Below are 56462 nucleotides of genomic sequence, written 5' to 3' on the forward strand. Positions count from 1 at the left end.
AATTGCTCGACCCGGGTGGAGTTCGACAACTACAAAGCGTCATACTTGCGGATGTGACGAGCGCTGTAGGTACCTCGGGAACGGCAATAACGTCGCGCGTTCATTCGCTGAACAGACCGAATATGGTCAGTGTCGGCACCATCGTGTGGCTTTCCAGTGAACTCATGTTCTTTGCTGGACTCTTCGCGATGTACTTCACGGCGCGCGCTCAAGCCGGTGGCAACTGGCCGCCCGAGCCGACCGAACTCAATTTGGCCCTTGCCGTTCCGGTGACGCTGGTTCTGATCGCGTCATCCTTCACCTGCCAGATGGGCGTGTTCGCCGCCGAGCGCGGCGACGTGTTCGGGCTGCGCCGGTGGTATGTGATCACGTTCCTGATGGGCCTGTTCTTCGTACTGGGCCAGGGATACGAGTACATCCACCTGGTCGAGCACGGCACCACCATCCCGGGCAGTGCCTACGGATCGGTCTTCTATCTCGCGACCGGTTTCCACGGCCTCCACGTCATCGGCGGACTGGTTGCGTTCATCTTGCTGCTGGCCCGCACGAAGATGAGTAAATTCACGCCCGCACAGGCCACCGCGGCGATCGTCGTCTCGTACTACTGGCACTTCGTCGACATCGTCTGGATTGCGCTGTTCGCCACCATCTACTTCGTCCGCTGATCGGCCGGCCGATGTTCGATTCGATGAGAAGGGGTTCGATGACCAGCAAGTCGCGCCGACGACTGCGCCGACGACTGTCAGCAGGTCTCCTGCTGTTGGTCGGCCTGTCAGTCGCAGGTGGTGTTGCGGCCACGTTGACACCCACACCGCAGGTCGCAGTCGCCGACGAATCTCAGTCGGCGCTGCTGCGTACGGGTAAGCAGCTGTTCGACACGTCGTGCGTTTCCTGCCACGGCGCCAACCTGCAGGGTGTGCCCGATCGCGGGCCCAGCCTGATCGGCACCGGCGAGGCTGCCGTGTACTTTCAGGTGTCGACCGGTCGCATGCCCGCGATGCGCGGTGAGGCCCAGGCACCGTCCAAGCCCGAGCACTTCGACGAGAACCAGATCGACGCTCTCGGTGCCTTCGTTCAGGCCAACGGTGGCGGCCCCACCGTGATCCGCGACGAGCACGGCGGCGTGGCCCAGGAATCGCTGATCGGGTCCGACGTGGCCCGTGGCGGCGACCTGTTCCGGTTGAACTGCGCGTCCTGCCACAACTTCACCGGAAAGGGCGGCGCGCTGTCCTCCGGCAAGTACGCGCCCGACCTCGGTGACACCGAGCCGGCGGCGATCTACACCGCGATGCTGACCGGGCCGCAGAACATGCCCAAGTTCTCCGACCGGCAGCTGTCGCCGGAGGAGAAGCGCGACATCGTCGCCTACGTCCGCGAATCGGCTCAGACGCCCAGCTACGGCGGCTACGGGCTCGGCGGCTTCGGCCCCGCGCCCGAAGGCATGGCGATGTGGATTATCGGAATGGTCGCCGCTATCGGCGTGGCAATGTGGATCGGGGCACGAGCATGACCGATAACACCCCGAAGCTTCCGAACGACGACGAGCTCGCCTCGATGTCGCGTGAGGAGTTGGTCGAGCTCGGCGGCAAGATCGACGGCGTCGAGACCATCTTCAAGGAGCCGCGCTGGCCGGTCCCCGGCACCAAGGCGGAGAAGCGCACCGAGCGGCTGGTCGCGTACTGGCTTCTGCTGGGCGGGCTTTCGGGCCTCGCGCTTCTGGTGATCTTCCTGTTCTGGCCCTGGGAGTACCAGCCTTTCGGCTCGAAGGGTGAGTTCCTCTACTCGCTGGCCACCCCGCTGTACGGCCTCACGTTCGGCCTGTCGATCCTGGCGATCGGTATCGGCGCGGTGCTGTTCCAGAAGAAGTTCATCCCCGAGGAGATCTCGGTCCAGGACCGCCACGACGGGCGCTCCCCCGAGCTGCATCGCAAGACCGTCGCGGCCAACCTGACCGATGCCCTGGAGGGCTCGACGGTCAAGCGCCGCAAGCTGATCGGTTTGTCGCTGGGCATCGGCCTCGGCGCATTCGGTGCCGGCACCCTGGTGGCCTTCATCGGCGGGTTGATCAAGAACCCGTGGAAGCCCGTGGTGCCCACCGCAGATGGTAAGAAGGCCGTGTTGTGGACCTCGGGGTGGACGCCCCGTTTCCACGGCGAGACCATCTACCTGGCTCGCGCGACCGGGCGTCCCGGTTCGTCTCCGTTCGTCAAGATGCGGCCCGAGGATCTCGACGCCGGCGGCATGGAGACGGTCTTCCCCTGGCGCGAGTCGGACGGCGACGGCACCACCGTCGAGTCCGAACACCACCTCACCGAGATCTCGATGGGTGTGCGTAACCCGGTCATGTTGATCCGCATCAAGCCGGCCGACATGCCCCGCGTGGTCAAGCGAAAGGGCCAGGAGAGCTTCAACTTTGGTGAGCTGTTCGCTTACACCAAGGTCTGCTCGCACCTGGGCTGCCCCTCGTCGCTGTACGAGCAGCAGACCTACCGCATCCTGTGCCCGTGCCACCAGTCGCAGTTCGACGCGTTGCACTTCGCCAAGCCCATATTCGGTCCGGCTGCGCGCGCGTTGGCGCAGCTGCCCATCACCATCGACAAAGACGGCTACCTGGTCGCCAACGGCGACTTCGTCGAACCCGTCGGACCGGCATTCTGGGAGCGCAAATCATGAGCCCTGACCTTGCCAAGATCGCTGGCGCACAAGGCGATGCGATCGATTCCCGTTATCACCCGTCGGCAGCGGTGCGCCGGCAGCTGAACAAGGTGTTCCCCACCCACTGGTCCTTCCTGCTGGGTGAGATCGCGCTGTACAGCTTCATCGTGCTGCTGATCACCGGTGTCTGGTTGACGCTGTTCTTCGATCCGTCGATGGCGCACGTCACCTACGACGGTGTGTATCAACCACTTCGCGGTGTGCAGATGTCGCGGGCCTACGAGTCCGCACTCGAGATCAGCTTCGAGGTGCGCGGCGGGTTGTTCGTCCGCCAGATCCACCACTGGGCCGCGCTGATGTTCGCCGCATCGATCATGGTGCACATGGCGCGCATCTTCTTCACCGGCGCGTTCCGCCGCCCGCGTGAGGCCAACTGGGTGATCGGCTCACTGCTGCTCATCCTGGCGATGTTCGAGGGTTACTTCGGTTACTCGCTGCCCGACGACCTGCTGTCCGGCATCGGCCTGCGCGCCGCGCTGTCCTCGATCACTCTGGGCATGCCGATCATCGGAACGTGGCTGCACTGGGCGCTGTTCGGCGGGGACTTCCCCGGCGAGATCCTGATCCCGCGCCTGTACGCGCTGCACATCCTCCTGATCCCGGGCATCATCCTGGCCCTCATCGGTGCGCACATGGCGCTGGTGTGGTTCCAGAAGCACACCCAGTTCCCCGGCCCCGGCCGGACCGAGCACAACGTGGTCGGCGTGCGCGTCATGCCGGTGTTCGCGGTGAAGTCCGGTGCGTTCTTCGCGATGATCACCGGTGTGCTCGGCCTGATGGGCGGCCTGCTGACGATCAACCCGATCTGGCAACTGGGTCCCTACAAGCCCTCGCAGATCTCGGCGGGTAGCCAGCCCGACTTCTACATGATGTGGACCGAAGGCCTGGCGCGTATCTGGCCGGCCTGGGAGTTCTACCCGTTCGGCCACACCATCCCCGCGGTGGTCTGGGTCGCGTTGATCATGGGCGGTGTCTTCGGCCTGCTGATCGCCTACCCCTTCATCGAGCGGAAGGTCACCGGCGACGACGCGCACCACAACCTGCTGCAGCGTCCGCGCGACGTACCGGTGCGAACTGCGATCGGCGCCATGGCGATTGCGTTCTACATGGTGCTGACCCTGGCCGCGATGAACGACATCATCGCGCTCAAGTTCCACATCTCGCTGAACGCGACCACGTGGATCGGCCGTATCGGCATGGTGGTGCTTCCGGCCATCGTGTATTTCATCGCCTACCGGTGGGCCATCTCGTTGCAGCGCAGCGACCGCGCGGTGCTGGAGCACGGCATCGAGACCGGCATCATCAAGCGTCTGCCGCACGGTGCCTACGTGGAGCTGCACCAGCCGCTGGGACCGGTCGACGATCATGGTCACCCGATCCCGCTGGAGTACCAGGGTGCTGCCCTGCCGAAACGGATGAACAAGCTCGGTTCGGCCGGCTCACCCGGCACCGGCAGCTTCTTGTTCGCCGATCCGGCGGTCGAGCACGACGCGCTCACCGAGGCTGCGCACGCCTCCGAGCACAAGGCCCTGACCGCTCTGCGCGAGCAGCAGGACCGAAACGGCAACGGGGAGACCAACGGTCACCACTGACCACTCCCCTACCCCGAACAATCGCCGCAACTCTCTCCGGAGGGTTGCGGCGATTGTCGTAAGTGGCGGTGGTGTTGGGCTGACGGTCATCGAGATTGCAGGCAGGGACCAATCCGACGCCGATGTTGTCCCTGCCCGCAACCTCGGTGCGGCGGTGCGGCTCGTCGAGGTGACTCGGGGGGGGCGATTTGGGTGGCCGGCAGCTCTCCATGCTGCTACTCAGGAGGACACCCGCCGCCTGTACAACCCCGGGAAGCCCGGAAGCCGCGTGCCGAGGATCAGATCAGCTGAAGACTCAGCGCGAGGAGGTATCCAGCTGCCGCATCGCGACGATCGGCAGCGCGATGATGCCCGCGGTGACCACACCGGCCAGGCCGTAGAGGCACCAGGCCGCCACGTCACTGCCCGTCGCCATCAGATAGGTGGCCAGCCCGACGGCCGCCGCCCCCAGTCCGATGGCGCATGCGGTGGCCAAAATGAACCGGCGCCACACCGCCTCGGCCGCGCCGGCGGCGCCGTTGCCGGCGCTGTAGCGGCTCATCGCGACCGGTGCCGCCCGGTAGCTGCCCCCGATCGGGCGTGGTGAGCGGGCCGGAGGCTGGGGCCGCCGTCCGGGCTGGCGATTGTCGGCCTGGGCTCGGGCGCGCAGCAACAGCGGCACCGCCCCGGCGATCACCAACACGGACAGGCCGATCACGGTGTACAGCACCCAGGGAATGTCAGCGCTCTCGGAGCCTTGCGGATGACTGCGGCCGAGGTCCACCAGGGCCACGACGGCCGCCACCCCGGCACCCAGCGCGGCGAGCCACACCGCGGCGCACGCGCCCAGCAAAACCCGGTCGGTGTTGTCGAGTTCGCTGAGGGGCCCGGACATCAGCAGGCAGTCTGCGCGGAGTTGTTGGCGTTGGACGAGAGCACCGTGCCGTCGCTGGCCGTGATCGAGCAGTTCAGTCGGCTGACGAGGAACAGGCTGGACGCCTCGACCGATCCCACATCAGAGTTGGAGATCGGCGTCATGGTGAAGGTCCACGGGATGTAGACGTTGCGCAGGGTGCGCCGGTTTCCGTTCCCGTCGACATAGGTGATCGTGATGATGTCGCCCGGCGCCTTGGTACCCGTGACCGAATAGGTGACCTGACGCGGTCCGGCATGCGTCGTGGTGGTGGTCGGCGGCGCCGATGTGCCCGGGGCCGGCGGGGGCGCCTCATTGGTCGGCGCGGGCGCGGGCGGTGGCGGCTCGGTAACCGTCACGGTCTCCGGCGGCGGCGGAGGCGGTAGCTCCTCCGAGGTCGGAGGGGGCGGTGGCGGCGGAGGTGGAGTCGTCGTCGTGATCTCGTCCTGCACCGGCGGCGCCGACGTGGTGGTACTCGGCTTCGGGGTCGCCAGGTTGGCGGTGTCGTCGTCGCGTGTCACCAGGACGGCCACCGAAGCCACCAGGGCGACCGCGGCGATGATGGCGGTGACGCCGACCACCCACGGCCAGCGCGGCGGCGGGGCGGTGTCGACGAGTTCGGTCGCCGGGTCGTAGTCGTCGTAGTCGTAGAGCGCCACCTCGGCGGGCACGTAGGGCCCGCTGGTGAACTGCTCCGACTCCGGCGCGGAGTACGCCTGCGAGTAGAACTCCGTCTCGCCGCCGTCCGCGTCTGCGTCCGCCCCCTGAGTCAGATCCTCGGGTGCGGAATGTTTTCCGGGTTGATCCGGCAAATCAGAACCGGAGGCACCGGGTTCCGGGGGATTCGGCCCGCTCATCTACGCCTATCCTTCTCGACAACTTCACTGCCACGCGGAGCGAAACGGTTCGCTGGTGACAGTGCCCCGGCAACATTACCGAACGAGGTGAAGCCGGCGACTCCGGCGCTGCCGGTGGCGGATGAAGTGACGGCCCGATTGTGACCTTGATCAGGCCACAATCGGCACGTCCGGATGGGTCAGTGCTTCTCAGGACCCCAGTAGTACTCGAAGACCAGGCCGCTGACGGCCGTCAGCACGAAGCAGATGCCTGCCACGATCAGCCAGGGAAGCCACAGGGCTGCGCCCACCGCGGCGACCGAGAAGGACAGCGCGATCAGGATCGGCCACCAGCTGTGGGGCGAGTAAAAGCCCAGTTCTCCGGCGCCGTCACTGATCTCGGCATCTTCGTAGTCTTCGGGGCGGGTGTCGAGACGCCGCGCCACGAAGCGGAAGAACGTGCCGGTGATCAGCGTCAGTCCGGTGGTGAGTACGAGCGCGGTCGTACCGGCCCACTCCACGCCACCGGTGGCGAACATCGCCGTCAAGACGCCGTACACCACCGCCGACAAGGCGAAGAACGCCGTGAGGATCTCGAACAGTCGAGCTTCAATATGCATAGCGTGTAGCCCCTACTTGCTCGCCTGCGGTGCCTGCTCACCGCGTCGGGTATCGAACGGGTGAGTGGTGGTGGCCAGCGGCGGCTGATTGATCGCCGCCAACGCCTCGGCATTGGTCTTACCTGCATTGCGCTGATCGATGTAGGCCTTGAAGTCGTTGGGCTCTACGACCCGGACCTCGAAGTTCATCATCGAGTGGTAGGTACCGCACATCTCTGTGCAGCGCCCGACGAACGCGCCGGTCTGCTCGATCTTGCTGACCTGGAAGATGTGGTCCGAGTGGTTGGCCACCGGCTCGGGCATCACGTCACGCTTGAAGAGGAACTCCGGCACCCAGAAACCGTGGATCACGTCCGCGGAGTTGAGCTGGAACTCGACGCGCTTGCCCACCGGGAGCACCAGCACCGGGATCTCGTCGGAGGTACCCAGAGTCTCGATCTTGTCGAAGTTCAGGTAGGTGCGGTCCTCAGGGTTGAGACCGTGCACCGCGCCGACGCGCTCCTCGCCGTGCGCATCCTTGCCCTCCGGCTTGGACGTCATCGCGGCCTTGCGCGCTGCGTCGACACCGTCATAGTCGAACGTGCCGTCGGCGTAGTCGATCTTCTGGTAGCCGAACTTCCAGTTCCACTGGAAGGCGGTCACGTCGATGACGACCTCAGGGTTCGGGTCCTTGTGCAGCATGCGCTCCTGGACCACCACGGTGAAGTAGAACAGCACCGAGATGATGAGGAACGGGACGACCGTCAGCACCAGCTCCAGCGGCATGTTGTAGCCGAACTGGCGCGGCAGCTCGGTGTCGCCCTTCTTCTTCCGGTGGAATGCACTCGACCAGAAGATCAGAGCCCACACGATGGCGCCCACGACGAACGACGCAATCACGGAGCCGATCCACAGCTCTCGGTTGAGTTTGCCCTCCGGGGTGATTCCGGTCGGCCAACCGAGCGCGAGTGCGTCCTGCCAGCTGCAGCCGCTCAGCAAGAGCGCCGAGCCACCCAGGACAATTGTCAACAACGCCGCTCGGGCCACCTTCTTAAGCCCGCGAGGTGTCACGTTGGCGCCTCCTAGATCGGTATTTCGCGACCGCGACCGGTCGTTGTTTTGCGAATACTACGCAGCGTAGACCACGCCAGTCCACGGGAGCGAAGCGACTCGGGAATGGGATCGCGACGGCGGCGGAGCATCCCGCACCACGGCCCGGGTGGTGGTCTCGGCGAGCCGCCGGATCAGACATACTGGCGCGGTGTGCGGACTGCTCGCGTTGGTAACTGACCCATCGGAATCCTCCCGGGGCGACGTCTCCCCCGACGCCGGATCGCGGCTGGTCGACGCGGTGGCGGGCGCCTCCCACCTGATGCGTCACCGGGGTCCCGACGAGCCCGGCACCTGGGCGGATACGAGCGGCGACGCCACCGTGGTGCTCGGTTTCAACCGGCTGTCGATCATCGACATCGCGCACAGTCACCAGCCGTTGCGCTGGGGGCCCGCCGACGCGCCGGACCGGTACGCGCTCGTCTTCAACGGTGAGATCTACAACTACGTCGAGTTACGCGAAGTGTTGCGTTCCGAACACGGTGCGGTATTTCACACCGACGGCGACGGCGAGGCCATCGTAGCGGCGTATCACTACTGGGGCGTCGACGCGCTGAAGCGGCTGCGCGGCATGTTCGCGTTCGCGATATGGGACACCGTCGAGCGTGAATTGTTCTGCGCCAGGGACCCGTTCGGCATCAAGCCGCTGTTCATGGCCACCGGGCCGGGAGGCACCGCGGTGGGCAGCGAGAAGAAGTGCCTGCTGGACCTGGCCGACCTGCTGGGGCTCGACCTGGGCATCGATGATCGGGCCGTTCAGCACTACACGGTGCTGCAGTACGTGCCCGAACCCGAGACGCTGCACCGCGGTATCCGCCGGCTGGAATCGGGCAGCTACGCGCGGTTGAAGCCTGGTGGCCGCTCCGAGGTGACCCGCTATTTCGTCCCGAAATTCAATGCGGTCCCGTTCGTCAAGGGTGCCGAGCAGTCGCGCTACGACGAGATCACCGCCGCCCTGGAAGATTCCGTCGCCAAGCACATGCGCGCCGATGTGACGGTCGGCGCCTTCCTGTCCGGCGGCATCGACTCGACGGCTACCGCCGCGCTGGCGATGCGCCACAATCCCCGGCTGATCACGTTCACCACAGGCTTCGAGCGGGAGGGATTCTCCGAGGTGGACGTGGCCGTCGCGTCCGCGGAAGCCATCGGCGCCCGGCATGTCACCAAGGTGGTAACCCAGGCGGAGTTCGTCGAGGCGCTGCCCGAGATCGTCTGGTATCTGGACGAACCGGTGGCCGACCCGGCCCTGGTGCCGCTGTTCTTCATCGCCCGCGAGGCCCGCAAGCACGTCAAGGTGGTGCTGTCCGGCGAGGGTGCCGATGAGTTGTTCGGCGGATACACGATCTACCGGGAACCGTTGTCGCTGCGGCCTTTCGACTATCTGCCGCGGCCGGTGCGCAAGTCGCTGGGCAAGGCGTCCAAGCCGCTGCCCGAGGGCATGCGCGGCAAGAGCCTGCTGCACCGCGGTTCGCTGACCTTGGAGGAGCGCTACTACGGCAATGCCCGCAGCTTCTCCGATGAGCAGCTGCGGGCAGTGTTGCCGGGCTTCCGGCCGGAATGGACGCACACCGACGTCACCGCTCCGGTGTACGCCGAATCGCGCGGCGCCGATCCGGTGGCCCGGATGCAGCACATCGACCTGTTCACCTGGCTGCGGGGCGACATCCTGGTCAAGGCCGACAAGATCACCATGGCCAACTCGCTGGAACTGCGGGTGCCGTTCCTGGACCCCGAGGTGTTCGCGGTGGCCTCCCGGCTGCCGGTCGATCAGAAGATCACGCGCTCGACGACCAAGTACGCGCTGCGCCGCGCGCTGGAACCGATCGTGCCGGCCCACGTGCTGAACCGCCCCAAGCTGGGTTTCCCGGTGCCGATCCGGCACTGGCTGCGCGCCGGTGAGCTGATGGACTGGGCGTACGCCATGACGGCGTCATCACAGGCCGGGGCTCATGTCGATCTCGGTGCGGTCCGCACCATGCTCGACGAGCACCGCGGCGGCGTCAGCGATCACAGCCGCCGGCTGTGGACGGTGCTGACCTTCATGCTGTGGCATGCCATCTTCGTCGAGCACAGCGTGACCCCGCAGATCAAGGAACCGCACTACCCGGTGCAGCTCTAGGCGGACGCAGAGCTGCACCGGTGAGCCGGAACTGTCAGGCCAGCGCCTTACCGATCTCGGTACCCGCCTCGGCGCCGTAGGCGTCGGTGAGCCGCTGTACTGCCTCGGCCGCGTCCCAGGTCCATTCCTGCGGCCCGGTCGCCTCCAGCACCAGGACCGCGACCAGGGATGCCAGTTGAGCCGAGCGCTCCAGGCTCAATCCGGCGCTGCGGCCCGTCAGGAAGCCCGCCCGGAACGCGTCGCCGATACCGGTGGGGTCGGCCTGATGCTTCTCGGGCACGACGCCTACGTGCACGAACGTGCCGTCCGAGCTGACCAGGTCGACGCCCTTGGCGCCGAGCGTGGTGACGCGCATGCCGATCTGGCTCATCACCTGGGCCTCGCTCCAGCCCGACTTCTGCAGCAGCAGGTCCCACTCGTAGTCGTTGGTGAACAGGTAGGTGGCGCCGTTGATGAGCTTGCGGATCTCCTCGCCGGAGAGCCGGGCCAGCTGCTGGGAGGGGTCGGCCGCGAAGGCCAGGCCGAGCGTGCGGCATTCCTCGGTGTGCAGGAACATCGCCTCGGGGTCGTTGGCGCCGACGATCACCAACTCCGGTTTCCCGGAGCGGGCCACCAGATCGGCCAGCGAGATGTTGCGGGCCTCCGACATGGCTCCGGGGTAGAACGAGGCGATCTGGGCCATGTCCTCATCGGTGGTGCAGACGAAGCGGGCGGTGTAGGCGCTCTCGGAGATCAGCACGCTGCCGCAGTCGACGTTGGCGCCCTCCAGCCAGGCCCGGTATTCACCGAAATCCTGGCCTGCGGCGCCCACCAGGGCGACGTCACCGCCGAGGGTGCCGATCGCGAAGGCCATGTTGCCCGCGACTCCCCCGCGGTGGATCACCAGATCGTCCACCAGGAAGCTCAGCGACACCTTCTGCAGGTGGTCGGCCAGCAGTTGCTCGGAGAATTTGCCCGGGAACCGCATCAGGTGGTCGGTCGCGATGGATCCGGTAACTGCGATGGTCACGTAGTGTTACCCCTCATTTCGTTAAGTCGGCTACATAACAGTACCCGCGCGGGCCTTGTGGCGATCTGCGCGCACGGTCGCACTTCGCGGGTTGCGCTAACCTGCGTGTAACCGTATTCCCGGTCACCGTAGACGGCTGACCCACCTCCAGATCACGCGGGGAGCGTCATTTGATGACTGGTTCCTACCAGTACCCCGAGCACATTCCGCCGCAGTCGTATCCCGAGGCGGTGCCGACCGCACCGTCGGCGTATCCCGGGACACTTCCGCCGCCGGTGCCCTACCCGACGCGGCGGCGCTGGCCGAAGATTCTGGCGGCTCTGCTGGTGGTGGGGGCGCTGGGAGGCGTGCTCACCGCGGTATTGGTCACCGGCCGCCGCGGGGCCGCGGCACCGGTCGTGGTCTCCGACGCGCGGGCTCAGGCTGCAATCCAGGAGTATCTAGACGCGCTGACCGACGGGGACGACGAAACGATCGCGCGGCACACCCTGTGCGGGTTGTACGACGGGGTCAAGGACCGCAAGGCCGATCTCGCGGTGGCCGGTCTGGCCAGCGACGCGTTCCGTAAGCAATTCAGCCAGGTCGAGGTCACTCACATCGACGCGAACGTGCCGTGGTCCACCACGCAGGCACAGGTGCTGTTCACCATGCGGGTCGCGCCGGCTGCCGGCTCGGCACGCGGACAACGCCCCACCGGTGACGAACAGCAGGGCGTGGCACAGCTACTGGTGCAGAAGGACGGGAAGAACGAGCAGGTTCTGGTGTGCTCGTATGTGCTGCGCACCGGCGGCCAGTACTGACCGCCGGGCCGTCAGCTCATGTCAGTTGAAGGAGTCGCCGCAGGCGCAGGAGCCGGTGGCGTTCGGGTTGTCGATCGTGAAGCCCTGCTTCTCGATGGAGTCGACGAAGTCGATGGTGGCTCCCTGGATATACGGCGCGCTCATCCGGTCCACGACCAGCTTCACGCCGCCGAATTCTGCGGTGAGGTCGCCGTCGAGGGTGCGGTCATCGAAGAACAGGTTGTAGCGCAGGCCGGCGCAGCCGCCCGGCTGCACCGCGATACGCAGCGCGAGGTCGTCGCGGCCTTCCTGGTCCAGCAGCGCCTTCGCCTTCGTCGCCGCAGCGTCGGACAGGGTCGCACCGTGGGTTTCGGTGGTGGTCGCGTCCTGAACAGTCATAGCTCTCCCTAAAGATCCCGGGGCATCAAGGAAACGCGTGGGTGTACCGCGCGTCTACTACCTCAACGGTACCTTGTTCCGACGCTATTCCCGACTTATCCACAGGCCGGGGCATGTGGCCGGGCCACCTGCGGCGGGCAGTAACCTGGCAGTCGTGAAGCTGCTGGGCCGCAAGAAGGACAACGAAGGCGAACCCGCCGGGACCGACCAGGTCACGAGCGTCGACGGGTCGGCCGGATCAACCGCCGCAGAATCGGCGGCGGGCACCGCCCCCAAGGGCAGGCCGACGCCCAAACGCAACGAAGCCGCCAAGCGCCGCGGGCCGGTCGCGCCCGCCCCGCTGACCTCGGCGGAGGCGCGGCAGCGTCGCAAGGAGCTGCGCGGGCCCAAGCTGTCCAAGGAAGAGCGCAAGATCGAGCGGCTCACCCGCCGCGCGGACATGTCCGACCGCCGCGAGAAGATGATGGCGGGCGATGAGTCCTACCTGCTTCCCCGCGACAAGGGCCCGGTTCGCCGCTACGTCCGCGACGTCGTCGACTCCCGGCGCAATGTGCTGGGCCTCTTCATGCCGGCCGCCCTGGCGATGATCTTCTTCATGCTCGCCCTGCCGTCGCTGAAATTCCAGCAGATCCTGTCGTACGCGATGCTGATCCTGGTGGTCATCATGCTGATCGACGGGTTGCTCGTCGGCCGCAAGGTGAATCAGATGGTGGACGAGAAGTTCCCCGACAACACCGAAAGCGGTTGGAAGCTAGGGCTTTACGCGGCCAGCCGGGCCTCGCAGCTGCGCCGTATGCGGGCGCCGCGCCCTGCGGTCAACCGCGGCGACAAGATCTCTTGATGCCATTCCAGGCGGTCTGAGGAGTGCGCACGCTGGTGCTCGGCGGTATCCGCTCGGGTAAATCGCACTGGGCCGAAACGGCCATCGCCCGCACCGCCGGGGATTCTGCGCCCGTGCGGTACCTGGCCACCGGCCCCGCCGCCGACACCGATCCGTCCTGGGCTGACCGCGTGGGCGCACACCAGGCGCGTCGGCCCGCGCACTGGCAGACCGTGGAAACCGCCGACCTTGCCGCCGACCTGGGCGCCGCCCGGCTCGGGACACCGGGCACCGCCACGCTTGTCGACGACATCGGTGGCTGGCTGACCTCGACCATGGACCGTATCGGCGCCTGGACCGGAGCACCCGTTGCCCCCGAGGTCGACGTACTGGTGCGGGCGGTGGGCGCGTTCACCGCTCCCCTGGTCCTGGTCAGTCCCGAGGTCGGACTGACCGTCGTCCCCGCCACCGAGGCGGGGCGCCGGTTCGCCGACGAACTGGGCACGGTGAACCAGCGCCTGGCCGCGGTGTGCGACCGCGTGGTGCTGGTGGTGGCCGGCCAACCGCTCACGGTGAAGGAGCCGTCATGACGGAATCGGATGCGGCCTTCGCCCCGGTCAGCGCACCGGACGCCGAGGCGGCCGCAGCGGCGCGGGCCCGTCAGAATCGGCTCACCAAACCGCCCGGCTCCCTCGGCCGGCTGGAAGACCTCGCGGTCTGGGCGGCCTCGTGCCAGGGCGTGTGCCCGCCGCGAGCGCTCACCCGGGCCCGCGTGGTGGTCTTTGCGGCCGACCACGGGGTTACAGCCGCGGGGGTTTCGGCGTTCCCGCCCGCGGTGACCGGCCAGATGGTGGCCAACTTCGATGCGGGCGGGGCCGCCATCAACGTGCTCGCCGAGTTGGCCGGAGCCACCGTGCGCGTCGCCGACATCGCCGTCGACTGCGACGAGCCGCTGTCTCCCGCGATCGGTGGCCACAAGATCCGCCGCGGCTCGGGCAACATCGCGGTCGAGGACGCACTGAGCGAAGAGGAAGCGGTCGCGGCAATCTCGGCAGGGCGCCAGATCGCCGACGACGAGATCGACGCCGGGGCAGACCTGCTCATCGCCGGCGATATGGGAATCGGAAATACCACGGCGGCAACAACTTTGGTGGCGGCACTGACCGGCACCGAACCTGTCGTCGTGGTGGGCCGCGGCACCGGCATCGACGACCTGGGCTGGATGCGCAAGGCCGGCGCGGTACGCGACGCGCTGTACCGGGCGCGCACCGTGACCGGCGATCCACTGGGCCTCTTGCGGGTGTGCGGCGGCGCCGACCTGGCCGCGATGGCCGGGTTCCTGGCCCAGGCCGCGGTGCGGCGCACCCCGGTTCTGCTGGACGGCATGGTGGTGACGGCTGCGGCCTTGGTGGCCGAGAACCTGGCGCCGGGTGCGCGGGCGTGGTGGCAGGCCGGCCACCGGTCGACCGAACCGGCCCACACTCTGGCGTTGTCCCAGCTGGGGCTCGAACCGATCATCGACCTCGGCATGCGCCTGGGCGAGGGCACCGGCGCAGCGGTGGCGCTGCCGATCGTGCGGGCGGCGATCGCCACGCTCGCCTCGATGGCCACCTTCGCTGAAGCCGGAATCTCCGAAGAGACATGATGTCCCCCCGCGGCGGAATGTCCGCACTCGGAGGGGCTTTCGCGTTCGGCACGGTGCTACCGGTGAGAACGGCGGCCGGCATCGGCCGTGGGGCGCTCACTGCCCTGCCGCTGGTCGGCCTGGCGCTCGGCGCGCTCGCGGCCGCGGTGGTCGCCGGAGGCCAGTGGGCCTTCGGCACCGGGAGTGCACTGCCCGGCCTACTGGCGGTGGCCGTACTTCTGCTGGGCACCCGTGGGCTGCACATCGACGGCTTCTGCGACACCGTCGACGGTCTGGGGTGTTACGGCCCGCCGGAGCGCGCGCTGGCGGTCATGCGGGACGGTTCGGCCGGGCCGTTCGGCGTCGCCGCGGTGATCGTGGTGATCGGTTGCCAGGCAATGGCATTCGCTCAGCTCCAGGCGGTCGCGATCGTCGTCGCCGTGACCGCCGGCCGGGTGGCGGCGGTGGTCGCCTGCCGCCGTTCGGTGCCCGCGGCGGCGGGCAGTTCGCTCGGCGGCGCCGTGGCGGCCAGTCAGCCGATGGCTGTGGTGGCCGCCTGGTTGATCGCGGTGGCCGCGGTGGCCGCGTGGGCGGGCCCACGGATGTGGCAGGGCCCGGTCGTGGTGCTGGTCGCGGTGGGCTGCTCGGCTCTGCTGGTAGCCCATTGCGTGCGACGGTTCGGCGGCATCACCGGCGACGTGCTCGGTGCGGCCGTCGAGGTGACGACGACGTTGACTGCCCTCGGCCTGGCGGTCGGCTAGTTCAGCCGGGCCATCCAGCCGTGGGTATCGGCGAAGGTGCCCCGCTGGATCCCGGTCAGGGTGTCGCGCAGCGCCATGGTGATCTCGCCGGGTTGCCCGTCGGCGATGGTGAATTCACCGTCTGCGTATTTCACGTGAGAAACCGGGGTGATCACCGCGGCCGTACCGCAGGCGAACACCTCGGTGATCTCGCCCGCGGCGGCCTTCTTCTGCCATTCGTCGACGTCGATCTTGCGTTCCTCGACCGCGAACCCGGCATCGGTGGCCAACTGCAGCAAGGAATCTCGCGTGATACCCGGCAGCAGCGAGCCGGACAGCTCCGGTGTGACGAGGCGGGCCGATCCGCCGCTGCCGAAGACGAAGAACAGGTTCATCCCGCCCATCTCCTCGACGTAGCGGCGCTCGATCGCGTCGAGCCACACCACCTGATCGCACCCGTTGTCGGCGGCCTGGGCCTGCGCGAGCAGTGAGGCCGCGTAGTTGCCGCCGAACTTGGCCGCGCCGGTGCCGCCGGGTGAGGCCCGCACGTACTCGTGCGACAGCCACACGCTGACCGGCTTGATGCCGCCCTTGAAGTAGGCACCGGCCGGCGAGCCGATCACCAGGTAGCGGTACTCGTTGGCCGGGCGCACACCCAGGCCCGGCTCGGTGGCGATCACGAACGGCCGCAGGTACAGCGATTCCTCGCCGCCGGCTGCCGGCACCCACTTCTCGTCGACCGCGATGAGCTGGCGCAGCGATTCGATGAACAGGTCCTCGGGAAGTTCGGGGATGGCCAGCCGCCGCGAGGAGGTACCCAGCCGCGCAGCGTTGGACTCCGGTCGGAAGGACACGATCGAGCCGTCCGCCCAGCGGTACGCCTTGAGCCCTTCGAAGACTTCCTGCGCGTAATGCAGCACGATGGCCGAGGGGTCGAGCTCGATCGGCCCGTACGGGATCACCCGCGGATCGTGCCAGCCCTGCCCGGCGGTGTAGTCGATGGCCACCATGTGGTCGGTGTGATACTTGCCGAAACCCGGGTTGGCCAGAACGGATTCGCGTACCGCATCGGTCGCCGGATTCGCGTTGGCTGAAACCGTGAACTCGAGATGGCCGCTAGTCATGCAGCGATTGTATCGCCCGAGCACTAACGTATTTCCCCGCGGGAGCGGGGCCTCAGCGGGTTTTCGGAGCCACGAACGGTGGCTTGACCACTTCGCATTCGACGGCGCGGCCACGCACGTCCACATTCACCCGCTGCCCGTCGGCGACCTCGTGGGCGGTGTCGATGAGCGCCAGGGCGATGCCGACTTTCAGTGACGGCGAAAACGTTCCCGAGGTCGTGATCCCGATCTGGGTGTCCCCGTCGAGCACCGCGAGGTCGGCGCGCAGCACCCCGCGGCCGACGGCCTTGAGCCCGCGCAGCACTCGGGCCGGGCCGGTCTCCTTCTCGGCCAACAACGCCTCGCGCCCCCAGAAGGAGTCCTTCTTCCAGCCGATCGCCCAGCCGCAGCGGGCCTGCAGCGGCGAGATGTCCAGCGACAGCTCGTGGCCGTGCAGCGGGTAACCCATCTCGGTGCGCAGGGTGTCGCGGGCGCCGAGGCCCGCAGGTTCGCCGCCGGCAGCCCGCACCGCCGCGACCAGAGCGTCGAACACCACGCCGGCCCGGTCCCAGGCCGGCAGCAGCTCGTAGCCGTGCTCGCCGGTGTAGCCGGTGCGGCAGACTCGCACGAACACGCCGTCGTATTCGGCATCGGCGTAGCCCATGTAGTCCATGTCGGTGGGCAGCCCGAGCGCGTCGAGTACCTCGGCGGATTTCGGCCCCTGCACGGCCAGCACGGCGTAGGAGCGGTGCTCGTCGGTGATGGTCAGCTCTTGCGGGGCGTTCTTCTGCAGTTCGGCAACGACGGCCGCGGTGTTGGCGGCGTTGGGCACCAGGAAGATCTCGTCGTCGGATACGTAGTAGGCGATCAGGTCGTCCACAACACCGCCTGACTCGGTACAGCAGAGGGTGTACTGCGCCTTGCCCGCGCCGATCCGGTTGAGGTCGTTGGTGAGGGCGGAGTTGACGTAGGCCGCCGCCCCCGGACCTTTGACCAGCGCCTTTCCGAGGTGGCTGACGTCGAAGAGGCCCACGGTGTCGCGCGTGGCGTTGTGTTCGGAGACAGTTCCGGCGTAGGACACCGGCATCAGCCATCCACCGAATTCGGCGAAACTGGCTCCCAGTTCGCGATGGCGGTCTTCCAGCGGTCCGTGCAGCAGATCGTCAGTCACGGTTTCACCCTAATCCGCACGCCAGAACGGACCGCCTGATCGGGCCACCGGCTGCACACTTGTCTGGTGGTCGATTTGGATGCACTCGCGGCGGCCGGGATCACCGACGCACACGAGCGCGCCCCGCTCATCGAGTACCTGGACTCTCTCGGGTTCACCGCCGAGCAGATGGTCGAGGCGGAGTCGCGCGGCCGGTTGTTCGGGCTGGCCGGCGATGTCCTGCAGTGGTCGGGGCCGCCGGAATTCTGCCTGGCGGATGTGGCGGCCGAGATCGGCGTTCCGCTCGATGACGTGCAGCGGGCCTGGGCCGCACTGGGCCTCACGGTGGCCGGCTGCGACGTCAAGACTCTGAGCCGGGCCGATCTGGAGACCCTGCGAACGTGGGCGGAGCTGCGGGTACTGGTCGGCGACGCCGAGGCCACCGGCCTGCTTCGCGTGGTGGGCGCGGGTATGGCCCGGCTGGCCGAGGCGCTGTCGTCGATGAGCCGGGCCAACACCCCCGACATCCAACTGGGCATCACCCACGATGAGCTTGTCACCGCCAAGGCCTACCGGGCCGCCGCCGGTTTCATCCCGCGGATCGGGTCGATGGTCGATGCGGTGCACCGCCACCACGTGATGAGTGCGCGCAGCTATTTCGAACATGTGGTGCGCGACGGAACATCCAGCGTGTTCTGCGGCATAGGTTTTGCCGATCTGTCGGGATTCACCGCACTCACCCAGATGTTGACCACCACCGAACTCTCGGCACTGCTCAACGAGTTCAGCGCCACCAGTACCGCGGTCGTCCACGCCGCCGGCTGCCGCGTCGTGAAGTTCATCGGGGACGCCATCATGTGGGTCGGCTCCGAACCCGCCGACGTGCTGCAGGTGGCCTTCGACCTCGTCACTCATCCCCGCGCCGCCCAAACCGGCCTGCAGGTGCGGGCCGGTCTCGATTTCGGTGAGATGCTGGCCGTCGGTGGCGACTACTTCGGTAACCCCGCGAATCGGGCAGCCCGACTGGTCGCTGCGGCCGAACCGGCCCAGATCCTGGTCTCCGAGCCACTGCGCGATCTGCTGCCGACCCGGGCGTTCGCGCCGGTCCGTTCGCTGACGCTGAAGGGTTTCGACGCACCGGTACCGGCGTATCCGCTCGCCGGACTCTAGGGTGAACCGGGTGAGCAGCGCACCCGGCTACCAGGCCCCCACCGTCACCGTCAGCTCGTCGTTGCCCCGCAAGGGGGTCGCCGAGGCTGTCCTCGTCATCGGCGTCGTCAGCGACGACGCGGGTCCGAAGGTCCTTGCGGCGGGGCCCTACCTCGACGCCGACGCGGTGGCCGCCGTCGAATCCGGCCTGCAGGCGTTGGGAGCCACCGGCGGCGAGGGGCAGACGCACCGTCTGGTCGTCGCGTCGCTGCCGGTCGCCAGCGTGCTGACCGTCGGTCTGGGCAAGCCGCGCGACGAGTGGCCCGCCGACGTGATCCGTCGGGCAGCCGGTACCGCTGCGCGGGCTTTGGACAAGGTCGCCACGGTGGTGACCGTGCTGTCGGCTGTCGATCTGGAGGCCGCCGTCGAGGGATTGATCCTGGGCGCCTACCGCTTCAGCGACTTCCGCAGCGCCAAGACCGCACCCACCGACGCCGGGTTGACGGCGATCACCGCGCTGGCCGCCGATTCCAAGGCGGCAACCAAGGCAGAGGCACAGCGCGCGGTGGACGTAGCCTCCGCCGTGGCCACGGCCCGCGATTTTGTGAACACCCCGCCCAGCCACCTGTTTCCCGACGAATTCGCCAAGCGGGCAAAGGCTTTGGGCGACGCGGTAGGACTTGAGGTCGAGGTGCTCGACGACAAAGCCCTGACCAAGGCCGGCTACGGCGGCATTGTCGGGGTCGGCAAGGGCTCCGCACGCCTGCCGCGCCTGGTGCGGTTGATCCACCGGGGTGCCGGTAACAAGAAGGCCAAGCGCGTCGCGCTGGTCGGCAAGGGCATCACGTTCGACACGGGCGGCATCTCGATCAAGCCGGCCGCCAACATGCATCACATGACCTCGGACATGGGTGGGGCCGCCGCGGTGATCGCGACCGTGGCGCTGGCCGCCAAGCAGAATCTGCCGATCGAGGTCATCGCGACCGTGCCGATGGCCGAGAACATGCCGTCGGCTACCGCGCAGCGCCCGGGCGATGTCCTGACCCAGTACGGCGGCATCACGGTGGAGGTGCTCAACACCGACGCCGAGGGCCGGTTGATCCTGGCCGACGCGATCGTGCGGGCGTGCGAGGACGAGCCGGACTACCTGATCGAGACCTCCACGTTGACCGGTGCGCAGACCGTCGCGCTCGGTGCGCGTACACCGGGTGTGATGGGCAGCGAGGAGTTCCGCGACCGAGTGGCCACACTGTCGCAGGCGGTGGGTGAAAACGGTTGGGCGATGCCACTTCCCGAGGAATTGAAAGATGACCTCAAGTCATCTGTCGCCGACCTCGCGAACGTCAGCGGATCGCGCTTCGCCGGGATGCTCGTGGCCGGGACATACTTGCGCGAGTTCGTCGCCGACGGAGTCCAGTGGACGCACATCGACATCGCCGCACCGGCCTACAACACCGGAGGCCCCTGGGGTTACACCCCCAAAGGCGGCACCGGGGTGCCGGTGCGGACGATGTTCGCAGTCCTGGAGGATATAGCCGTGAACGGCTGATCATGTTGCCGCCCAAAGTGAACAAGATGCCGAGATTGCTCCGCGATGTCGCCATCTTCGTCACGTTGGGCGCCGCGCTCGCCGGCTGTTCGCGGTCACCGAACCCGCCGGCGCCCGCTTCACCGAGCACGACGACGTCGACGATGCTCCCCGCGACCACCACGCCGGCCGCCCCCACCGCCGCGCAACCTCGCCTGGCGGCAGACCCGGGCCGGCTCGCGGCGGATCTGGTCGCCGACGAGCGAGCCCTGCGCAATCCGTCGACGCCGGAGGCCGCGCTCACCCAGGCTGCCCGGCGCCAGCAGGTGGCCTACCGCGCCATCGGCCGTCATCCCGAATGGGACGCGATCGTCCGGCCCCGCATCCCGGCCGATCTGGTCGCGTTCTACGACCACAATGTCGACGCGCGGCGGCAGCTCGCCACGCTGGCCGAACCGCGGGACACGCTGCCCGCGTGGCGCATCGAACCGCCGCCGCCTGCGGACCTGCTGCTCGATTCCTACCGCGAGACGGAGGCTGCCTCCGGCGTGGGCTGGAACTACCTGGCCGCGATCAACCTGATCGAAACCCGTTTCGGCAGTGTCAGCGGGACCAGCCTGGCCGGGGCGCAGGGCCCGATGCAGTTCATGCCGTCCACGTTCGCGGCCTACGGTGCGGGCGGTGACATCCATGCGCCCCGGGACAGCATCCTGGCGGCCGGTCGCTATCTGGCCGCCAACGGTTTTGCGAACAACCCCGACCATGCGCTGTTCCGGTACAACAACGCCGACGAGTACGTGCGTGCGGTCCACGCCTACGCCGCGGCGCTCTCGGCCGATCCGGCGGCGTTCGGCGCGTTCTACCGCTGGGACGTCTACTACGTGTCCACCGCGGGCGACGTCCTGCTTCCGGTCGGATATGCGACCGAATCACCGATTCCGGTCGGCGAATACCTCGCCGCCCATCCGCAATAGCGCTACAGCGAGCCGGAGCGCGCCACCCGGCGCAGCGCCGAGGGCACCAGACGTGCCACCCCGTAAGCGGCATAGGCCTCGGGGGTGACGGGGCGGATCGCTTTGTCCTTACGGACGGCCTCGACGACGGCCTTGGCCACCTTTTCCGGCCCGTAGCGCCGCGCGGCGAACGCCTTCTTGGTCTGAGCCCGCAACTGTTCGACCTGCCCCTGCTTCTCGGCGGGTACGTCGAAGCGGGTGGTGTCGATGATGTTGGTGTCGATCATGCCCGGGCAGATCGTGGTCAAACCGACTCCCGCCGACTTCAATTCGGCGCGCAGACAGTCGGAGAACATGAACACCGCGGCCTTGCTGGTGGAGTAGGCGTTCATCGATGCCGACGGTGTATAGGCGGCCATCGAGGCCACGTTGACGATGTGGCCGCCGGTCCCCCGTTCGATCAGGCGTCGAGCAAATGACCTGCAACAGTTGACGACTCCGCCGAAGTTGACGTCGAGCACCCGGTCGTACTGGTCGGCCGGGGTGTCGAGGAACTTTCCGCCGTGGCCGATTCCGGCGTTGTTGACCACCACGTCGGGTACCCCGTGCGTGCTGCAGACCTGTTCGACAAAACTCTCCACGGCCTCGGCATCGGACACGTCGAGGCCGTAGGCGTGTGCCAGCCCGCCGCGCGACACGATCTCGTCGGCGGTGGCTTTGGCCGAAGCCTCGTCGATGTCGCTCACCACCAGTTCGGCGCCCTGGGAAGCGAAGGCCAGAGCCGTGGCGCGGCCGATGCCGCTGCCCGCGCCGGTCACCGAAACCAGTGTGTCGCCGAAGGGTTCGCGTGACCGGCCGACTTGAGCGCGTCGCAGCGTCCGGGCAGCCGGCGCACCCTCGATGTGATCGATCAACTCGGCGGTTGCGTTGGCAATCGCACGCCAGTGTGAGAACGGAGCCCAGTGTCCGGCCTTGAGGTCACGGCGCCACAGCAACGGCACCCACTTCGACGCTTCGTCATAGCCGTGCCCGCGCACCACGGGATCGTGGTCGTTGCAGATCAACTGCACGGGCACCGTCACATAATGGTCGCTCCGCAACGTCGTGAACGAGCGAATGGCGTTGGCGCGGTAGATCTTCAGTCCGTTTGCTGCATCGATATCGAGCGTCTCGGACTGGAATTTGGGACCCGCGGTGTCGATGGCCTGCAGTCGGCGCGCGGCCCCGCGGCGCATCAACGCCGGTGCGATCACGGGGACCGAGAACGGGATCCAGTAGCTGAACCGCGATGCCAGGTTCACCGCCTTGGCGAACCGGATCGGCCGGTACGGACGGGCCAATCGACCGCGCACGAACGAGCCGTAGTGGTCGGTGCTGGGTCCTGATACCGACGTGAAGGAAGCCACCCGCTCGGAGGCCTCGGGGCGGCTGAGGTACTCCCACACCCCCACCGACCCCCAGTCGTGGGCCAGCACGTGCACGGGGACCCCGGGGCTCACGGCGTCGATCACCGCGGACAGGTCGTCGGCGAATCGGTCCATCCGGTAGGCGGCGACGGGTTTGGGGACATCGGAGGCTCCGGCACCGCGGTTGTCGTACCGCACGATGTGGAAGCGGTCCCCGAGTTCGCCCGTGACGCCGTTCCACAGCACGTGCGAGTCCGGCCATCCGTGTGCCATCACGAGCGTGGGGCGCTGCCGGTCCCCTTGTTCGTAAACCGCGATGCGGGTTCCGTCCGCACTGTCGACGAAGCGCTGCATAGTCCACCCTCCACGAGGTACCTGTGACGAACAGTATCCAATACCGGGGGTACCGGTTGCTTTGACTCTAACGGTCGTCGAGTTCCCGGTACACGGCGCGCTGACGTTCGATCCGGCGACGCGCGTCGTAGTCGCGCATCCGTTGCGGATAGCCCACCTTCTGCACGTCATAGACCGGGATCTGGAGCCGGTCGTTGAGCCGACGCGCGCCTGCCTCGCCGCCCGTGCGGCGCCGCGTCCATTCCCCGTCGGCAGCAACGAGCACCACAGTCACCTCGGTGACCGTCGTGCGGGGCTCGACAAATGCCTCGACTCCGACATGCTCAGCCACCCAGCGTTGCAGATACTGCAGGTCCCCGGCCTGATCGTTGCCGGATCCGCGCGCCCACCGGTCTCGGCGGAACGAATCGAACAGGCCCAACGGACGGATCTCCTCAGCTCTGGGGAAGTTCGACGAACCGCCCTGCAAACCCTCACTCGATAGTGCCAGAGGATCAGCAACCCTGAGTGAGTGCGAATGGTGCTGCAGTGACAGGATGGTTCCGACAATCCATCTAGGTGCCGTACCCAGTGCACCTAGCTGTGGTAAGCCAGAGTTCGAGTCGTCACAAGTGACCGTCCGAGGAGTCAATACATGGCCATCTCCGTCCAGATGCCCGCGCTAGGTGAGAGCGTCACCGAGGGGACCGTCACCCGCTGGCTTAAACAGGAGGGCGACACCGTCGAGGTCGACGAGCCGCTGCTGGAGGTGTCCACTGACAAGGTCGACACCGAGATCCCGTCACCCGCCGCGGGTGTATTGACGAAGATCGTCGCCCAGGAGGACGACACCGTAGAGATCGGCGGCGAGCTCGCCGTCATCGGCGACGCCTCCGAAAAAGCCTCCGAGGGAGCTTCAGCGGCGCCGTCCTCGAAGCCCGAACCGGAACCAGAACCAGAAGCCACCGCACCGTCGGCCGCTCCGGCGGAGACCGCGGCACCGGAGCCGGAAGCCCCGGCGCAACCGGCACCGGCCGCCGCCCCGCCGGCCGCCGCCTCCGGCTCGGCGACCAGCGTCGTGATGCCCGAGCTGGGCGAGTCCGTCACCGAGGGCACTGTCACCCGGTGGCTCAAGAAGGTCGGTGAGTCCGTCGGCGTCGACGAGCCACTGGTCGAGGTATCGACAGACAAGGTCGACACCGAGATCCCGTCCCCGGTGGCCGGCACCCTGCTGGAGATCACCGCCCAGGAGGACGACACCGTCGCTGTCGGCGGCGAGCTGGCCAAGATCGGCGACGCCGCCGCGGCGCCGGCCGCAGCCCCGGCGCCCGCAGCACCCGCTCCCGAACCGAAGCCCGAACCCAAGCCGGAACCGAAACCCGAACCGAAGGCCGAGCCTGCACCCCCGGCGCCGGCTCCTGCCGCACCTGCTCCCGCAGCACCTGCCCCTGCGGCACCCGAAGCTGCGCCCGCAGCCGGAGACGGCTCGCCGTATGTCACCCCGCTGGTGCGAAAGTTGGCCGCGGAGAACAATGTTGACCTCGCCGCGGTGAAGGGCACCGGCGTCGGCGGTCGCGTCCGCAAGCAGGACGTGCTCGCCGCAGCCGAGGCCAAAAAGGCTCCCCCGGCTCCGGCCGCACCGGCAGCCCCTGCCGCGGCCGCACCCGCCGCCACGTCGGCTGCCCCGGCACCGGCCCTGGCCCACCTGCGCGGAACTACGCAGAAGGCCAACCGGATTCGCCAGATCACCGCGAAGAAGACGCGGGAATCGTTGCAGGCGACCGCGCAGCTGACCCAGACCCACGAGGTCGACATGACCAAGATCGTGGCGTTGCGGGCCCGGGCGAAGGCGGATTTCGCCGAGCGCGAAGGCGTCAACCTCACCTACCTGCCGTTCATCGCCCGCGCTGTCATCGACGCGTTGAAGATCCACCCGAACATCAACGCGAGCTACAACGAGGACACCAAGGAGATCACCTACTACGACGCCGAGCACCTCGGCTTCGCGGTCGACACCGACCAGGGGCTGCTCTCCCCGGTGATCCACAGCGCCGGAGACCTGTCGCTGGGCGGGCTGGCGCGCGCCATCTCCGACATCGCGGCACGGGCCCGGTCGGGCAATCTCAAGCCCGACGAGCTGTCCGGCGGCACGTTCACCATCACCAACATCGGCAGCCAGGGCGCGCTGTTCGACACCCCGATCCTGGTGCCGCCACAGGCGGCGATGCTGGGCACCGGGGCGATCGTCAAGCGGCCCCGGGTGATCTCCGACGCGTACGGCAACGAGTCGATCGGCGTCCGTTCGGTGTGCTACCTGCCGCTGACCTACGACCACCGACTGATCGACGGCGCCGACGCCGGCCGGTTCGTGACCACCATCAAGCGCAGGCTCGAAGAGGGTGCTTTCGAGGCCGATCTCGGGCTGTAACGCCGTTAGGAGGGGCTCCCCACTGTGGCGGACGCCGTCATCGCGATAGCGGGATCATCCGGTCTGATCGGTTCGGCGCTGGTATCAGCGCTGCGCGCCGCCGACCGCCGGGTGCTCCGGATCGTACGAAGGGCACCATCGAACGGCGACGAGCTGTTCTGGAACCCCGACACCGGGGAGTTCGACGCTTCCGCGCTCCAGGGCGTGGACGCGGTGGTCAACCTCTGCGGCGTCGGTGTCGGGGAGAAGCGTTGGTCGGGCGCATTCAAACAGAGCTTGCGCGACAGCCGGATCGGGCCCACCGAGGTGCTCGCCGGCGCCGTGTCCGACGCCGGGGTGCCGGTGCTGATCAATGCCAGCGCCGTGGGTTACTACGGCGACACCCGGGACCGGGTGACCGACGAGTCCGCACCCGAGGGACGCGGGTTCCTGGCCGGCCTGTGCGCGGACTGGGAGGCGGCCACCGCGCCGGCTGTCTCCGCCGGCTCTCGGGTGGTTCTGCTGCGCACCGGTCTGGTCATGTCCCCCTCGGGCGGCATGGTGAACCGCCTCAAACCGTTGTTCGCACTGGGCCTGGGCGCCCGGTTGGGCAACGGTCGACAGTACATCCCGTGGATCAGCCTGGAGGACGAAGTCCGCGCGGTGTTGTTCGCGATGGCGAACGACAGCCTGTCGGGCCCGGTCAACCTCACCGGCCCCGCCCCGGTGACCAACGCCGAGTTCACCGCGGCGCTGGGCCGCGCCCTCAATCGGCCCACCCCGGTGATGGTTCCGGGTTTCGCGCTGCGCACCCTGCTGGGCGAGATCGCCGACGAGGGACTGCTGGTGGGCCAGCGCGCCATCCCCGCCGCGCTGGAACGCGCAGGCTTCACGTTCCACCACAACACGATCGGCGAGGCGCTGGCCTACGCCACAGCACCCAAAGACCTGTGACCGGGGTCCGGGGTCCGGGAGCAAGCTGGGTGGGGCCCCCCGCAAGCTGGGTGGGGTCCCCGCGCAAGCTGGGTGGGGTCCCCGCGCAAGCTGGGTGGGGTCCCCGCGCAAGCTGGGGCGTACCGTCGACGCTGTGACATCCATCCGTTCAAAGGCCTCGCCCCTCGAGGTTCGGCGGCTGGGCAGCATCGGCTATGAAGAGGCGTGGGAGCTGCAGCGCGAGATCGCCGACGCCAGGGTGGCCGGCGGTCCCGACACGCTGCTGCTGTTGCAGCATCCCGCCGTTTACACCGCCGGTAAGCGCACCGAAGCCCATGAACGTCCGATGGACGGCACCCCGGTGGTGGACACCGACCGCGGCGGCAAGATCACCTGGCACGGTCCCGGGCAGCTGGTCGGCTACCCGATCATCGGGCTGACCGAGCCGCTGGATGTGGTGAATTTCGTTCGGCGCCTTGAGGAAGCACTCATCAGCGTGTGCGCGGACCTCGGTCTGCAGACGGGTCGGGTCGAGGGACGCTCCGGCGTCTGGGTTGCCGGCAACGGGCTGCGGCCGGCCCGCAAGGTCGGGGCGATCGGTATCCGGGTGTCCCGGGCGACGACGCTGCACGGCTTTGCGCTGAACTGTGACTGCGACCTGTCCGCCTTCTCCTCGATCGTGCCGTGCGGCATCGCCGATGCTGGGGTGACCTCGCTGACGGCCGAACTCGGCCGGCTCGTCACCGTCGACGACGTCACCGACCGTGTCGCCGCCGCGGTGTGCGACGCACTGGACGGACGGCTGGAAGTAGCTCTGAACGTAGGATGAATCTGTGACTGTGGTGCCTGAAGGCCGGAAGCTGCTGCGTCTGGAAGTGCGCAACGCGCAGACGCCGATCGAACGCAAACCACCGTGGATCAAGACCCGGGCCAAGATGGGCCCCGAGTACACCGAGCTCAAGGGGCTGGTGCGCCGTGAGGGCCTGCACACGGTGTGCGAGGAGGCCGGCTGCCCCAACATCTTCGAATGCTGGGAGGACCGGGAGGCCACGTTCCTGATCGGCGGCGAGCAGTGCACGCGTCGGTGCGACTTCTGCCAGATCGACACCGGCAAGCCGGCCGAGTTGGACCGTGACGAACCCCGCCGGGTCGCCGAGAGCGTGCAGGCCATGGGTCTGCGCTACTCGACCGTGACCGGGGTGGCCCGAGATGACCTGCCCGACGGCGGTGCGTGGTTGTACGCCGAAACGGTGCGCTACATCAAACAGCTCAACCCGAACACCGGCGTGGAGTTGTTGGCCCCGGACTTCAACGGCGAGCCGGCACAGCTTCAAGAGGTGTTCGAATCGCGCCCAGAAGTGTTCGCGCACAACGTCGAAACGGTGCCGCGCATCTTCAAGCGGATTCGTCCGGCGTTCCGTTACGACCGCAGCCTCGCGGTGATCACCGCCGCCCGCAACTTCGGCCTGGTCACCAAGTCGAATCTGATCCTCGGGATGGGCGAGACCATCGACGAGGTGCAGACCGCGCTGCGCGACCTGCACGAGGCCGGTTGCGACATCGTCACCATTACCCAGTACCTGCGGCCGTCACCACGTCACCACCCGGTGGAACGCTGGGTGCATCCCGACGAATTCGTCGAGCTGTCGAGCTATGCCGAGGGCCTGGGCTTCGCCGGTGTGCTGGCCGGACCACTGGTGCGCTCGTCGTACCGCGCGGGCAGGCTCTATGCCCAGGCCGCGCGGGTTCGGTTCGCCGATCAGCCCCCCGTATCCTGAAGTAATGGCGAAAACCCGCACTGCCGCAGAAACGAAGGCGGCAAAGGCCGAGGCGAAGGTTGCCCGCAAGGCGGCCTCCAAGCAGCGGCGCAGTCAGCTCTGGCAGGCATTCCAGATCCAGCGCAAAGAGGACAAGCGCCTGCTGCCGTACATGATCGGCGCATTCGTGCTGATCGTGGCGGCCTCGGTGGTCGCCGGTCTGCTCATCGGCGGGTTCACGATGTACACGATGATCCCCCTCGGCGTAGTGCTGGGCGCGCTGGTCGCGTTCATCATCTTCGGCCGCCGGGCCCAGAAGTCGGTGTACAAGAAGGCCGAGGGCCAGACGGGTGCAGCAGCCTGGGCACTGGACAACATGCGAGGCAAGTGGCGAGTCACCCCCGGCGTCGCGGCGACGGGCCATTTTGACGCGGTGCACCGGGTGATCGGTCGGCCCGGCGTCATCTTCGTCGGCGAGGGTTCCGCAACTCGGGTCAAGCCCCTGCTGGCGCAGGAGAAGAAGCGCACCGCACGCCTGGTCGGCGATATCCCGATCTACGACATCGTGGTCGGCAACAGCGAGGGTGAGGTGCCGCTGTCGAAGCTGGAGCGCCACCTGAACAAGCTGCCGGCGAACATCACCGTCAAGCAGATGGATTCGATCGAGTCCCGGCTCGCCGCACTCGGCACCAAGGCCGGCCCGGCCGGGATGCCCAAAGGTCCCATGCCCGCCGGGGCGAAGATGCGCGGCGTGCAGCGCACCGTCCGCCGCAAGTGACCTAGCAAATGACGTAGCCGCCGAGCGTGAACAAGATCGCGAGAATTCTCGATAATCTCGCGATCTTCTTCACATTGGCGGGTTCACCGGGTTCACATTGGCGAGCGCTACCGTCGCACCACCGCGGTCTTCGATGCCAGGTCATGCAAGCCGCGATGATCGGCGTCGGTGAACAGCGCCGGGATCACCAGCACGATCAGCAGGTTGCGGGTGAGCGCTCGGCCCAACCCGACGTGGTCGCGGCCGTCGAGTGGAATCACCGCCAGACCCAGCAGGTACTGGCCCGGGGTGAAGCCGAACAGACGCACCGCGGCGACTCCGATCACCAACCACACCAGCAGGGCGATGTTCCGGAAGTCCATCGAGTACAACAATTGCTCACGGCTCATCAGCCCGAAGGACACCGCCAGCACAGCCGTCAGCCCCAGGGAGATCAGCCAATCGGCCAGGATGGCACCGATACGCCGGCCGAACCGGGCGATCGACCCCGGCCCCTGCGGTGGCAGTCCAAGCCGCTCACCGGGATATCCGCTGGCGGGATCGGAAGACGGTCCGGACAGCCAGGTTCCCATCGTGCGCGACATAGGGCCAGAATAGGCGGGGCCGGTTGAACCACGGTCAGTAGCTCATGTCACAGCGAACAGTCATCGCGTAACTTGCACGCAACATATGGTTGACGACTGCGCAACATCGTGTCCTTAGCGTCAACCCGCGGGTTACCAGTAAAGGAGAACACTCAGTGGCAGAAAAGACGTCCGACGACATCTTCAAGCTGATCAAGGACGAGAACGTCGAGTACGTCGACATTCGCTTCTGCGATCTGCCCGGCGTCGTCCAGCACTTCTCGATCCCGGCGTCGGCATTCGATGCGAGCGTCTTCGAGGACGGCCTCGCGTTCGACGGCTCGTCGGTCCGCGGCTTCCAGTCGATCCACGAATCCGACATGATGCTGCTGCCGGATCCCGACACCGCCCGCATCGACCCGTTCCGCGCCGCCAAGACGCTGAACCTGAACTTCTTCGTGCATGACCCGTTCACCCGTGAGGCGTACTCCCGCGACCCGCGCAACGTGGCCCGCAAGGCGGAGAACTACCTGGCCAGCACCGGTATCGCCGATACCTGCTTCTTCGGTGCCGAGGCCGAGTTCTACATCTTCGACTCGGTGAGCTTCGACTCCAAGATGAACGGCACCTTCTACGAGGTGGATTCCGAGTCGGCGTGGTGGAACACCGGCGAGCCCTTCGAGGCCGACGGCAGCGCCAACCTCGGTTACAAGGTCCGCCCCAAGGGTGGCTACTTCCCCGTCGCGCCGTACGACCACTACGTCGACCTGCGCGACGAGATGTCGACCAACCTGATCAACGCCGGGTTCACCCTTGAGCGCGGTCACCACGAGGTGGGCACCGCCGGCCAGGCCGAGATCAACTACAAGTTCAACACCCTGCTGCACGCGGCCGACGATGTGCAGCTGTTCAAATACATCATCAAGAACACCGCGTGGCAGAACGGCAAGACCGTCACCTTCATGCCCAAGCCGCTGTTCGGTGACAACGGTTCCGGCATGCACGCCCACCAGTCGCTGTGGAAGGACGGCAAGCCGCTGTTCCACGACGAGTCGGGGTACGCGGGCCTGTCGGATCTGGCGCGGCACTACATCGGCGGCATCCTGCACCACGCCCCGTCGCTGCTGGCCTTCACCAATCCGACGGTGAACTCCTACAAGCGTCTGGTGCCGGGCTACGAGGCCCCGATCAACCTGGTGTACAGCCAGCGCAACCGCTCGGCCTGTGTCCGTATCCCGATCACCGGCAACAACCCGAAGGCCAAGCGTCTCGAGTTCCGCTGCCCGGACAGCTCGGGTAACCCGTACCTGGCATTCGCGGCCATGCTGATGGCCGGCATCGACGGCATCAAGAAGAAGATCGAGCCGCTGGCCCCGGTCGACAAGGACCTCTACGAGCTGCCGCCGGACGAGGCCGCCAACATCCCGCAGGCGCCCACGTCGCTGTCCGCGGTGATCGACCGCCTCGAAGAGGATCACGAGTACCTCACCGAGGGTGGCGTGTTCACCGAGGACCTGATCGAGACCTGGATCTCCTACAAGCGGGAGAACGAGATCATGCCGATCCAGATCCGGCCTCACCCCTACGAGTTCAGCCTGTACTACGACGTCTAGGTCGGCACCGCCGACGCGACGTCTAGCCGGCAACACACGAAAAAGCCGGGTGGTTTCCTTCGGGACCGCCCGGCTTTTTCGTGTCTGCCGTCGCCGGTTTCTGCACCAGGGTCGTCGAACCTCGAGAATCTCAGCCCAGGCGTAGAAGTCGAGACCCTCCCCCGCACAATGGACCGATGCGTGTTCTGGTGCAGCGGGTGACATCGGCGAGCGTGACGGTCGACGGCGCGGTGGTGGGAGCCATCGACCCGAACCCCCAGGGGCTGCTCGCCCTGGTCGGTGTCACTCACGAAGACGACGCCGCCAAAGCTCAGAAGATGGCCGAAAAGCTCTGGCAGTTGCGGATTCTCGATGGCGAGCGGTCGGCCGCCGACGTTGCTGCGCCGATCCTGGTGATCAGCCAGTTCACGCTGTACGCCAACACCGACAAGGGCAGGCGGCCGTCCTGGAATGCAGCGGCACCCGGCCCGGTCGCCGAGCCGTTGGTGACTGAATTCGCCGACGCGCTCCAGAAACTGGGCGCCGTTGTACAAACGGGAGTTTTCGGCGCGGACATGCAGGTGGAACTGGTCAATGACGGACCGGTGACGGTCTTGCTGGAGCTGTGAGATTCCTGGGCGTGACGCGTATTGTCAGCCCATGACGACCAATTTTGATGCACGGCTTGCGAGCTATTCCTCGCCTGTGCTGAGTATTTTTCGCATCGTCTTCGGGCTGTTGTTCATGCTGCACGGCAGTATGAAACTCTTTGGCTGGCCATTGGGCGCGTCGATCCCGGTCGGCACGTGGCCGTACTGGTGGGCCGGGCTGATCGAGTTCGTCACCGGTCTGCTGATCACCGTCGGATTGTTCACGCGCATAGCGGCTTTCATCGCTTCGGGTCACATGGCCGTGGCCTACTTCTGGATGCACTGGCCGCCCCTGGAGGGCCCCGCCGCCAGCTTCTGGCCGTTCGACAAGGCAATGGGCGGCAATGGCGGCGAGATGACGATCATGTACTGCTTCGCCTTCTTGCTACTGGCCACCATCGGTGCCGGCACACTCTCGGCGGACGCTCGACGACGTCCCGCGGCACGGACCACCACCGCACCGCGCCGCGGGTTGGGCCGGCTACGGCGTTAGTCGAGCGCGAGATCCTTCCGGAATCGCTTCATCCCGTCGATCTTCTCGGCCAGCGTGGCGCCGGGGCCGGAGTAGAACATCCACGGCATGGTGATGACACCGTGGATTCCGCCGGCCTCGGCACGCGCATAGTGCTCGGGGGTGAAGGCGTCCGTGAGAGGTGTGATGATGGTGAAATCATCCATCGTCAAACCCTTTTCGGCGCGCAGTTCGCGTAACTGGTCGACTCGCTGCAAGGCGGCGTCGGTGGCGATCAGATCGCCGATCCAGCCGTCATGTCGCGCCGCGCGGCGCAGCGCGATATCGGACAGACCGCCGACATAGATCGGGATCGGCGGCGGAGTGGGCTCCATCTCGAGGCGCGGTGTGGAGTAGAACTCGCCGTCGAACTCGGTCCAGCCGGGCTCCCACAACTTCTTCATCAGCTCGAGCATCTCGTCGGTGCGCTTTCCGCGCCGCGCGAACTGCTGGCCCAGCAGCTCGAACTCCTCTTCGCACCAGCCGACCCCGATGCCCAGTTCCAGCCGCCCGCGGGCCAGATAGGCAGCAGTGCCAATGGCTTTGGCGGCCGAATATGGGTCGCGCATCGCGGGCAGATAGACCGTGGTGACGAACTTCAGCCGGGTGGTGATCAGCGCCAGCGCCCCGATCATCACCCACGGGTCCGGCCAGTCGCTGAACGCCTCCCAGCGGCGCTTGCCGTCCTTGGTGTACGGATACGGCGTGGACAGGGTCTCCAGATTCACCACGTGATCCGGGATCCCCATCCCGTCGTAACCGAGATCGTCAGCGGCCTTCGCCACTTCGACGGCCTCCCCGGTGTCCATGAAGGCCATGCTCACGTAGAACTTCATCCGGCGTCCCGTGCCCAGGCCGGAGTGATGAAGACGCCTTCCGCCTCGACGGTGATCCCGTCGCCGTCACTGATGTGGCCCCTCGCAAAGGTTTTGACACCTTCGGTCCGGTCGATGTACGCCTCGGCGCGCAGCGGCCCCAGCGGCGTGCCGCGGCGGTACCGGCACGTGATGGTGCCGGTGTAGCGAGGCTCGTTCAGTCCCCCACTGGCCACCTCGCCGAGAATGTGGTCGAGCACCAGCGCACAGATCCCGCCGTGCACCCAGCCCAGCGGCCCCTCGTAGGCAGCGCCCAGCACGAATTCACTCCAGCAGCTGCCATCGTCGGCGTGCTCGATCACCAGTGGCGGGGCCAGCGCATTACGTAGACCGACGACCGGGTTTGCCCACACCACCGGACGGTTCGTCTCGGCGTGCAGCATGGCTTGTGGCCCGTCGCGCTGTTCGCGGCGCAGTGCTGCGGTGACGGCCTCGACAGCCGTGGTCGCCTCGGCGATGGTCTGCGAGTCGACCTCGGTGCGCACCCCGGCGTCGACGAGTTCGCGCATGGCCCGGGCAAACGGCTCATAGAGTGCTTCGAGCCGGTCGTGCTCGGCCGCGGTGATGACGTCGAACGTGTGCTTCATCGGACTCCCAGTGAATTGGTTATACGCCCTTATTAACACCACCCACTGCGACGCCCTGCACGCGGGGCACTACTCCCCGCTGCATCCATCGGCGGCTCAGCCGCCGAAAATCTTCCGAACCACGCCCTTCGCCCGCCGCGTCACCCGCAGGTAGTTGTCCAGGAACTCCCCGCCGTCGTCGCTGCCCCACCCGGCCGCCAGAGCGACCGCGTTGAGCTGACGGCCCGGGCCGGGCAGCTGATCGGTGGGCTTGCCGCGCACCAGCACCAGGGCATTGCGTGCCCGCGTGGCCGTCAGCCAGGCGTCCCGCAACAGCTCGACGTCGGTCTCGGCGACCAGTTCGGCCGCGCCGATTGCGTCGAGGGTCTGCAAGGTCGAAGTGTTGTGCAGCGCAGGCAGATTGTGTGCGTGGCGCAGCTGAAGCAACTGCACGGTCCACTCGATGTCGGCCAGCCCGCCACGGCCCAGCTTGGTGTGGGTGTTGGGGTCCGCACCGCGGGGCAGCCGTTCGGCATCGACGCGTGCCTTGATCCGACGGATCTCCTGGACGGCTTCGGCCGACACCCCGCCGGCGGGATAACGCGTCTTGTCGGCGATGAGCAGGAAGCGTTCGCCGAGTTCCAGATCACCGGCCACCCGGTGGGCGCGCAGCAGAGCCTGGATCTCCCACGGTTGGGCCCACTGCTCGTAATAGGCCGCATATGACGCCAGCGTGCGCACCAGCGGCCCGCTGCGGCCCTCCGGGCGCAGCCCGGTGTCGACCTCCAGCGGGGGGTCGGCGCTCGGTGTCCCCAACAGGGCCCTGACCTGTTCGGCGATGCTCACCGACCAGCGCACGGCGGCCGATTCCTCGACGCCGGTGTTCGGCTCGCACACGAACATCACGTCGGCGTCGGACCCGTATCCCAGCTCACCGCCACCAAGTCGGCCCATGCCGATCACGGCGATGCGTGCGGGCGCACCGGATTCGGGTGTACTGGCCCGGATCACCGCAACCAGTGCAGCCTGCAGCACGGCGACCCAGACCGCGGTCAGCGCCCTGCACACGTCAGTCACGTCGAGCAGGCCCAGCACGTCCGCCGAGGCGATGCGGGCCAGTTCCCGACGGCGCAGCGTGCGGGCGGCGGCGATGCCGCGCACCGGGTCAGGGTATCGGCCGGCAGAGGCCACCAGCGCGCGGGCCATGCTGTCGGGATCGCCGTCGAGCAGCTTCGGGCCGTTGGGCCCGTCGGCGTACAGCTGGATCACCTCGGGGGCGCGCATCAGCAGTTCGGGGATGTAGGCCGAGGTGCCGAGCACCCGCATCAACCGCTTGGCCACCGCCCCCTCGTCGCGCAGCGTCGACAGATACCAGCGCTGCTCGGCCAGCTCCTCGCTGATCCGGCGGTACGCCAGCAGGCCGGCGTCCGGGTCGGGGGTGTCGGACAACCAGTCCAGCAGGGTCGGCAGCAGCACCTGCTGTACCCGGCCGCGGCGTCCGCTCTGGCCGGTGAGTGCCGCCAGGTGGGTCAGCGCGCTCTGTGGCCCCTCGTAACCCAGTGCGGCAAGCTGTCGTTCGGCCGCCTCGGTGCTCATGCCGGCGCCGATGCCCAGCGCCGGCTGGCCCACCGATTCCAGCAGCGGTTGGTAGAAGAGCTTGGCGTGCAATCGCGACACCCGCATGCTCTGCCGCTTGAGTTCCTCGCGCAGTACGCCCTGAGCGTCGTGGCGGCCGTCGGGGCGCACGTGCGCGGCCCGGGCCAGCCAGCGGTACGCCTCGTCGTCGCTGTCGTCGGGCAGCATGTGGGTGCGTTTGAGCCGCTGCAGCTGCAGCCGGTGCTCGAGCAGCCGCAGGAATTCGTAGGAGGCAGTCAGGTTGGCAGTGTCGTCGCGACCGATGTAACCGCCCTCGCCGAGGGCCGCCAGCGAATCGACGGTGGACGCCACATGCAGGGATTCGTCATTGCGTCCGTGCACCAATTGCAGGAGCTGGACGGCGAATTCGACGTCACGCAGGCCGCCGGTGCCCAGCTTGAGCTCGCGCGCCCGCACTCCGGCCGGGACCAGTTCCTCGACGCGGCGGCGCATGGCCTGCACCTCGGGAACGAAATCCTCACGCTCACAGGCAGTCCACACCATGGGCATGAGTGCCTCGATATAGGCCTTGCCGAGTTCGGCATCGCCCGCGGCGGGCCGCGCCTTGAGCAGTGCCTGGAATTCCCAGGTTTTCGCCCAGCGCTGGTAGTAGGCGACATGGGAATCCAGCGTCCGAACAAGTTGGCCGCGTTTGCCTTCGGGGCGCAATGCGGCGTCGACTTCGAAGAATGCGTCGGCGGCGAACCGCATCATCTCGCCGGCCACCCGGGTGACCGTGGCGAGGTTGTCGTCCGTCTTACCGTCGGCTTCATCTACCAAAGGCTCCCCGACGAAGATTACGTCGACGTCGCTGACGTAATTCAGTTCGCGTGCACCGCATTTGCCCATGGCGACGACCGCCAGCCGGGGCTGCATCCCGTCCTCGCACACCACGCGGTTCGCCACCGTCAGGGCTGCACCCAGCGCGGCGTCGGCCAGGTCGGACAGGTGAGCTGCGACCTCGACGAAGGGCAGCACCGGCTCGTTCTCGACGGTCGAGGCCACGTCCAGCGCGGCCAGGACCAGCAACCGGTCACGGTAGAGATCCCGCAGTGCAGGCACGGCACTGCTTGTGCCCCGGTCGATCTCGGCAGCGTGTCCGGCCGAGGTGAAGATACTGTGCAGCTCGTCGGCGCCGGGGAGTGTCACCGCACCGGCCAGCAACCGCCACGATTGCGGATGGGCTGCGAGGTGATCACCGAGGGCCAACGAGGATCCGAGTACACCGAACAGCCGGCCCCGCAGTGCCTTGTCGGTCAGGAGCTGACGGTTGAGTTCGTCGGCGCCGGCCCCGAGCGCATCGGCCAACCGGACCATGGCCGCCAGCGCGACATCGGGGTCCGGTGCGCGCGACAACGACCACAGCAGCTCGACGTGCGCCTCGGTGTTCCAGCCGAGGTGTTCCAGTTCGGCTGCGGCTTGCGGATGCACCAGACCGAGCCGACCGACACTGGGCAGTTTCGGGCGATCGGTCGCAGGCTTGGCCATCCCCCGACGTTACAGCGACAGGTAGTTCTTCAGCTCGTAGGGCGTGACATGGCTGCGGTAGTTCTCCCACTCTGCGCGCTTGTTACGCAGGAAGTAGTCGAATACGTGCTCCCCCAACGCTTCCGCAACAAGCTCGGAGTTCTCCATGGACTCCAGCGCATTGCCCAGGCTGGACGGCAGTTCGCGGTAGCCCATGGCACGCCGCTCCTCGGGTGTCAGGCTCCAGACGTTGTCCTCGGCCTGCGGGCCCAGCACGTAACCCTTCTCGACACCGCGCAGACCGGCGGCCAGCAGGACGGCGAACGTCAGGTAGGGGTTGCATGCCGAGTCGGGGCTGCGGACCTCGACGCGCCGAGACGATGCCTTGCGGGGGGTGTACATCGGAACCCGCACCAGCGCCGAGCGATTGGCCGCGCCCCACGAGGCCGCGGTGGGCGCCTCGCCGCCGTGCACCAAGCGCTTGTAGGAGTTCACCCACTGGTTGGTGACGGCGCTGATCTCGCTGGCGTGCTCCAGAATGCCGGCGATGAAGGACTTGGCCACATCGGAGAGCTGCAGTGGGTCGTCGGGGCTGTGGAAGGCGTTGGTGTCGCCTTCGAACAAGCTCATGTGTGTGTGCATGGCTGAGCCGGGGTGCTCGCCGAACGGCTTGGGCATGAACGATGCGCGCACGCCGTCGGCCAGGGCGACCTCCTTGACCAGGTAGCGGAAGGTCATCACGTTGTCGGCCATCGACAGCGCGTCGGCGTAGCGCAGGTCGATCTCCTGCTGGCCGGGTGCGCCCTCGTGGTGACTGAACTCCACCGAGATGCCCATCTGCTCCAGTGCCTCGATGGCGTGGCGGCGGAAGTTGGGGGCCGAATCGTGGATCGCCTGGTCGAAGTAGCCGCTGTTGTCGGCCGGAATGGGCACCGACCCGTCGTCTGGTCCGGCCTCGAGCAGGAAGAACTCGATCTCGGGGTGCACGTAGCAGGTGAAGCCCAGGTCGCTGGCCTTGGCCAGCTGGCGACGCAGCACGTGCCGGGAGTCGGCCCACGAGGGCGAGCCGTCCGGCATCGTGATGTCGCAGAACATGCGCGCCGAGTAGTGCTTGCCCGCACTGGTGGTCCAGGGCAGCACCTGGAAGGTGGACGGGTCGGGCCGGGCGACGGTGTCGGATTCCGAGACGCGGGCGAAGCCCTCGATCGAGGACCCGTCGAAACCGATGCCCTCCTCGAAGGCCCCTTCGAGTTCGGCGGGCGCGATCGCTACCGACTTGAGGTAGCCGAGGACGTCGGTGAACCACAACCGAACGAACCGGATATCGCGTTCCTCCAGGGTGCGCAGCACGAATTCCTTCTGGCGGTCCATGCCCGCAGCGTAGGCATCGGCTGTTAAATCTGTGTTACAGCCCTGCAAGGAGTTAGCAGGAGAGGTCGCCCGGGGAGACTTGATTGACGAAGAAACCCAGCACCGCGGTATCGACGCAGGCGTTCCCGTTGAACACCACGGTGTGTTGGGTGCCGGTGAAGGAGATCAGTGCCGCGCCCATTTGCCGGGCCAGATCCACCCCCGCCTGATATGGCGTGGCCGGGTCGCCGGTGGTGGACACCACCACGACCTTGCCCGGTCCGGGGCCGGTGATCGGGTGCGGCGCCGACGTCGCGGGCACCGGCCACAGGGCGCAGATGTCCCGGGGCGCGTACCCGGTGAACTCGCCGTAGGACATGAACGGTGCCGCGGCACGGATCTGCTGATCGGCGTCGGCCCACACCGCCGGGTCGGTCGGGAACGGCGAGTCGACGCACCGGATCGCGGTGAACGCGTCCTGCATGTTCTGGTAGTGCCCGGCTTGGTCGCGACGCCAGTAGTCATCGGCGAGCAACAGCAGGTCCCCGGCGTCGGCGCCGCGCGTCAAGCCGAGCAGTCCGCTGGTGAGGTAGGGCCAGTACCGCGCTGAGTAGAGGGAATTGCCGGTACCGGTGATCGCGTCGGCGTAGCCGAGTCCGCGCGGGTCCGCGGTGGGGTGCGGCGTCGTCACCAATGGATCCACGAGCTGCTGGAACCGCCTGACGAACTGGGCCGGGTCGGTACCCAACGGGCAGTCGGCTGATTTCGCGCAGTCCGCGGCATAGGTGTCGAAGGCCTTCTGGAAGCCGGCGAGTTGGCGGACGTTCTTGGTGATCGGATCCTGGCTGGGGTCGATGGCGCCGTCGAGCACCATGGTGCGCACCCGGTCGCCGAACTGTTCGGCGTAGGCGCCACCCAGCTCGGTGCCGTAGGAGAAGCCCAGATAGTTGATCTGTTCCTCCCCCAGCGCAGCCCGCACCGCGTCCATGTCCCGCACCGCCGACGCGGTGCCCGCGTTGGCCAAGAACGGTGCGCCCATGCGGTCCAGGCACTGCTGGGCGAATTGCCGGTAGACGTCTTCGATGTGGGCGACCCCGGCCGGGCTGTAGTCAGCCAACGGCTCGCGGCGGTAGGCGTCGATCTCGGCGTCGGTGCGGCAGCGCAGTTCCGGCGTGGAATGCCCGACGCCGCGCGGGTCGAACCCGACCAGATCGAAATGATCGGTGAGTGGGGACCCTGCCAGTGCTGCGCCCATGCCGGCGACGGTGTCCACCGCCGACGCGCCGGGGCCGCCGGGGTTGATGAACAGGGCACCGATCCGGTTGCCGGTGGCCGGAATCCGGATGACGGCCAATTGAGCTTGTGCGCCTTGGGGATCCGCGGAGTTCCAGTCCAGCGGTACCGGCAGGGTGCGGCACTGCGCCGTCGGAATCCGTGCCGGGTCTGGCACCCATTGGGCGCAACTTCCCCACTCCGGCCCGGATTCCGGCACGGCGCCCGCGACCGGTACGGCGACGGGGCACAGCACGGTGGCGGCGCCGAGGAGCGCCGCCGCCATAACGCGTATCGCCCCGCCCGCCCACCGCACGGCTGTCATGGTCGCACGGCGGACGCCGCCGGGTCTGTGCCTGAGGCCGAGCAGAGACCGGCCGGAGACCCTCCGGTGACCTTGCCGTTCGGATCGGTCAGCAGCGAGTCCCGGGCGGCGGCACCGTCACGTCGACGAGGTAAGTCGCGGCGATGTCATCGATGCACTGGTTGCCCTGGAACACCACGGTGTGCTGGGTGCCCTCGAAGGTCACCAGCGTGCCGCCGAGTTGGCGCGCCAGGTCGACGCCCGCCTGGTAGGGAGTCGCCGGGTCGTTGGTGGTCGAGACCACCAACGTCGGAGGCAACCCCTTCACCGAGATCTCGTGCGGCTTGCTGGTGGGGGGTACCGGCCAGAACGCGCAGGTTCCCATCGGCGCGTTACCGGTGAACTCGCCGTAGCTCATGAACGGAGCGACCTCGCGGGCTCGCCGGTCCTCTTCGACGACGGTGGCCCGGTCGGTGATGGCGGGCTTGTCCACGCAGTTGACCGCGACACGCACGTCGGTCGAATTGTTGTAGTGGCCCTTGGCATCTCGACCCATGTAGAGGTCGGCCAAAGCCAGCATCACATCGCCGTTGCCGTTCTTGAGCCCGGTGAGGCCCTCGGTCAGGTGGCGCCACAGGTTCGGCGAGTACAGCGGCAGGATGGTGCCCACCGTGGCGTCGCTGTAGCCCAGCCCGCGCTGATCGCGGGTCTTGGCCGGGTGCTCCACCAGTGGATCGACCAGGCTCTTGTAGACCTCGACGGCCTTGGCCGGGTCGGTGCCCAGCGGGCAGTCGGGGTTCTTGGTGGTGCAGTCGGTGGCGTAGTTGTCGAATGCCTTCTGGAATGCCGCCGCCTGACGGATGTCTTCTTCCACCGGATCCGCGTTGGGGTCGACGGCACCGTCGAGGATCATCGCGCGGACCTTCTGCGGGAACTGCTCGGCGTAGGTCGCGCCGATGCGGGTGCCGTAGGAGTACCCCAGGTAGGTGAGTTTGTCGTCGCCGAGGGCGGCGCGGATCGCGTCCAGGTCCTTGGCGACGTTCTCGGTGCCGACATTCTCGAGGAACTCTTTGCCCATCTTGTCGACGCAGCGCTGAACGAACTTCTTGGTTTCGCTCTCCAGGTGCTCGACGCCTTCGGGGGTGTACTCCACCGTCGGATCGGCCCGCAGCCGGTCGTTGTCCTCGTCGGAGTTGCACCACACCGCGGGAGTCGAGGAACCGACACCGCGCGGATCGAACCCGACGATGTCGAAGCGGTCCTTGACCGACTGCGGTAGACCCGACAGCAGGGACACGGCCGATTCCACGCCGGATTCGCCGGGCCCGCCCGGGTTGATGACCAGCGAGCCGATCTTCTGGCCGGCGGCCGGGAATCGGATCATCGCCAGGCGGGCGATGTCACCGTCAGGCTTCGAGTAGTCGACCGGCACCGACAGCATCCCGCATTCGGCGTTGTCGGGGATCTGCACGTGGTCACCCGAACCGGCGTTGCACGGCAGCCATTGCACCGGCGTTCCGGGCCGTGGGACCGCGATCCTGGCCTGGCCCTCGACCACCTGGGTACAGCCCGCCACGGCCACAGCCGTCAGCGCCAGCAGCGCGCCGAACCTCATCCTGAACTTCATGGCTGCCCATGCTGCCATGACGTGACATCGCCGCAGGCCGGGCCTGGTCACGAGGCGTCGTGACACTATCGGGTAGCGGCGAGGAGTTCGTCGAGCGCGACATGGAAATCGTCGGCCATATCCCACAGGTCAGGCAGCAATTCCGGGCACGACACGATGCCGACGTCGAGCATGCCGGTCAGCGACATCACGGTGATGTTGAGCCCGGAACCATGGAAGATCGGCCCCAGCGGGTACATGGCCTTGACCTCGCAACCCAGCAGGTACAGCGGGTCCTGGGGCCCGGGCACGTTGGAGATGACGAGATTGTGGACGGGCTTGGCCCCCGACAGCCGGCTTGCCGCGTACACCCGCATCGCAGCACCGAACACCGCCGGTGCCGCGAACTGTGTCCAGTCCTGTAGCAGCGTCGCGCCGATCGCAGAACTGTGTTGCTTGGCAACCGAATTCGACGCGGCGATGGCCGCGAGCCGCTCGGCCGGATCGTCGATGGTGGTCTCCAGCTTGGAGAACATCCCGGACACCTGATTGCGGCCGGGCCGGTTGGAACGGTCGTGCACCGACACCGGAACCATCGCGACCAGCGAGCTTTCGGGTAGCTCGTCGCGGTCGCGCAGGAATGTGCGCAGCACGCCGGACACCAGCGCCATCACCACATCGTTGACCTTGACGCCGAAGTGGTTCTTGACCGTCTTGATGTCCTCGAGGTCCAGCTGCGCGAACGCGACGCTGCGGTGGCCGGTGATGTTGTTGTTGAACGCGGTTTTCGGGGCGTTGAACGGGGCCGCCATCGCCTGCCCGCTGATCGCCCGGCGCACCGTGTCGACGACCGTCGTCGCCGTGGTGGGCAGCACATTGGCCAGCTTTAGTGGGCGAGCGGCGAACCTCAGTGCCCCGCTGATGGCGATCTCGGCGGCGGTGGCCCCGCCCACGCCGTCGACCGCATCGGGTGGCGGAGCATCGGCCTCGGTGGTGCACAACTGCGACATCAGGTTGGCCCCGGTCACGCCGTCGACCCCGCAGTGGTGGATCTTCGTCATCAGCGCCAGGCGGCCACCGTCGTGTGCATCGGTGCCCGCCACGTTCTCGATGACCCACATCTCCCACAGCGGCCGGGTCCGGTCCAGCGGCAGTGAGGCGATGTGGCCGCAGATCTCGGACAGCTCGGCACGCCCACCCGGGGCGGGCAGCCCGATCCGGTGCAGGTGCCGGTTGACGTCGAAGTCCGCGTCTTCCACCCACACCGGATGGTCGAGATTGAACCGGCTGTCGGCCAGTTTCTCCCGGAATTGCGGCATGGCCTTGATGGTCAACGAGAGCGCGTCACGCATCCGGTCGAACGTGTAACCGCCCGGCATCGTCGAGCTGTCCAGTTCCAGCACCGAGCACACGTGCATCGGCTGGGCGGCGGTTTCGAGGTACAGGAAGCTGGCGTCGAGTCCGCTGAGCCGTTGCATGCCGCTGATGTTAGGGCTCCGCACACCAACTGTGAGGAAATCCACTCGAACGTCGCTTTTGCCTTCATTGCCCGCGGTGGCAGACTTGCAGTTGTCAGCCGAACCCGGGGACCGCGATGCGGCCTCGAGGATCGAACCGACCACCACTAGGGACGACGATGTCTGAACAATCTGTTTATGGTGCTTCCGTTTCTGCCGAAGCCAAGCCCCGCACCAAGGTCCGTACGCTCACACTGCAGAAGTGGAAGTCCGAAGGACACAAGTGGGCGATGCTCACGTGTTACGACTACTCCAGCGCGCGGGTGTTCGATGAAGCCGAGATTCCGGTACTGCTGGTCGGCGACTCGGCCGCAAACGTGGTCTACGGCTACGACACCACCGTGCCGATCTCCATCGATGAGCTGATCCCGTTGGCCCGCGCGGTCGTCAAGGGCGCCCCGCACGCCCTTGTGATCGCCGATCTGCCGTTCGGCAGCTACGAGAGCAGCCCCGCCCAGGCCCTGGCCACTGCCACCCGCTTCATGAAGGAGACGGGCGCGCAGGCGATCAAGCTGGAGGGCGGTGAGCGGATGGCCGACCAGATCGCGACGCTGTCCGCCGCGGGCATCCCGGTGGTGGCGCACATCGGCTTCACGCCGCAGAGTGTGAACGGGCTGGGCGGGTTCCGCGTGCAGGGCCGCGGTGACGCCGCCGACCAGACGATCCACGATGCGATCGCGGTACAGGAAGCCGGCGCGATCGCGGTGGTACTGGAGATGGTGCCGGCCGAGTTGGCCACCCAGATCACCGGCAAGCTGACCATCCCCACGGTGGGCATCGGTGCCGGCCCCAACTGCGATGCCCAGGTGCTGGTCTGGCAGGACATGGCCGGGCTCACCAGCGGCAAGACCGCCAAGTTCGTCAAGCGTTTCGGTGACGTGGGCGGCGAACTGCACCGTGCGGCAACGCAGTACGCCCACGACGTGGCGAGCGGGGTGTTCCCGGCCGAGGAGCACTCCTACTGACCACCCTCGCCGCACCGACCGGCGGCGCGCACGATGGTCGATCTCAGGCCAGCGCGTCGCCGAGTTTGGTGAGTAACTGGGTCAGCAATTTCTTGTCGTCGTCGGTGAACACGGCGAGCAGCTCGTGCGCGGCGGCGTGGTAGTCGGCTCGCCAGCGTCGCGCTTGCTCCCCACCTGCCGTCGTGGTGGTCAATTGCACTGCGCGACGGTCATTTTCGTCGGGCGCGCGGGCTACCAGACCTTCCCGCACCAACGCTTCGACCAGGGTTGACGCGGTTGCTTGGGTGACGCCGACCGCTCGCGCCACCTCCGCTGACCGGACCGGCTGCAGCCGTTCGATCTCGGCGAGCAGCTTGGACCGCGGTGTCGACACGCCCCGATCGCCGAGGCGCTCGTCGAAAGCTCGGACCACAGTTTTGGCGGCGCGGCCGAAAGCGTCGGCAAGTTCAGCCGAAGTCTGCAGATCGTCGCCCACGACCGGTTCTCCTCTGTTCCGTTGACAGAGAATATCAGCCCTCATATAGTTCGGTCTCATATAGTTAGATGTCTAACGAAAGGCCGGACATGTCCCTTCCCCAGACGTTCCCTCTCGGCTCGCTCACCGTCCGCCGCGTCGGATTCGGCGCGATGCAATTGCCAGGGCCCGGAGTGTTCGGACCGCCGCGCGACCACGACGAGGCCATCTCCGTCCTGCAGCGTGCCGTCGAGCTCGGGGTCGATCACATCGACACCGCACAGTTCTACGGGCCGGCGGTGGCGAACGAACTCATCCGCGAGGCGCTCTATCCCTACCCGGCGAACCTGGCGCTCGTCAGCAAGGTCGGCGGCAAGCGCGATGACCAGGGCAACTGGCTGCCGGCATCACAGCCGGACGAGCTGCGCCGCAGTATCGAAGAGAACTTGCACACCCTGGGCGTCGACCAGCTTGCCGCGGTAAACCTGAGGGTCTTCGGAACCGACGCCGCGAGCCCGGGCGAGGTCGACCGCGACCTGTTCGAGAAGCAACTGGAGACCATGATCGCCGCCCGCGACGAAGGTCTGATCGCTGGTATCGGGCTGAGCAGCATCACGCGCGAACACTTGGAAATCGCGCTCCAAGGTACCGACATCGTCTGCGTGCAGAACGCTTACAACCTCGCCGACCGGACCTCTCAGCCGGTGCTCGACCTCTGCATCGAACGCAACATCGCCTTCGTCCCGTTCTTTCCGCTGGGCTCGGCGTTTGTGCCGGAGAACCCGGTGCTGGGCAATCTGGCCATCCGGCGAGTCGCCACCGAACTGAACCTCACGCCGGCGCAGATTGCGTTGGCGTGGACGTTGAGTGCGGCGCCGAACATCCTGCTGATTCCAGGTACGTCATCGGTGGCTCACCTGGAGGAGAACCTGGCCGTCGCCGACATCGAACTACCGGCGGATCTCACGCTCTAAGCGAAGTCAGGCCGGCGCTTGGCCAGGAACGCGTCGACACCCTCGCGGCCGTCGGCGGAGTTGGCCCGCTCGGCGATGAACCGGCCTTCGGCCGCCATCTGCTCTTCGAGGCTGTTCTTGAACGAGGACACCAGCAGCGACTTGACCGCCCCGTTGGATCCGCCGGATCCGGCGGCCACCTGCTCGGCCAGTTCGGCTGCGCGCGCGGCCAATTCGTCGCCGACGACCACCTCGGTGACCAGTCCCCACTCCTGCGCCTCGGCGGCCGAGAGCGTGCGGTTGGTGAGGATGAGCTCCTGCGCCCGACGCAGGCCGACGAGTCGCGGCAGGTGATAGGACGCGCTGCCGTCGGGACTCAGTCCCACCTTGGTGTAGGCCATGGTGAACGTGGCGGGCTCGGCGGCCAGGACCAGGTCGCCGGCAACGGCGAGGCTGAAGCCGGCGCCGGCCGCGGTGCCGTTGACCGCGGTGATCAGCACGGCGTCCATCCGGGCGAAGGACGAAATGGCCTGGTGCAGGTCGTCGGCGACACCCTTGATGAAGCGGCCGCGGTCGGGCGCGGTGGCGAACGATTTGAGGTCGCCGCCGGCGCAGAAGAACCGGCCCGCACCGGTCAGCACCACGGCTTTGACACCGGGAGTGTCGCAGCGCCGGGCTGCGTCGGCCAATTCGCGAGTCATGGTGTCGTTCATGCCGTTCGCGGCGTCCGGGCGGTTCAGCGTGATGCGCGCGACGGCGCCGGACTGCTCGAACGAGATGGCTTCATAGGTGGGCTCGGTCACGGCCCGAACTCTAGCGGGCCGGAGTTCGCGGCGGTCGCACGCCCAGCCGGGCCGCGGTGGCACTCACGAGTGGGCAGAAATCGCCGTGGAATCCGAGGATCCGAAGCGCCCCTTCCGCGATCACCCAGGGCTGCGCCGGCGTGCCCTCGACATCGTCGGAACGGGTGTTGATCACCGATTCCACCAGCCGGAACGGCAGGTCGGCAGCATCGGGCGGACCACCGCACTCGGCGATAACCGCCTCAGACAGCCTGCGGTACACCTCGCGAAGGTCGGCGCGCCGGCGCCGGAACGGGTCGAACCGGTCGGTGCGGAGTTCGGGAAGCAGATAGAGGGCGCCCAGGTTCCACCGGCCCGCGCACAGTTGGTGCGCATCGGCGACGGCCAGGGTGTGCAGATGCGCAGCCGCCGGGCCCGAGCTGTCGAGCAGTTCGGCACCCAGGTGCAGGGCTTCATCGACCGTGCCGGCCAGCAACGCATCGAGGATGTCGTCCTTGGTGGCGAAATGGTGATAAAGCGAGGCCTGTCGCACCCCGACTTCATCGGCGATCCTCCGAGTCGAGGTACTGGCGTACCCGTGGTTGGTGAACAGCTCGGCAGCCGCGTCGAGGATCTGCTCGCGGGCGGTGGTGCCCGGGCGACGTGGCCGCGTCAGACGTGGACGCCCGCGCCCTGCCGCGGTGTTCGCCGGTGTCGTCTCAGCCATGTCAGCAACACTAAGAGACATCCTCGGGTCTGACCCGCGGCGCGGTGGGGACAGCGGCAAGTCTTGATGTGGCTGTGACCAAGACACAGGTCGTAGCGCCTGCCCGGATGTGGCACGCTGGTGCCATCCAATCTCCCGCCTCCGGTACAGCGAAGGTGACTATGGCCTCCGGCAAGCCCAATACCGCCAGGTACACCGAAATCGAGCGGAAGTTCGCGGTCACCGAGAACACCGTCTCGCCGTCGTTCGAGGGTTTGTCGGCCGTCACCGAGATTGAGCGCACGCAAACACAGCATCTGGATGCGGTGTACTTCGACACCCCGGACCGCGACCTGGCCGCGCACCGCATCACCTTGCGGCGCCGCACCGGCGGCAGCGACGCGGGCTGGCATCTGAAGGTTCCGGCCGGGGCCGACACCCGCACCGAGATCCGCACGCCTCTCGGCGCCGGCACCGACACGGTGCCCGAGGATCTGCGCGACATCGTGCTGGCAATCGTCCGGGATCGTCCGCTGGCCCCGGTGGCCCGGATCAGCACCGAGCGCAGCGTCGAGGTACTGCACGGGGCCGACGGCGTCGCGCTGGCCGAGTTCTGCGATGACCGGGTGACCGCATCGGCCACCGGCCAGGAAGCCGATCAACAAAGTTGGCGGGAGTGGGAGCTGGAGCTGCTCACCGCCGATGTGCCCGATGACCTGATGGATCGGCTGGCGAATCGCTTGGCGGATGCCGGGGCGGCGCCGGCCGGGCATGGTTCGAAGCTGGCCAAGGTGCTCGGCACCGATCAGGACCCGGCGCCGACTCCCCCGGCCGACCCGGTGCACCGTGCCATCGCCGAGCAGATCGAGGCGATGCTGGTGTGGGACCGCGCCGTACGTGCCGACGCCTACGACTCGGTACATCAGATGAGGGTGACAACCCGCAAGATCCGCAGCCTGCTGCAGGAATCCAAGGACTCGTTCGGACTGGACGACGACGGCTGGGTGCTCGACGAGCTGCGGGCGTTGGCCGCGGTGCTGGGGGTGGCCCGCGACGCCGAGGTGCTGGGCGAGCGCTACCAACGTGCGCTCGACGAGATGCCCGCCGAGCTGGTCCGGGGCCCGGTGCGCCAGCGACTGGTCGAGGGCGCGAACCGCCGCTACACCGCGGGCTGGCGTCGTTCACTGCTGGCGATGCGGTCGCCGCGCTACTTCCGGCTGCTGGACGCTTTGGAGGAGTTGGTCAGCGCCGAAAAGCCGGAATCCGCGGACGCCTCTGCGCCTTCGGTGACCATCGACGCCGCGTACAAGCGGGTTCGCAAGGCCGCCAAGGCTGCCGCGGCGGTGGCGGCCGACGATGCCAGCGCCGAGGAGAAGGACGAGGCGCTACACCGGATTCGTAAGGGCGCCAAGCGGCTTCGTTACACCGCGGCGGCTACCGGGGCAGACAAGGTGTCCGATCGGGCGAAGACCATCCAGACGTTGCTGGGCGATCACCAGGACAGTGTGGTGAGCAAGGCCCACTTGAGCACTCAAGCCGACGCCGCACACGCCGCCGGTGAGGACACGTTCACGTACGGCCTGCTCTATCAACAGGAGCACGACACCGCCCAGCAGTCCCGGGCGGTGCTCGACGACGCGCTGAAGAAGCTCGCCAAGGCGGTACGCAAGGCCCACTAGGGACCGGTTGCGGGTTGGAGCGAACGAGTTGGCCTGTAAGCCGGATTCTGTCCCTTGCCCCGAAAGGCAAGGCAGCGACCATCCATCTGGACACACCGTCGCCGGGTGCCTCGAGCGGTCTACCCGCAGGCTCGGGCGAGCAACCCTCGAACGCCTGCGCGGCCGCAACCAGGTTGCGGCCTTCTTGACCTTGCTTCGGGTGGGGTTTGCCTAGCCACCCCGGTCACCCGGGGTGCTGGTGCGCTCTTACCGCACCGTTTCACCCTTACCCCCTGGCCTCAAGGACTCAGGTGGCGGTCTGTTTTCTGTGGCACTTTCCCGCGAGTCGCCTCGGATTGCCGTTAGCAATCACCCTGCTCTGTGAAGTCCGGACTTTCCTCGACACCCAAGGGTGCCGCGGCCGCCCAGCCAACTCGTTCGCGCTGATCACCGTACCCTCAAACTCATGGCTCAGGTGCCACCGGCACGATATTTGCTCCGCGCCAAGGATCTGGCGGATGCCCGCTATGCGGATCCGATCACCGTGGACGACCTCGCCGCGGCGGCAGGTTTGTCCCGCGCACATTTCAGCCGCATGTTCACCCGCACCTTCGGTGAGTCCCCGCGGGCCTATCTGCAGACGCGGCGTCTCGAGCGGGCCGCGGCGCTGCTGCGCAACACCGACCGTTCAGTCGCGGATATCTGCGTGATGGTCGGGCTGCACAGTGTCGGCTCGTTCACCACCAGCTTCGCCCGGGTGTACGGCAAGCCTCCGGCGGCCTACCGAGCCGGCCTGCCGTCGGCGATGCTGCGCGCCCCGGTGCCCAGTTGCATTCTGGCGCGCGATACCCGGCGTTCCCATCCCGGCCGAGCCAAGACAGCACAAACGGAGAAGACGCCGGGGCCGGACCGAACGTAGCGTCAGGCCATGATGAAAATCGCATACACGCATCTGTGGGTTCACGATCAGGAAGCCGCACTGAATTTCTGGACCGAGAAGGTCGGAATGGAAGTGCGCGAAGATGTTTCGTTCCCGGAGGAGATGGGTGAGTTTCGGTGGGTCACCGTCGGTCCGCCCGGGCAGGACGATGTCGGCATCGTGCTGATGGCGGTGCCCGGTCAGCCGGTGATGGATGAATCCACCCGCAAACAGGTCCTGGACCTGACCGCAAAGGGCTTCGCGGGCACGGTATTTCTGACCACCGAGGACTGCCAGAAGAGCTACGAGGAGCTGACCGCACGCGGTGTCGAGTTCACCGAACCGCCCAACCAGATGCCCTACGGCATCGACTCGGGATTCCGCGACCCGTCGGGCAACAGCATCCGGCTGACCCAGCGCACCGACTGAGCCGCGACTAAGCAGCCAGCGCGCACCTACCGAACTCGATGGCCATTCGTAGTTCGGTGACGCATTCATATATTTCGACGGGCCCAGGTGGTGGCGGCGCGGTGGAGCGGTAACGAACTCCGGTCGGAGTCCCGAATTCGGCTGTGTGCACACCGTTCTCGTCACTGGTCGTCACCGTCCATCCCGGTGATTCCTTGACGTAGTTGCACCGTTCGCACTCACCTAGACCGTTCAGCGCAGTGGTGGCACCACCCCGGGCATGCGGTCGGGCGTGGTCGTGATGGCGGATGGGCGCATCACAGTACGGCGTTCTGCAGGTCTGATCCCGCAACCCGATGAATTGGGCCAGCCCCTTGGGAAACAGCCGCGACCGTGACTCCATCGCCACCAGCGCACCGGACTTCGGGTGTCGATAGAGCCGCCGCAGAGTGGCGCGCGAACTTTCGTCGGCCACCGCGTCACTCACCAGGTTGCGGGCCACCGTCGCCGGCACCGGCCCATAGCCGTCCACCACTGCCGGATTCTCGTCGCCCCCGAGCAGAGTCTGGTCGGAGAGCACCAGGTTGACCGCCACCGGTTCGGGCACCTCGGCCGGGCGGCCGGTCACCCGCTCCGCCACGGTGTCGGCCATCACCTGGCCGCGGGTCCGGCCGTCGAACGTCGTATCAGCGCTGCGCTTGAGTGCCGCATACACACCGACGCCCTTCTGTACCGGCAGCAACACCGTCAGCCGCGCCATGCAGTCCGGCGCCGGCCGGATCCAGACATTCCGATCCTCCGCCGCCTTCGCTGCCCGGTCGACGACCGCCTGCGGATCCAGGCGGTAAGCGATCTTCTTGGCGTCTGCCTCAATCCGCTTGTCCCCCATACCGTCGAGCTTCGTAACGTCGGCGCACATCTCGGCATCCAGCGCCTGGCGATCCTCGATCATCAGACATGCCGACTCCCGCACGATCAGAGTGGCCCGCCATTCCGACAACACGCCGGACTCCAGCGCCGCCAACGTGTGCGGCATCTCGTGCACCAACGCCTTGGCAAAGCCGAGATGCCGACTCCCCCGGTTCGGCGAGTCATGACGAGCCAGCGCGACCTCTGAACCCACCCCGCGGCCCCGTTTGGCGCGAGGCACTCCCGCGGCCGCCTCGGCAGCCCGGCGCATTGCGTCCAGCAGGGCCGCGCACCGGGCCTGACCGGCGGCCGCGGCCGACTTCGCCCGCTCGAGTTCTTCGATGCGTCGATGCAGGTCGCCCTCATCAGCATGCGGGTTGACCTGCGCCAATCCCGAGATATCGAACATACTTGCGATTATTCCATGCCGGTACGACAACGCGTTGACTCATCAGAAATGCGGCGCTGAGCTGCTCTTCCAGGTTCTCACCGAACGCGAGGAGAAGAACTCCGTGGCGATCGCCTCCAACGACAGCTACTCGGGCTGAACTAAGACCTTCACCGACCCACGGCTGTGCGCCGCCATTGTCCGTCGCCTCACCTTCGGTGGAAGCATCATCGAAACGGGCACCCACAGTTACCGACTCGCCACAACAAAGCCCGCGCAGCCGCGGCCGTGGCCGCGGCCGTGGCCGTGGCCGTGGCCGTGGCAAGCTGATTACCGGAAGGGAAGTGCGAGTGGATCATTACAGTCGCGGGGAGCAGGTTTTCGACGTCATCGATGCCGGCCCTGCCGACGGACCCGTCGTGATTTTGTTGCACGGTTTTCCTCAGATGAACACCAGCTGGGACGCGGTGACTCCGAGACTCACCGCTGAGGGCTATCGCTGCCTCGCACCTAACCAGCGGGGTTACTCACCCGGCGCACGACCAACACGCCGCCGGGATTACCGGATGTCAGAGCTGGTCGGGGACATCCGCACGCTGATCGACTCCAGCGGCGCACAGCGTGTACACCTTGTCGGTCACGACTTCGGCGCCCTTGTGACGTGGTTCGCCGCGGCACAGATACCCGATCGCTTGGCCACAGCGACAGCGTTGTCGACGCCGCATCCCATCGGTGGCCTCAAGGCGCTCGTATCGAGTCGGCAGGCTTTCGCGTCCTGGTATGTGTACCTCTTCCAGCTGCCTCGCATCCCCGAGCGCGTCTTCATGGGCAGCCGCGGCACTGCGGTCGGACTATCGAAATTCCTTCGCGCGCATGGGCAGACAGCCGAGTGCGCCAAACGCGACGCTCAGGCGATGGCCTCACCAGGCGCGTTCACGGCCGCCCTCAACTGGTACCGGGCGATGCCGCTGAATAATTTTCTTCGCCTCCTCCGCACCAAGATAACGGTGCCGACGATGCACGTGTTCAGCGACGGTGACACTTTCCTTACTGCTGAAGGTGCGCATGCGTGCGGCCGCGGTGTCAGCGGCGAGTACCGCTTCGAGATGCTGCCCGGGGTGTCTCATTGGATCCCTGACGAGGATCCCGAGGCGGTAGCCGATCTACTGCTCGAATGGTTCGCCGCCCATCCGGTCTGAACATCAACGCCAGCGATTGCACGAGCTGACCGATGCGGCGTTTCTGCCGGGCGTTTGTTGGCTGTGTCGGCGCGCCACATCATGCAGAGGTAGTAATGCGACGCCGTACCTGTTGAGCAACCTCGTCGATGGCGGTGGTTCTCCCGCACGATCAGTAACAGTTTTCGGCCAGAACGGTCTGACTGGCCGGTGTGGTCATGTTCGCTTCGAACGGAGGCTCCGGAGGCTAGAGTTTCCGCAGCCGCCGCAGGATCCTGACGAAGGGGACGCTCGCGGCCATGCCGCGCTTCATATCAGGTTGCGCCGCACTCATGTTGACCACCACGGCGTAGCGCAGTCCAGCGTCACGCAGCTCCGCCGCCTGTTCCATCACCTCGTCGGGCGTGCCGTTGAGGATGCTCGCGGTCAGCAGTGACTGCGGAACGTTCTTGGTCGCGGCCAGCACGGCCTGCTCGTCGAGGGTCTGCGGAATGAGATCCTGCATGCCGGTGAAGTCGTCCCCGAATGGGTGCCGCGCCCCGTGCCGGGACCATTCGGAGGCGGGGATATTGAGCGCGAAGGTGCGAATGAGCTGGGAGCCGAGCGTTTCGTCGACCTCATCGCGGCTGCGGCCCGTCACAACCATGACGAGGCCGGCGGGCACGATTGACATCGGGTCACGACTTGCGTCGGAAGCCGCCGCCCGGACGACATCGAGCGCGGCCGCGTAGTCCTTCGGATGGACAAGCGCTGCAGGAAACCAGGCGTCGGCGTAGCGACCGGTGGCCTTCAGCATGCGCGGGCCATGGGACGCCACCCAGATCTCGGGCCATTTCCCGCGATAGGGCGGTAGCTCGAAGATCGCGTTGTGCAAGGGAAAGAATTCGGATTCGCGGGTGACGAGTTCACCGTTCGAGTCCCACAACGCGCGAATCGTGGCGAGGGCTTCGATCAGCCGTCCGACCGGTTTGGACCATTCCACGCCGTAGGGCTCGTTGGTCACGCGTTCGCCGGTGCCGATGCCGAGGATCGCCCTGCCCTTGGTGAGCAGGTGCAGCGTGGCGGCCGCCTGCGCGGTCACCGCGGGGTTGCGGCGGCCGGCGTCGGTGACGGCGGTCCCGAGTCGCAGTCGTGCGAATCGATTCTTGGCGGCCAGGTACCCCAATGCCGTCCACGGCTCGCTGACGGCGTCGGGTCTGGGCATCAACTTGGCGGCCGTGGAGCCGAGGTACTTTTCCGTCATGATGGACCGCGGTGTCAGGGCATTGAGGTGATCGGCCACCCAGAATGAGTCGACCCCTGCCGTGACGGCGGTGAGGTAGTTCGCGCGAGTCATGGCCAGCGGGCCGATGCGCGTGTAGGCAAGTGTGTCGATTAGGCCGACTCGAAATCCTGACATGGAAGTTCCTCACGTCCGACGGAAACCCGATTATCAGCCGCCGCGAACGAGCCTGCCTGAGTAACGGACTACCCGCCTGACACGCGGTCATTGAGCACTGCTGGTCGCGATCAAAGCCACGAGGTCTAGGTCAATCAGCTAATCGCAGAGCTCATGTGCGCGTGCATGGATCCCGGCAAGTCTGACGGCGTTGGTCCTCACGGGCCGCCTCGCTCCGTTGGATTCGGCGCCGACGCTGTCTCGCCTACTCCCGCGCAACCCGCCACGAGTCCCGCGACGGCGATGACAACACCCACCCCGACGGTCCTCATCCGTCGATGTTAGTCATGGGAACTGTCGAAAGCCCCTACGACAAGCCGGTTCAGCCCAGACGCCGCAGCACCATCACGTTGTCGATCAAGGTGCCATGTTGCCCGTCGGGCCCGGTGGCTTCGCGCTCGTCGGTGCCCACCTGGATTCGTTCCCATTGCTCGTCATCCAGGTTCAGTGAGTCGACGACCTCGTCGGCGCTGGGGAAGGCGAATCTCCGGACGTGCTCGGGGGCCCAGGGCGGCGCGGCCCCGTGGTCGACGATGACCAGCAGTCCTCCGGACGCGACGGCACCGGCGGCGCGACGCAGCACGCCCGCGCGGTCCATCGCGATCGGCGACTGCAGGAACTGGGCCGAAACCAGGTCGAAGCGGCCGTCCGGGATGCTCTCGGACAGGTCGTGGCGTTCGAACGTGATCTTCTCCGCCACACCCCGGGCCTGCGCTTCGGCGGCGGCCCTGCCGAGCGCGGTGTCGGAGACATCGACGCCCGTGACCTGCCAACCTTTTTCGGCCAGCCAGACGGAGTCCCCGCCCTCGCCGCAGCCGAGATCCAGCGCCCGGCCCGCGGGCAGATCCGCGGCGATCTTGGCCAGTTGGGCGTTGACGCGACCACTCCAGATGCGGCCGCGCTGTCCGTAGTGGCGTTCCCAGTACTGGGCCGTGACGGCCGTCTGCGCGGGCCACGGCGGCACCGGGAGCCCAACGTCCTCGCCGAGCAGATGCTGCACGACGGCGGCACCGGCCTGGCTGCCCGAAGCCACCGCCGCAGCCACCTGCGGCATCTGCGCGCTGAGGTCACCCGCGGCGAACAAGCCCGGCACCGAGGTGCGGGCGAACCCGTCGACGACCAGTGCATCCGCGGCGATCGGTCCGGGTGCCGAGACTGCGCCGAGTTGCGCGGCCAGCGGCGACCGTTGGTGGAGCGTGGCGGCGACGAGTGCGCCGCGCCTGGCCAGCCGGGCGCCGTCGGCGAATTCGACTGCCTCCAGTGCGCCGTCGTTAGCGACGAGTCGTGCGATCGAACGCTCGTCCACCCCGATCCCTGCGACAGCCAGCTGCTTGCGCTGTGCTTCGTCCAGACCGCTGTCCCCGTTGGTGAGCACCACCAGGTCGTCGGTCCAGCCGCGCATCATCAACGCCGAGTGCACGGCGCGATCCCCCTGCGCGATCACCGCCACCGGCGCATCGCGCATCTCCCAACCGTGGCAGAACGGACAGTGAAAAACCGAAGCGCCCCAAAGCCCTTCGACCCCGGCAATACTTGGCCCCCGATACTCCATGCCAGTGGCCAGCAGCACCGTCCTGGCCCGCTCGCGGGCCCCGTCGGCCAGCTCGAGCATGAATCCCGGCTCCCCACGCACGACTTCGCCGGTACGCACCTCGACCGTCGGATAGGTGGTCAGCTCGGTGCGGCCCGCCGCATAGAGGTCGGCGGGCGGACGGCCGTCGCTGCCCAGCAGGCCACCGATTCCATGGGCGGCCAGGTTGCTCTGATTCCCCGCGTCGACCAGCAGTACGCGGCGTCGGGCCCGGCCCAGCACCAGCGCCGCACTCAGGCCGGCCGCTCCCCCGCCGACGATGACGCAATCCCAAACGTTGTCCATGCCTCGAGCTTGCCGAATCACATGGCAAAGTGCCAAGCTATTTTGCCATGCAGGCAAACGCTGCCGAGCCGGCCGACATCGACGCCGTGGTCCGCGGCCGGCTTCGCGAGCTGCGGGCCGAACGCGGACTCACCCTGGAAGACGTGGCGCGGCGCGCACAGATCGACGTCTCCACGCTGAGCCGGCTGGAATCCGGCAAGCGCCGACTTGCCTTGGACCACCTGCCACGGCTGGCAACCGCCCTGTCGGTGACCACCGACGAGTTGCTGCGCGCACCGCAGGCCGAGGATCCCCGGGTCACCGGCAGCTCACACACCCACCACGACATCACGTACTGGCCGTTGACCCGCCAGGGCCCGGCGGCGGGGCTGCACGCCTTCAAGATCCGCATCAGCGCCAAGCGCCGGAAGCCTCCCGCCGAATTCCCCGTGCATGAAGGACGCGATTGGATGTATGTGCTGTCCGGACAGTTGCGCCTGATCCTCGGCGAACAGGACTTCGTCGTCAATCCCGGTGAGGCCGTGGAATTCTCGACGTGGACGCCGCACTGGTTCGGGGTGGTCGACGGCCCGGTCGAGGCGATCACCATCCTCGGCCCGCACGGCGAGCAGTTACACCTGCACGCCTGACCTACAGGTAGGCGGTTTGGTTCACCAGCCGCACCGATGAGCCTCCGTCGCCGTAGAACTCGGCGATCGACAGCGATGCCAGGTCCAGGTGCAGCCGGTACAGGATGCCCTCGCCGGCATCGAGTGCCAATCGGAGGATCGTCTTGATCGGGGTCACGTGCGAGACGACCAGAACCGTTGCCGCACCGTGCTCGGCGATGATCCGGTCGCGGGCCCGACGGACCCGGCGCGCCACCGTGTCGAAACTCTCGCCACCAGGCGGCTCGACGCTGGTGTCCCGCAACCAGCGCCGGTGCAGTTCCGGATCCCGTTGCGCGGCTTCGGCGAACGTCAGTCCTTCCCACTCACCGAAGTCCGTCTCGATCAGGTCATCGTCGACACGGACGTCGACACCGAGCGCCTTGGCCGCCGCCGCGGCCGTCTCATATGCCCGCTCCAGTGGCGAGCTGACCACGGCCGCGACGCCCCCGCGTGCGCCCAGATAACGTGCGGCGGCGTCGGCCTGCCTGCGCCCCTCCTCGGTCAGCACCGGATTGCCGCGCCCCGAATAACGCCGAGCG

Annotated in this window: 53 protein-coding genes, 1 other RNA gene and 1 pseudogene (1 of these 55 running past the window's edge); 29 read left to right on the forward strand and 26 right to left on the reverse strand. The window is 67.3% G+C overall.

Annotation, left to right across the window (positions count from 1 at the left end):
- Positions 1-53: 53 nt before the first annotated feature.
- The 4 genes from ctaE to qcrB are packed head-to-tail and all read left to right on the forward strand — an operon-like array spanning position 54 to position 4307.
- Positions 54-665 carry an aa3-type cytochrome oxidase subunit III gene (gene ctaE, locus ACZYZF_RS13580; protein ID WP_082940089.1) on the forward strand — a complete coding sequence of 204 codons (612 nt, stop codon included), beginning with the start codon at positions 54-56 and terminating at the stop codon, positions 663-665.
- Positions 666-676: 11 nt separating this feature from the next.
- Positions 677-1510 (forward strand): cytochrome bc1 complex diheme cytochrome c subunit, encoded by an 834-nt coding sequence (gene qcrC / locus ACZYZF_RS13585; RefSeq protein WP_463746723.1) that lies wholly within the window; start codon positions 677-679, stop codon positions 1508-1510.
- Positions 1507-2673: a cytochrome bc1 complex Rieske iron-sulfur subunit gene (gene qcrA / locus ACZYZF_RS13590; RefSeq protein WP_463746722.1), complete on the forward strand. Its 1167-nt coding sequence runs from the start codon at positions 1507-1509 to the stop codon at positions 2671-2673. The genes qcrC and qcrA overlap by 4 nt, the downstream gene beginning before the upstream one ends.
- Positions 2670-4307 (forward strand): cytochrome bc1 complex cytochrome b subunit, encoded by a 1638-nt coding sequence (gene qcrB / locus ACZYZF_RS13595; protein WP_463746721.1) that lies wholly within the window; start codon positions 2670-2672, stop codon positions 4305-4307. Before qcrA ends, qcrB begins: the two co-directional genes overlap by 4 nt.
- Before the next feature lie 295 nt (positions 4308-4602).
- On the opposite strand, the gene ACZYZF_RS13600 is transcribed toward qcrB, so the two are convergent.
- From ACZYZF_RS13600 to ctaC, 4 genes are all read right to left on the reverse strand, one after another.
- Positions 4603-5181 (reverse strand): DUF2561 family protein, encoded by a 579-nt coding sequence (locus tag ACZYZF_RS13600; RefSeq protein WP_463835969.1) that lies wholly within the window; start codon positions 5179-5181, stop codon positions 4603-4605.
- Positions 5181-6056, reverse strand: a complete 876-nt coding sequence (locus tag ACZYZF_RS13605) for an MmpS family transport accessory protein (protein WP_463746719.1) — start codon at positions 6054-6056, stop codon at positions 5181-5183. Before ACZYZF_RS13605 ends, ACZYZF_RS13600 begins: the two co-directional genes overlap by 1 nt.
- Before the next feature lie 179 nt (positions 6057-6235).
- On the reverse strand, positions 6236-6655 hold the full coding sequence (locus ACZYZF_RS13610; RefSeq protein ID WP_463746718.1) for a cytochrome c oxidase subunit 4: 420 nt from the start codon (positions 6653-6655) through the stop codon (positions 6236-6238).
- A 12-nt stretch (positions 6656-6667) separates the two neighbouring features.
- A complete protein-coding gene (gene ctaC / locus ACZYZF_RS13615) occupies positions 6668-7705 on the reverse strand; it encodes an aa3-type cytochrome oxidase subunit II (protein ID WP_463746717.1) in 1038 nt (345 codons plus the stop codon).
- Positions 7706-7895: 190 nt separating this feature from the next.
- Here ctaC and asnB point away from each other — a divergent pair, with 190 nt between their 5' ends.
- The gene (asnB, locus tag ACZYZF_RS13620; protein ID WP_463835970.1) at positions 7896-9863 is read left to right on the forward strand and encodes an asparagine synthase (glutamine-hydrolyzing); all 1968 of its coding nucleotides are present in this window, start codon (positions 7896-7898) and stop codon (positions 9861-9863) included.
- 34 nt (positions 9864-9897) lie between these two features.
- Here the strand turns inward: asnB and ACZYZF_RS13625 are convergent, their stop codons facing one another.
- Positions 9898-10872 carry a carbohydrate kinase family protein gene (locus tag ACZYZF_RS13625; protein WP_463835971.1) on the reverse strand — a complete coding sequence of 325 codons (975 nt, stop codon included), beginning with the start codon at positions 10870-10872 and terminating at the stop codon, positions 9898-9900.
- A 173-nt stretch (positions 10873-11045) separates the two neighbouring features.
- Here ACZYZF_RS13625 and ACZYZF_RS13630 point away from each other — a divergent pair, with 173 nt between their 5' ends.
- Positions 11046-11672 (forward strand): Rv0361 family membrane protein, encoded by a 627-nt coding sequence (locus ACZYZF_RS13630; protein WP_463835972.1) that lies wholly within the window; start codon positions 11046-11048, stop codon positions 11670-11672.
- 21 nt (positions 11673-11693) lie between these two features.
- Here ACZYZF_RS13630 and ACZYZF_RS13635 read toward each other — a convergent pair whose 3' ends face one another.
- The gene (locus tag ACZYZF_RS13635) at positions 11694-12050 is read right to left on the reverse strand and encodes a HesB/IscA family protein (RefSeq protein ID WP_463746713.1); all 357 of its coding nucleotides are present in this window, start codon (positions 12048-12050) and stop codon (positions 11694-11696) included.
- Between the two features lie 154 nt (positions 12051-12204).
- Between ACZYZF_RS13635 and ACZYZF_RS13640 the strand changes: the two genes are divergently transcribed.
- From ACZYZF_RS13640 to ACZYZF_RS13655, 4 genes are read left to right on the forward strand one after another with little or no spacing between them, the layout of a single operon-like run.
- Entirely contained in the window at positions 12205-12891 is a 687-nt protein-coding gene (locus ACZYZF_RS13640) for a DUF3043 domain-containing protein (protein WP_463746712.1), read from the forward strand.
- A 23-nt stretch (positions 12892-12914) separates the two neighbouring features.
- Positions 12915-13460 carry a bifunctional adenosylcobinamide kinase/adenosylcobinamide-phosphate guanylyltransferase gene (locus ACZYZF_RS13645; protein ID WP_463746711.1) on the forward strand — a complete coding sequence of 182 codons (546 nt, stop codon included), beginning with the start codon at positions 12915-12917 and terminating at the stop codon, positions 13458-13460.
- Positions 13457-14515: a nicotinate-nucleotide--dimethylbenzimidazole phosphoribosyltransferase gene (gene cobT / locus ACZYZF_RS13650; protein WP_463835974.1), complete on the forward strand. Its 1059-nt coding sequence runs from the start codon at positions 13457-13459 to the stop codon at positions 14513-14515. The genes ACZYZF_RS13645 and cobT overlap by 4 nt, the downstream gene beginning before the upstream one ends.
- Before the next feature lie 17 nt (positions 14516-14532).
- Positions 14533-15255, forward strand: a complete 723-nt coding sequence (locus tag ACZYZF_RS13655; protein WP_463836171.1) for an adenosylcobinamide-GDP ribazoletransferase — start codon at positions 14533-14535, stop codon at positions 15253-15255.
- On the opposite strand, the gene ACZYZF_RS13660 is transcribed toward ACZYZF_RS13655, so the two are convergent.
- Positions 15252-16358 (reverse strand): branched-chain amino acid aminotransferase, encoded by a 1107-nt coding sequence (locus ACZYZF_RS13660; RefSeq protein ID WP_463746709.1) that lies wholly within the window; start codon positions 16356-16358, stop codon positions 15252-15254. The two genes, ACZYZF_RS13655 and ACZYZF_RS13660, sit on opposite strands and share 4 nt — an antisense overlap.
- Positions 16359-16410: 52 nt before the next feature.
- Positions 16411-17508 (reverse strand): glycine cleavage system aminomethyltransferase GcvT, encoded by a 1098-nt coding sequence (gene gcvT, locus ACZYZF_RS13665; protein ID WP_463835976.1) that lies wholly within the window; start codon positions 17506-17508, stop codon positions 16411-16413.
- Positions 17509-17574: 66 nt separating this feature from the next.
- Between gcvT and ACZYZF_RS13670 the strand changes: the two genes are divergently transcribed.
- Genes ACZYZF_RS13670 through ACZYZF_RS13680 form a run of 3 tightly spaced genes read left to right on the forward strand, consistent with a single transcriptional unit; the run spans position 17575 to position 21138 of the window.
- Positions 17575-18657 carry an adenylate/guanylate cyclase domain-containing protein gene (locus ACZYZF_RS13670; protein WP_463835977.1) on the forward strand — a complete coding sequence of 361 codons (1083 nt, stop codon included), beginning with the start codon at positions 17575-17577 and terminating at the stop codon, positions 18655-18657.
- 10 nt (positions 18658-18667) lie between these two features.
- The gene (locus tag ACZYZF_RS13675) at positions 18668-20185 is read left to right on the forward strand and encodes a leucyl aminopeptidase (protein WP_463746706.1); all 1518 of its coding nucleotides are present in this window, start codon (positions 18668-18670) and stop codon (positions 20183-20185) included.
- A gap of 26 nt (positions 20186-20211) precedes the next feature.
- Positions 20212-21138 (forward strand): lytic transglycosylase domain-containing protein, encoded by a 927-nt coding sequence (locus ACZYZF_RS13680; RefSeq protein ID WP_463835978.1) that lies wholly within the window; start codon positions 20212-20214, stop codon positions 21136-21138.
- Between the two features lie 2 nt (positions 21139-21140).
- Here the strand turns inward: ACZYZF_RS13680 and ACZYZF_RS13685 are convergent, their stop codons facing one another.
- Positions 21141-22877, reverse strand: a complete 1737-nt coding sequence (locus ACZYZF_RS13685; protein ID WP_463835979.1) for an SDR family oxidoreductase — start codon at positions 22875-22877, stop codon at positions 21141-21143.
- 67 nt (positions 22878-22944) lie between these two features.
- The gene (locus tag ACZYZF_RS13690) at positions 22945-23298 is read right to left on the reverse strand and encodes an oxidoreductase (RefSeq protein WP_463746703.1); all 354 of its coding nucleotides are present in this window, start codon (positions 23296-23298) and stop codon (positions 22945-22947) included.
- Between the two features lie 213 nt (positions 23299-23511).
- On the opposite strand from ACZYZF_RS13690, the gene sucB reads away from it, so the two are divergent.
- The 5 genes from sucB to ACZYZF_RS13715 all read left to right on the forward strand — a co-directional run bounded on the left by sucB (position 23512) and on the right by ACZYZF_RS13715 (position 28731).
- Positions 23512-25284, forward strand: a complete 1773-nt coding sequence (gene sucB, locus ACZYZF_RS13695; protein ID WP_463835980.1) for a 2-oxoglutarate dehydrogenase, E2 component, dihydrolipoamide succinyltransferase — start codon at positions 23512-23514, stop codon at positions 25282-25284.
- A 24-nt stretch (positions 25285-25308) separates the two neighbouring features.
- Entirely contained in the window at positions 25309-26217 is a 909-nt protein-coding gene (locus ACZYZF_RS13700; protein ID WP_463746701.1) for a TIGR01777 family oxidoreductase, read from the forward strand.
- 133 nt (positions 26218-26350) lie between these two features.
- Positions 26351-27025: a lipoyl(octanoyl) transferase LipB gene (gene lipB / locus ACZYZF_RS13705; protein ID WP_463746700.1), complete on the forward strand. Its 675-nt coding sequence runs from the start codon at positions 26351-26353 to the stop codon at positions 27023-27025.
- 4 nt (positions 27026-27029) lie between these two features.
- Entirely contained in the window at positions 27030-27974 is a 945-nt protein-coding gene (lipA, locus tag ACZYZF_RS13710) for a lipoyl synthase (protein ID WP_463746699.1), read from the forward strand.
- Between the two features lie 4 nt (positions 27975-27978).
- Complete coding sequence (locus ACZYZF_RS13715; protein WP_463746698.1) at positions 27979-28731, forward strand: DUF4191 domain-containing protein; 753 nt, start codon at positions 27979-27981, stop codon at positions 28729-28731.
- 107 nt (positions 28732-28838) lie between these two features.
- Here the strand turns inward: ACZYZF_RS13715 and ACZYZF_RS13720 are convergent, their stop codons facing one another.
- The gene (locus tag ACZYZF_RS13720) at positions 28839-29315 is read right to left on the reverse strand and encodes an RDD family protein (protein WP_463835981.1); all 477 of its coding nucleotides are present in this window, start codon (positions 29313-29315) and stop codon (positions 28839-28841) included.
- Positions 29316-29470: 155 nt separating this feature from the next.
- Between ACZYZF_RS13720 and glnA (ACZYZF_RS13725) the strand changes: the two genes are divergently transcribed.
- The 3 genes from glnA (ACZYZF_RS13725) to ACZYZF_RS13735 all read left to right on the forward strand — a co-directional run bounded on the left by glnA (ACZYZF_RS13725) (position 29471) and on the right by ACZYZF_RS13735 (position 32029).
- Complete coding sequence (gene glnA / locus ACZYZF_RS13725) at positions 29471-30907, forward strand: type I glutamate--ammonia ligase (protein ID WP_463746696.1); 1437 nt, start codon at positions 29471-29473, stop codon at positions 30905-30907.
- Between the two features lie 176 nt (positions 30908-31083).
- A complete protein-coding gene (gene dtd, locus ACZYZF_RS13730) occupies positions 31084-31515 on the forward strand; it encodes a D-aminoacyl-tRNA deacylase (RefSeq protein WP_463746695.1) in 432 nt (143 codons plus the stop codon).
- Between the two features lie 31 nt (positions 31516-31546).
- On the forward strand, positions 31547-32029 hold the full coding sequence (locus ACZYZF_RS13735; protein WP_463746694.1) for a DoxX family protein: 483 nt from the start codon (positions 31547-31549) through the stop codon (positions 32027-32029).
- Here ACZYZF_RS13735 and ACZYZF_RS13740 read toward each other — a convergent pair.
- From ACZYZF_RS13740 to ACZYZF_RS13770, 7 genes are all read right to left on the reverse strand, one after another.
- Complete coding sequence (locus ACZYZF_RS13740) at positions 32026-32883, reverse strand: TIGR03619 family F420-dependent LLM class oxidoreductase (RefSeq protein WP_463835982.1); 858 nt, start codon at positions 32881-32883, stop codon at positions 32026-32028. The two genes, ACZYZF_RS13735 and ACZYZF_RS13740, sit on opposite strands and share 4 nt — an antisense overlap.
- A complete protein-coding gene (locus ACZYZF_RS13745; RefSeq protein WP_463746692.1) occupies positions 32880-33509 on the reverse strand; it encodes a PaaI family thioesterase in 630 nt (209 codons plus the stop codon). Before ACZYZF_RS13745 ends, ACZYZF_RS13740 begins: the two co-directional genes overlap by 4 nt.
- A gap of 96 nt (positions 33510-33605) precedes the next feature.
- A complete protein-coding gene (locus tag ACZYZF_RS13750; protein WP_463835983.1) occupies positions 33606-36611 on the reverse strand; it encodes a bifunctional [glutamine synthetase] adenylyltransferase/[glutamine synthetase]-adenylyl-L-tyrosine phosphorylase in 3006 nt (1001 codons plus the stop codon).
- A gap of 9 nt (positions 36612-36620) precedes the next feature.
- A complete protein-coding gene (glnA, locus tag ACZYZF_RS13755; RefSeq protein WP_463746690.1) occupies positions 36621-37961 on the reverse strand; it encodes a type I glutamate--ammonia ligase in 1341 nt (446 codons plus the stop codon).
- A 52-nt stretch (positions 37962-38013) separates the two neighbouring features.
- The gene (locus tag ACZYZF_RS13760; RefSeq protein WP_463835984.1) at positions 38014-39537 is read right to left on the reverse strand and encodes an alpha/beta hydrolase; all 1524 of its coding nucleotides are present in this window, start codon (positions 39535-39537) and stop codon (positions 38014-38016) included.
- Positions 39538-39625: 88 nt separating this feature from the next.
- Positions 39626-41143, reverse strand: coding sequence for an alpha/beta hydrolase (locus ACZYZF_RS13765; RefSeq protein WP_463746688.1), 1518 nt, complete (start codon positions 41141-41143; stop codon positions 39626-39628).
- 65 nt (positions 41144-41208) lie between these two features.
- Positions 41209-42600: a WS/DGAT/MGAT family O-acyltransferase gene (locus ACZYZF_RS13770; protein WP_463746687.1), complete on the reverse strand. Its 1392-nt coding sequence runs from the start codon at positions 42598-42600 to the stop codon at positions 41209-41211.
- 158 nt (positions 42601-42758) lie between these two features.
- Here ACZYZF_RS13770 and panB point away from each other — a divergent pair, with 158 nt between their 5' ends.
- On the forward strand, positions 42759-43604 hold the full coding sequence (panB, locus tag ACZYZF_RS13775; protein WP_463746686.1) for a 3-methyl-2-oxobutanoate hydroxymethyltransferase: 846 nt from the start codon (positions 42759-42761) through the stop codon (positions 43602-43604).
- 43 nt (positions 43605-43647) lie between these two features.
- Here the strand turns inward: panB and ACZYZF_RS13780 are convergent, their stop codons facing one another.
- On the reverse strand, positions 43648-44079 hold the full coding sequence (locus tag ACZYZF_RS13780) for a MarR family winged helix-turn-helix transcriptional regulator (protein WP_463835986.1): 432 nt from the start codon (positions 44077-44079) through the stop codon (positions 43648-43650).
- A gap of 89 nt (positions 44080-44168) precedes the next feature.
- On the opposite strand from ACZYZF_RS13780, the gene ACZYZF_RS13785 reads away from it, so the two are divergent.
- Positions 44169-45032: an oxidoreductase gene (locus ACZYZF_RS13785; RefSeq protein WP_463835988.1), complete on the forward strand. Its 864-nt coding sequence runs from the start codon at positions 44169-44171 to the stop codon at positions 45030-45032.
- Here the strand turns inward: ACZYZF_RS13785 and ACZYZF_RS13790 are convergent.
- Positions 45029-45814 (reverse strand): enoyl-CoA hydratase/isomerase family protein, encoded by a 786-nt coding sequence (locus tag ACZYZF_RS13790; RefSeq protein ID WP_463835990.1) that lies wholly within the window; start codon positions 45812-45814, stop codon positions 45029-45031. The genes ACZYZF_RS13785 and ACZYZF_RS13790 overlap by 4 nt on opposite strands.
- A 10-nt stretch (positions 45815-45824) precedes the next feature.
- Complete coding sequence (locus ACZYZF_RS13795) at positions 45825-46520, reverse strand: TetR/AcrR family transcriptional regulator (protein ID WP_463835992.1); 696 nt, start codon at positions 46518-46520, stop codon at positions 45825-45827.
- 161 nt (positions 46521-46681) lie between these two features.
- On the opposite strand from ACZYZF_RS13795, the gene ACZYZF_RS13800 reads away from it, so the two are divergent.
- Positions 46682-48178 carry a CYTH and CHAD domain-containing protein gene (locus ACZYZF_RS13800; protein WP_463835994.1) on the forward strand — a complete coding sequence of 499 codons (1497 nt, stop codon included), beginning with the start codon at positions 46682-46684 and terminating at the stop codon, positions 48176-48178.
- Positions 48179-48198: 20 nt separating this feature from the next.
- Here the strand turns inward: ACZYZF_RS13800 and rnpB are convergent.
- Positions 48199-48594: RNase P RNA component class A (gene rnpB / locus ACZYZF_RS13805), an RNA gene on the reverse strand.
- Between the two features lie 29 nt (positions 48595-48623).
- Here rnpB and ACZYZF_RS13810 point away from each other — a divergent pair.
- A complete protein-coding gene (locus tag ACZYZF_RS13810; protein WP_463746680.1) occupies positions 48624-49076 on the forward strand; it encodes a helix-turn-helix transcriptional regulator in 453 nt (150 codons plus the stop codon).
- 9 nt (positions 49077-49085) lie between these two features.
- Positions 49086-49505 carry a VOC family protein gene (locus ACZYZF_RS13815; protein WP_463746679.1) on the forward strand — a complete coding sequence of 140 codons (420 nt, stop codon included), beginning with the start codon at positions 49086-49088 and terminating at the stop codon, positions 49503-49505.
- A 7-nt stretch (positions 49506-49512) separates the two neighbouring features.
- Here the strand turns inward: ACZYZF_RS13815 and ACZYZF_RS13820 are convergent, their stop codons facing one another.
- Positions 49513-50802 carry a DUF222 domain-containing protein gene (locus ACZYZF_RS13820; RefSeq protein WP_463835995.1) on the reverse strand — a complete coding sequence of 430 codons (1290 nt, stop codon included), beginning with the start codon at positions 50800-50802 and terminating at the stop codon, positions 49513-49515.
- A 52-nt stretch (positions 50803-50854) separates the two neighbouring features.
- On the opposite strand from ACZYZF_RS13820, the pseudogene ACZYZF_RS13825 reads away from it, so the two are divergent.
- A pseudogene (locus tag ACZYZF_RS13825) lies at positions 50855-51049 on the forward strand (ATP-binding protein); the annotation flags it as partial.
- 82 nt (positions 51050-51131) lie between these two features.
- The gene (locus ACZYZF_RS13830) at positions 51132-51980 is read left to right on the forward strand and encodes an alpha/beta fold hydrolase (RefSeq protein WP_463835997.1); all 849 of its coding nucleotides are present in this window, start codon (positions 51132-51134) and stop codon (positions 51978-51980) included.
- A gap of 226 nt (positions 51981-52206) precedes the next feature.
- Here the strand turns inward: ACZYZF_RS13830 and ACZYZF_RS13835 are convergent, their stop codons facing one another.
- Together ACZYZF_RS13835 and ACZYZF_RS13840 are read right to left on the reverse strand one after the other, a co-directional pair.
- Positions 52207-53358: an LLM class flavin-dependent oxidoreductase gene (locus ACZYZF_RS13835; protein WP_463746676.1), complete on the reverse strand. Its 1152-nt coding sequence runs from the start codon at positions 53356-53358 to the stop codon at positions 52207-52209.
- Between the two features lie 361 nt (positions 53359-53719).
- Entirely contained in the window at positions 53720-55273 is a 1554-nt protein-coding gene (locus ACZYZF_RS13840) for an FAD-dependent oxidoreductase (protein WP_463835998.1), read from the reverse strand.
- Between the two features lie 47 nt (positions 55274-55320).
- On the opposite strand from ACZYZF_RS13840, the gene ACZYZF_RS13845 reads away from it, so the two are divergent.
- The gene (locus ACZYZF_RS13845; RefSeq protein ID WP_463746674.1) at positions 55321-55902 is read left to right on the forward strand and encodes a helix-turn-helix domain-containing protein; all 582 of its coding nucleotides are present in this window, start codon (positions 55321-55323) and stop codon (positions 55900-55902) included.
- A gap of 1 nt (position 55903) precedes the next feature.
- On the opposite strand, the gene ACZYZF_RS13850 is transcribed toward ACZYZF_RS13845, so the two are convergent.
- Positions 55904-56462: the 3' portion of a bifunctional RNase H/acid phosphatase gene (locus ACZYZF_RS13850; RefSeq protein WP_463836000.1), read on the reverse strand. It continues 527 nt past the right edge of the window; 559 of the gene's 1086 nt are visible here — the last part of the coding sequence; the start codon falls outside the window, past its right edge; the stop codon is at positions 55904-55906.

The organism is Mycobacterium sp. IDUB_24 (assembly GCF_055419385.1).

Excerpts from the sequence above, each read along its gene's own strand:
- qcrC (WP_463746723.1), top strand. The coding sequence starts at position 677 with ATGTTCGATTCGATGAGAAGGGGTTCGATGACCAGCAAGTCGCGCCGA.
- qcrA (WP_463746722.1), top strand. The coding sequence starts at position 1,507 with ATGACCGATAACACCCCGAAGCTTCCGAACGACGACGAGCTCGCCTCG.
- qcrB (WP_463746721.1), top strand. The coding sequence starts at position 2,670 with ATGAGCCCTGACCTTGCCAAGATCGCTGGCGCACAAGGCGATGCGATC.
- ACZYZF_RS13600 (WP_463835969.1), bottom strand. The coding sequence starts at position 5,181 with ATGTCCGGGCCCCTCAGCGAACTCGACAACACCGACCGGGTTTTGCTG.
- ACZYZF_RS13605 (WP_463746719.1), bottom strand. The coding sequence starts at position 6,056 with ATGAGCGGGCCGAATCCCCCGGAACCCGGTGCCTCCGGTTCTGATTTG.
- ACZYZF_RS13610 (WP_463746718.1), bottom strand. The coding sequence starts at position 6,655 with ATGCATATTGAAGCTCGACTGTTCGAGATCCTCACGGCGTTCTTCGCC.
- ACZYZF_RS13630 (WP_463835972.1), top strand. The coding sequence starts at position 11,046 with ATGACTGGTTCCTACCAGTACCCCGAGCACATTCCGCCGCAGTCGTAT.
- ACZYZF_RS13635 (WP_463746713.1), bottom strand. The coding sequence starts at position 12,050 with ATGACTGTTCAGGACGCGACCACCACCGAAACCCACGGTGCGACCCTG.
- cobT (WP_463835974.1), top strand. The coding sequence starts at position 13,457 with ATGACGGAATCGGATGCGGCCTTCGCCCCGGTCAGCGCACCGGACGCC.
- ACZYZF_RS13655 (WP_463836171.1), top strand. The coding sequence starts at position 14,533 with ATGTCCGCACTCGGAGGGGCTTTCGCGTTCGGCACGGTGCTACCGGTG.
- ACZYZF_RS13660 (WP_463746709.1), bottom strand. The coding sequence starts at position 16,358 with ATGACTAGCGGCCATCTCGAGTTCACGGTTTCAGCCAACGCGAATCCG.
- ACZYZF_RS13680 (WP_463835978.1), top strand. The coding sequence starts at position 20,212 with ATGCCGAGATTGCTCCGCGATGTCGCCATCTTCGTCACGTTGGGCGCC.
- ACZYZF_RS13685 (WP_463835979.1), bottom strand. The coding sequence starts at position 22,877 with ATGCAGCGCTTCGTCGACAGTGCGGACGGAACCCGCATCGCGGTTTAC.
- sucB (WP_463835980.1), top strand. The coding sequence starts at position 23,512 with ATGGCCATCTCCGTCCAGATGCCCGCGCTAGGTGAGAGCGTCACCGAG.
- ACZYZF_RS13715 (WP_463746698.1), top strand. The coding sequence starts at position 27,979 with ATGGCGAAAACCCGCACTGCCGCAGAAACGAAGGCGGCAAAGGCCGAG.
- ACZYZF_RS13720 (WP_463835981.1), bottom strand. The coding sequence starts at position 29,315 with ATGTCGCGCACGATGGGAACCTGGCTGTCCGGACCGTCTTCCGATCCC.
- dtd (WP_463746695.1), top strand. The coding sequence starts at position 31,084 with ATGCGTGTTCTGGTGCAGCGGGTGACATCGGCGAGCGTGACGGTCGAC.
- ACZYZF_RS13735 (WP_463746694.1), top strand. The coding sequence starts at position 31,547 with ATGACGACCAATTTTGATGCACGGCTTGCGAGCTATTCCTCGCCTGTG.
- ACZYZF_RS13740 (WP_463835982.1), bottom strand. The coding sequence starts at position 32,883 with ATGAAGTTCTACGTGAGCATGGCCTTCATGGACACCGGGGAGGCCGTC.
- ACZYZF_RS13745 (WP_463746692.1), bottom strand. The coding sequence starts at position 33,509 with ATGAAGCACACGTTCGACGTCATCACCGCGGCCGAGCACGACCGGCTC.
- ACZYZF_RS13750 (WP_463835983.1), bottom strand. The coding sequence starts at position 36,611 with ATGGCCAAGCCTGCGACCGATCGCCCGAAACTGCCCAGTGTCGGTCGG.
- glnA (WP_463746690.1), bottom strand. The coding sequence starts at position 37,961 with ATGGACCGCCAGAAGGAATTCGTGCTGCGCACCCTGGAGGAACGCGAT.
- ACZYZF_RS13760 (WP_463835984.1), bottom strand. The coding sequence starts at position 39,537 with ATGACAGCCGTGCGGTGGGCGGGCGGGGCGATACGCGTTATGGCGGCG.
- ACZYZF_RS13765 (WP_463746688.1), bottom strand. The coding sequence starts at position 41,143 with ATGAAGTTCAGGATGAGGTTCGGCGCGCTGCTGGCGCTGACGGCTGTG.
- ACZYZF_RS13770 (WP_463746687.1), bottom strand. The coding sequence starts at position 42,600 with ATGCAACGGCTCAGCGGACTCGACGCCAGCTTCCTGTACCTCGAAACC.
- panB (WP_463746686.1), top strand. The coding sequence starts at position 42,759 with ATGTCTGAACAATCTGTTTATGGTGCTTCCGTTTCTGCCGAAGCCAAG.
- ACZYZF_RS13785 (WP_463835988.1), top strand. The coding sequence starts at position 44,169 with ATGTCCCTTCCCCAGACGTTCCCTCTCGGCTCGCTCACCGTCCGCCGC.
- ACZYZF_RS13795 (WP_463835992.1), bottom strand. The coding sequence starts at position 46,520 with ATGGCTGAGACGACACCGGCGAACACCGCGGCAGGGCGCGGGCGTCCA.
- ACZYZF_RS13800 (WP_463835994.1), top strand. The coding sequence starts at position 46,682 with ATGGCCTCCGGCAAGCCCAATACCGCCAGGTACACCGAAATCGAGCGG.
- ACZYZF_RS13810 (WP_463746680.1), top strand. The coding sequence starts at position 48,624 with ATGGCTCAGGTGCCACCGGCACGATATTTGCTCCGCGCCAAGGATCTG.
- ACZYZF_RS13815 (WP_463746679.1), top strand. The coding sequence starts at position 49,086 with ATGATGAAAATCGCATACACGCATCTGTGGGTTCACGATCAGGAAGCC.
- ACZYZF_RS13820 (WP_463835995.1), bottom strand. The coding sequence starts at position 50,802 with ATGTTCGATATCTCGGGATTGGCGCAGGTCAACCCGCATGCTGATGAG.
- ACZYZF_RS13835 (WP_463746676.1), bottom strand. The coding sequence starts at position 53,358 with ATGTCAGGATTTCGAGTCGGCCTAATCGACACACTTGCCTACACGCGC.
- ACZYZF_RS13840 (WP_463835998.1), bottom strand. The coding sequence starts at position 55,273 with ATGGACAACGTTTGGGATTGCGTCATCGTCGGCGGGGGAGCGGCCGGC.
- ACZYZF_RS13845 (WP_463746674.1), top strand. The coding sequence starts at position 55,321 with ATGCAGGCAAACGCTGCCGAGCCGGCCGACATCGACGCCGTGGTCCGC.